Annotated in this window: 61 protein-coding genes (1 of these 61 cut by a window edge); 28 read left to right on the top strand and 33 right to left on the bottom strand. The window is 54.7% G+C overall.

Annotation, left to right across the window (positions count from 1 at the left end):
• On the bottom strand, positions 1-350 hold a 350-nt coding region (locus tag FHW17_RS24440), incomplete at its 3' end, for a helix-turn-helix domain-containing protein (protein WP_182511009.1).
• Between the two features lie 217 nt (positions 351-567).
• Between FHW17_RS24440 and FHW17_RS24445 the strand changes: the two genes are divergently transcribed.
• The 4 genes from FHW17_RS24445 (at position 568) to FHW17_RS24460 (ending at position 3293) form a co-directional block, all read left to right on the top strand.
• A complete protein-coding gene (locus FHW17_RS24445; RefSeq protein ID WP_182511010.1) occupies positions 568-1461 on the top strand; it encodes an NAD(P)/FAD-dependent oxidoreductase in 894 nt (297 codons plus the stop codon).
• Between the two features lie 55 nt (positions 1462-1516).
• Positions 1517-1897, top strand: a complete 381-nt coding sequence (locus tag FHW17_RS24450) for an antibiotic biosynthesis monooxygenase family protein (RefSeq protein ID WP_182511011.1) — start codon at positions 1517-1519, stop codon at positions 1895-1897.
• A gap of 36 nt (positions 1898-1933) precedes the next feature.
• Positions 1934-2407, top strand: coding sequence for an isoprenylcysteine carboxylmethyltransferase family protein (locus FHW17_RS24455; protein WP_182511012.1), 474 nt, complete (start codon positions 1934-1936; stop codon positions 2405-2407).
• 70 nt (positions 2408-2477) lie between these two features.
• Positions 2478-3293, top strand: coding sequence for an oxidoreductase (locus FHW17_RS24460; protein ID WP_182511013.1), 816 nt, complete (start codon positions 2478-2480; stop codon positions 3291-3293).
• A 198-nt stretch (positions 3294-3491) separates the two neighbouring features.
• Here FHW17_RS24460 and FHW17_RS24465 read toward each other — a convergent pair whose 3' ends face one another.
• Complete coding sequence (locus FHW17_RS24465) at positions 3492-6401, bottom strand: Tn3 family transposase (protein ID WP_182511014.1); 2910 nt, start codon at positions 6399-6401, stop codon at positions 3492-3494.
• Positions 6337-6612: a hypothetical protein gene (locus FHW17_RS24470; RefSeq protein ID WP_182511015.1), complete on the bottom strand. Its 276-nt coding sequence runs from the start codon at positions 6610-6612 to the stop codon at positions 6337-6339. The genes FHW17_RS24465 and FHW17_RS24470 overlap by 65 nt, the downstream gene beginning before the upstream one ends.
• Before the next feature lie 466 nt (positions 6613-7078).
• Between FHW17_RS24470 and FHW17_RS24475 the strand changes: the two genes are divergently transcribed.
• The 8 genes from FHW17_RS24475 (at position 7079) to FHW17_RS24515 (ending at position 15247) form a co-directional block, all read left to right on the top strand.
• The gene (locus FHW17_RS24475) at positions 7079-7948 is read left to right on the top strand and encodes a DUF932 domain-containing protein (RefSeq protein WP_182511016.1); all 870 of its coding nucleotides are present in this window, start codon (positions 7079-7081) and stop codon (positions 7946-7948) included.
• Positions 7949-8011: 63 nt separating this feature from the next.
• Complete coding sequence (locus FHW17_RS24480; protein WP_182511017.1) at positions 8012-8533, top strand: hypothetical protein; 522 nt, start codon at positions 8012-8014, stop codon at positions 8531-8533.
• The gene (locus FHW17_RS24485) at positions 8527-8799 is read left to right on the top strand and encodes a hypothetical protein (RefSeq protein WP_182511018.1); all 273 of its coding nucleotides are present in this window, start codon (positions 8527-8529) and stop codon (positions 8797-8799) included. The genes FHW17_RS24480 and FHW17_RS24485 overlap by 7 nt, the downstream gene beginning before the upstream one ends.
• Positions 8796-10331: a DUF4942 domain-containing protein gene (locus tag FHW17_RS24490; RefSeq protein WP_182511019.1), complete on the top strand. Its 1536-nt coding sequence runs from the start codon at positions 8796-8798 to the stop codon at positions 10329-10331. The genes FHW17_RS24485 and FHW17_RS24490 overlap by 4 nt, the downstream gene beginning before the upstream one ends.
• A gap of 53 nt (positions 10332-10384) precedes the next feature.
• Positions 10385-10906 (top strand): hypothetical protein, encoded by a 522-nt coding sequence (locus FHW17_RS24495; protein ID WP_182511020.1) that lies wholly within the window; start codon positions 10385-10387, stop codon positions 10904-10906.
• A gap of 994 nt (positions 10907-11900) precedes the next feature.
• Positions 11901-12227 (top strand): DUF736 family protein, encoded by a 327-nt coding sequence (locus tag FHW17_RS24500; RefSeq protein ID WP_182511021.1) that lies wholly within the window; start codon positions 11901-11903, stop codon positions 12225-12227.
• A 79-nt stretch (positions 12228-12306) separates the two neighbouring features.
• The gene (locus FHW17_RS24505) at positions 12307-12486 is read left to right on the top strand and encodes a hypothetical protein (protein WP_182511022.1); all 180 of its coding nucleotides are present in this window, start codon (positions 12307-12309) and stop codon (positions 12484-12486) included.
• 775 nt (positions 12487-13261) lie between these two features.
• Positions 13262-15247, top strand: a complete 1986-nt coding sequence (locus FHW17_RS24515) for a ParB/RepB/Spo0J family partition protein (protein ID WP_182511024.1) — start codon at positions 13262-13264, stop codon at positions 15245-15247.
• 265 nt (positions 15248-15512) lie between these two features.
• Here FHW17_RS24515 and FHW17_RS24520 read toward each other — a convergent pair whose 3' ends face one another.
• The 5 genes from FHW17_RS24520 to FHW17_RS24540 form a co-directional block, all read right to left on the bottom strand.
• A complete protein-coding gene (locus tag FHW17_RS24520; RefSeq protein ID WP_182511025.1) occupies positions 15513-15914 on the bottom strand; it encodes a hypothetical protein in 402 nt (133 codons plus the stop codon).
• A 1-nt stretch (position 15915) separates the two neighbouring features.
• On the bottom strand, positions 15916-16128 hold the full coding sequence (locus FHW17_RS24525; protein ID WP_182511026.1) for a hypothetical protein: 213 nt from the start codon (positions 16126-16128) through the stop codon (positions 15916-15918).
• Positions 16128-16349, bottom strand: a complete 222-nt coding sequence (locus FHW17_RS24530; RefSeq protein ID WP_182511027.1) for a DUF2312 domain-containing protein — start codon at positions 16347-16349, stop codon at positions 16128-16130. The genes FHW17_RS24525 and FHW17_RS24530 overlap by 1 nt, the downstream gene beginning before the upstream one ends.
• Before the next feature lie 66 nt (positions 16350-16415).
• On the bottom strand, positions 16416-16736 hold the full coding sequence (locus FHW17_RS24535) for a hypothetical protein (RefSeq protein WP_182511028.1): 321 nt from the start codon (positions 16734-16736) through the stop codon (positions 16416-16418).
• Positions 16737-16738: 2 nt separating this feature from the next.
• Entirely contained in the window at positions 16739-17425 is a 687-nt protein-coding gene (locus FHW17_RS24540; RefSeq protein WP_182511029.1) for a ParA family protein, read from the bottom strand.
• A gap of 447 nt (positions 17426-17872) precedes the next feature.
• On the opposite strand from FHW17_RS24540, the gene mobC reads away from it, so the two are divergent.
• The 5 genes from mobC to FHW17_RS24565 all read left to right on the top strand — a co-directional run bounded on the left by mobC (position 17873) and on the right by FHW17_RS24565 (position 23875).
• A complete protein-coding gene (gene mobC / locus FHW17_RS24545; RefSeq protein WP_182511030.1) occupies positions 17873-18265 on the top strand; it encodes a plasmid mobilization relaxosome protein MobC in 393 nt (130 codons plus the stop codon).
• Positions 18258-21749 carry an LPD7 domain-containing protein gene (locus FHW17_RS24550; protein WP_182511031.1) on the top strand — a complete coding sequence of 1164 codons (3492 nt, stop codon included), beginning with the start codon at positions 18258-18260 and terminating at the stop codon, positions 21747-21749. The genes mobC and FHW17_RS24550 overlap by 8 nt, the downstream gene beginning before the upstream one ends.
• Positions 21750-21878: 129 nt before the next feature.
• A complete protein-coding gene (locus FHW17_RS24555) occupies positions 21879-22223 on the top strand; it encodes a hypothetical protein (protein ID WP_182511032.1) in 345 nt (114 codons plus the stop codon).
• Positions 22224-22373: 150 nt separating this feature from the next.
• Positions 22374-23621, top strand: coding sequence for a type VI secretion protein ImpB (locus FHW17_RS25485; protein WP_182511033.1), 1248 nt, complete (start codon positions 22374-22376; stop codon positions 23619-23621).
• Complete coding sequence (locus FHW17_RS24565) at positions 23621-23875, top strand: hypothetical protein (RefSeq protein WP_182511034.1); 255 nt, start codon at positions 23621-23623, stop codon at positions 23873-23875. The genes FHW17_RS25485 and FHW17_RS24565 overlap by 1 nt, the downstream gene beginning before the upstream one ends.
• Before the next feature lie 17 nt (positions 23876-23892).
• Here the strand turns inward: FHW17_RS24565 and FHW17_RS24570 are convergent, their stop codons facing one another.
• The 22 genes from FHW17_RS24570 to FHW17_RS25305 form a co-directional block, all read right to left on the bottom strand.
• A complete protein-coding gene (locus tag FHW17_RS24570) occupies positions 23893-24177 on the bottom strand; it encodes a hypothetical protein (RefSeq protein WP_182511035.1) in 285 nt (94 codons plus the stop codon).
• 99 nt (positions 24178-24276) lie between these two features.
• The gene (locus FHW17_RS24575) at positions 24277-27720 is read right to left on the bottom strand and encodes an autotransporter outer membrane beta-barrel domain-containing protein (protein ID WP_182511036.1); all 3444 of its coding nucleotides are present in this window, start codon (positions 27718-27720) and stop codon (positions 24277-24279) included.
• 105 nt (positions 27721-27825) lie between these two features.
• Entirely contained in the window at positions 27826-27966 is a 141-nt protein-coding gene (locus FHW17_RS24580; protein WP_182511037.1) for a hypothetical protein, read from the bottom strand.
• Between the two features lie 62 nt (positions 27967-28028).
• Positions 28029-28496 (bottom strand): DUF4189 domain-containing protein, encoded by a 468-nt coding sequence (locus FHW17_RS24585; protein WP_182511038.1) that lies wholly within the window; start codon positions 28494-28496, stop codon positions 28029-28031.
• A 48-nt stretch (positions 28497-28544) separates the two neighbouring features.
• Positions 28545-29372, bottom strand: coding sequence for an invasion associated locus B family protein (locus FHW17_RS24590; RefSeq protein ID WP_182511039.1), 828 nt, complete (start codon positions 29370-29372; stop codon positions 28545-28547).
• 61 nt (positions 29373-29433) lie between these two features.
• The gene (locus FHW17_RS24595; protein ID WP_182511040.1) at positions 29434-31092 is read right to left on the bottom strand and encodes a YadA-like family protein; all 1659 of its coding nucleotides are present in this window, start codon (positions 31090-31092) and stop codon (positions 29434-29436) included.
• Positions 31093-31236: 144 nt separating this feature from the next.
• Positions 31237-33939 (bottom strand): type IV secretory system conjugative DNA transfer family protein, encoded by a 2703-nt coding sequence (locus FHW17_RS24600; protein WP_182511041.1) that lies wholly within the window; start codon positions 33937-33939, stop codon positions 31237-31239.
• Positions 33936-34430: a thermonuclease family protein gene (locus FHW17_RS25135; RefSeq protein WP_210276021.1), complete on the bottom strand. Its 495-nt coding sequence runs from the start codon at positions 34428-34430 to the stop codon at positions 33936-33938. The genes FHW17_RS24600 and FHW17_RS25135 overlap by 4 nt, the downstream gene beginning before the upstream one ends.
• On the bottom strand, positions 34427-35503 hold the full coding sequence (gene virB11 / locus FHW17_RS24610; protein ID WP_246707024.1) for a P-type DNA transfer ATPase VirB11: 1077 nt from the start codon (positions 35501-35503) through the stop codon (positions 34427-34429). Before virB11 ends, FHW17_RS25135 begins: the two co-directional genes overlap by 4 nt.
• Positions 35504-35505: 2 nt before the next feature.
• On the bottom strand, positions 35506-36753 hold the full coding sequence (virB10, locus tag FHW17_RS24615) for a type IV secretion system protein VirB10 (protein ID WP_182511042.1): 1248 nt from the start codon (positions 36751-36753) through the stop codon (positions 35506-35508).
• Positions 36743-36964, bottom strand: coding sequence for a hypothetical protein (locus tag FHW17_RS24620; protein WP_182511043.1), 222 nt, complete (start codon positions 36962-36964; stop codon positions 36743-36745). The genes virB10 and FHW17_RS24620 overlap by 11 nt, the downstream gene beginning before the upstream one ends.
• Positions 36954-37757 carry a P-type conjugative transfer protein VirB9 gene (gene virB9, locus FHW17_RS24625; protein ID WP_182511044.1) on the bottom strand — a complete coding sequence of 268 codons (804 nt, stop codon included), beginning with the start codon at positions 37755-37757 and terminating at the stop codon, positions 36954-36956. The genes FHW17_RS24620 and virB9 overlap by 11 nt, the downstream gene beginning before the upstream one ends.
• On the bottom strand, positions 37754-38476 hold the full coding sequence (locus FHW17_RS24630) for a type IV secretion system protein (RefSeq protein WP_246707025.1): 723 nt from the start codon (positions 38474-38476) through the stop codon (positions 37754-37756). Before FHW17_RS24630 ends, virB9 begins: the two co-directional genes overlap by 4 nt.
• A 23-nt stretch (positions 38477-38499) precedes the next feature.
• The gene (locus FHW17_RS24635; protein ID WP_182511045.1) at positions 38500-39510 is read right to left on the bottom strand and encodes a type IV secretion system protein; all 1011 of its coding nucleotides are present in this window, start codon (positions 39508-39510) and stop codon (positions 38500-38502) included.
• 3 nt (positions 39511-39513) lie between these two features.
• Positions 39514-39735, bottom strand: a complete 222-nt coding sequence (locus FHW17_RS24640; protein ID WP_182511046.1) for a hypothetical protein — start codon at positions 39733-39735, stop codon at positions 39514-39516.
• Positions 39732-39914, bottom strand: coding sequence for a hypothetical protein (locus FHW17_RS24645; RefSeq protein ID WP_182511047.1), 183 nt, complete (start codon positions 39912-39914; stop codon positions 39732-39734). The genes FHW17_RS24640 and FHW17_RS24645 overlap by 4 nt, the downstream gene beginning before the upstream one ends.
• Before the next feature lie 32 nt (positions 39915-39946).
• On the bottom strand, positions 39947-40687 hold the full coding sequence (locus tag FHW17_RS24650) for a type IV secretion system protein (RefSeq protein ID WP_182511048.1): 741 nt from the start codon (positions 40685-40687) through the stop codon (positions 39947-39949).
• Between the two features lie 2 nt (positions 40688-40689).
• Complete coding sequence (locus tag FHW17_RS24655) at positions 40690-41490, bottom strand: hypothetical protein (RefSeq protein WP_182511049.1); 801 nt, start codon at positions 41488-41490, stop codon at positions 40690-40692.
• Positions 41487-43904 (bottom strand): VirB4 family type IV secretion/conjugal transfer ATPase, encoded by a 2418-nt coding sequence (locus FHW17_RS24660; RefSeq protein WP_182511050.1) that lies wholly within the window; start codon positions 43902-43904, stop codon positions 41487-41489. Before FHW17_RS24660 ends, FHW17_RS24655 begins: the two co-directional genes overlap by 4 nt.
• A gap of 26 nt (positions 43905-43930) precedes the next feature.
• On the bottom strand, positions 43931-44236 hold the full coding sequence (locus FHW17_RS24665) for a VirB3 family type IV secretion system protein (protein ID WP_182511051.1): 306 nt from the start codon (positions 44234-44236) through the stop codon (positions 43931-43933).
• A 3-nt stretch (positions 44237-44239) separates the two neighbouring features.
• Positions 44240-44566 carry a TrbC/VirB2 family protein gene (locus FHW17_RS24670; protein WP_348643779.1) on the bottom strand — a complete coding sequence of 109 codons (327 nt, stop codon included), beginning with the start codon at positions 44564-44566 and terminating at the stop codon, positions 44240-44242.
• 10 nt (positions 44567-44576) lie between these two features.
• The gene (locus FHW17_RS25305; RefSeq protein WP_246707026.1) at positions 44577-45461 is read right to left on the bottom strand and encodes a lytic transglycosylase domain-containing protein; all 885 of its coding nucleotides are present in this window, start codon (positions 45459-45461) and stop codon (positions 44577-44579) included.
• Between the two features lie 222 nt (positions 45462-45683).
• On the opposite strand from FHW17_RS25305, the gene FHW17_RS24680 reads away from it, so the two are divergent.
• From FHW17_RS24680 to FHW17_RS24705, 6 genes are all read left to right on the top strand, one after another.
• Positions 45684-46250, top strand: a complete 567-nt coding sequence (locus tag FHW17_RS24680; protein ID WP_246707027.1) for a hypothetical protein — start codon at positions 45684-45686, stop codon at positions 46248-46250.
• A gap of 119 nt (positions 46251-46369) precedes the next feature.
• On the top strand, positions 46370-46696 hold the full coding sequence (locus FHW17_RS24685; RefSeq protein ID WP_182511053.1) for a hypothetical protein: 327 nt from the start codon (positions 46370-46372) through the stop codon (positions 46694-46696).
• On the top strand, positions 46693-47145 hold the full coding sequence (locus FHW17_RS24690; RefSeq protein WP_182511054.1) for a hypothetical protein: 453 nt from the start codon (positions 46693-46695) through the stop codon (positions 47143-47145). Before FHW17_RS24685 ends, FHW17_RS24690 begins: the two co-directional genes overlap by 4 nt.
• A complete protein-coding gene (locus FHW17_RS24695) occupies positions 47142-47795 on the top strand; it encodes an acyltransferase (protein WP_246707028.1) in 654 nt (217 codons plus the stop codon). Before FHW17_RS24690 ends, FHW17_RS24695 begins: the two co-directional genes overlap by 4 nt.
• 77 nt (positions 47796-47872) lie before the next feature.
• Positions 47873-48463: a thermonuclease family protein gene (locus FHW17_RS24700; RefSeq protein WP_182511055.1), complete on the top strand. Its 591-nt coding sequence runs from the start codon at positions 47873-47875 to the stop codon at positions 48461-48463.
• On the top strand, positions 48460-49074 hold the full coding sequence (locus FHW17_RS24705; protein ID WP_182511056.1) for a hypothetical protein: 615 nt from the start codon (positions 48460-48462) through the stop codon (positions 49072-49074). Before FHW17_RS24700 ends, FHW17_RS24705 begins: the two co-directional genes overlap by 4 nt.
• A gap of 26 nt (positions 49075-49100) precedes the next feature.
• Here FHW17_RS24705 and topA read toward each other — a convergent pair whose 3' ends face one another.
• Together topA and FHW17_RS24715 are read right to left on the bottom strand one after the other, a co-directional pair.
• The gene (gene topA / locus FHW17_RS24710) at positions 49101-51065 is read right to left on the bottom strand and encodes a type I DNA topoisomerase (protein WP_182511057.1); all 1965 of its coding nucleotides are present in this window, start codon (positions 51063-51065) and stop codon (positions 49101-49103) included.
• The gene (locus FHW17_RS24715; RefSeq protein ID WP_182511058.1) at positions 51062-51313 is read right to left on the bottom strand and encodes a hypothetical protein; all 252 of its coding nucleotides are present in this window, start codon (positions 51311-51313) and stop codon (positions 51062-51064) included. Before FHW17_RS24715 ends, topA begins: the two co-directional genes overlap by 4 nt.
• Positions 51314-51534: 221 nt before the next feature.
• On the opposite strand from FHW17_RS24715, the gene FHW17_RS24720 reads away from it, so the two are divergent.
• Entirely contained in the window at positions 51535-51894 is a 360-nt protein-coding gene (locus FHW17_RS24720) for a MarR family transcriptional regulator (RefSeq protein ID WP_182511059.1), read from the top strand.
• A 356-nt stretch (positions 51895-52250) separates the two neighbouring features.
• A complete protein-coding gene (gene repC / locus FHW17_RS24725) occupies positions 52251-53543 on the top strand; it encodes a plasmid replication protein RepC (RefSeq protein WP_182511060.1) in 1293 nt (430 codons plus the stop codon).
• Here repC and FHW17_RS24730 read toward each other — a convergent pair.
• A complete protein-coding gene (locus FHW17_RS24730) occupies positions 53512-53772 on the bottom strand; it encodes a hypothetical protein (RefSeq protein ID WP_182511061.1) in 261 nt (86 codons plus the stop codon). The two genes, repC and FHW17_RS24730, sit on opposite strands and share 32 nt — an antisense overlap.
• A gap of 300 nt (positions 53773-54072) precedes the next feature.
• On the opposite strand from FHW17_RS24730, the gene FHW17_RS24735 reads away from it, so the two are divergent.
• The 3 genes from FHW17_RS24735 to FHW17_RS25490 form a co-directional block, all read left to right on the top strand.
• Positions 54073-54753: a response regulator gene (locus FHW17_RS24735; RefSeq protein WP_182511062.1), complete on the top strand. Its 681-nt coding sequence runs from the start codon at positions 54073-54075 to the stop codon at positions 54751-54753.
• A 60-nt stretch (positions 54754-54813) separates the two neighbouring features.
• A complete protein-coding gene (locus FHW17_RS24740; RefSeq protein WP_182511063.1) occupies positions 54814-55311 on the top strand; it encodes a hypothetical protein in 498 nt (165 codons plus the stop codon).
• Between the two features lie 68 nt (positions 55312-55379).
• Positions 55380-55804: the 5' portion of a HAMP domain-containing sensor histidine kinase gene (locus FHW17_RS25490; protein WP_182511064.1), read on the top strand. It continues 874 nt past the right edge of the window; 425 of the gene's 1299 nt are visible here — the first part of the coding sequence; it begins with the start codon at positions 55380-55382; the stop codon falls past the right edge of the window.

Genomic DNA, 55804 nt, shown 5'->3' on the forward strand with positions numbered 1-55804 from the left:
GCCATGACCATGGCTTCGACATTGCGGACGTCGGGGCGCAGAAGCGAGCGAAGCAGTGACGATCCCGCCGCCATCAACTGATCTTCGGCTGAACCATCGACGCCTTCAAAAAGTTTCTGCGGCATTAACTGCTGGCATCGGGCCGCAAAGGCCGCGCCAAACAGCGCCTCCTTGTTCTCGAAGTGCTTGTAGATGCTGAGCTTGGATATCTTCGCGCGCTGGGCGACCTTGTCCAATGTCGCCGCATGAAATCCCAGTTCCTCAAACAGTTCGCACGCGGCATCGACGATCGTTTGACCAAGCGCCTCGTTGGCGGGCCGGCCGCGTCGGCTCTGGATATTTTCACTCATGGCTATTTCGATCCTTGACAGTATCGTTATTTGAACTTACGATACCATCAAGTATCTGAAATATGCAAGCCGAATAGTGAACTCAAACCACGAGGGTGCCATGCAACGACGAACTCTGCTGAAGCTGGCCGCAATTTCCACTATTGGAATCCCTCCTGCTGAGGCCACCGGAAAGTCTAATCCAGCCCCCTCTATCCCCAATTCGGAGCCTAACACCATGAATGATGTCGTTATCATCGGCGGCAGCTTTGCTGGCCTCGCCGCCGCTCTGCAACTCGGCCGTGCCCGCCGGAAAGTCACCGTCCTCGATACCGGCCTGCCGCGCAATCGCTTCGCCGGCCGTTCGCACGGTATGCTCGGCCACGATGACAAGCCACCGTCCTCAATCCTGGCCGAGGCGCGGCAGCAACTCGCGCGCTACCCTGCTATCAAAATGGTCAATGCCCGCGCCGACGGCATCTCTGGTGCCATCGACAATTTCTCCGTCCTCACTGGCGATGGTGAAACCCTGAGCGCGCGCCGCGTGATCCTGAGCTACGGCGTTGTTGATCAGATGCCTGATGTTCCGGGCTATGCCGACAACTGGGGCACATCTGTCATCCCATGCCCCTATTGCGACGGCTTTGAAGTTGCCGACCAGCATTGGGGCCTTGTCTGGTCGGGTCCGCAGTCGATGAACCAGGTCAGGCTGTTTCGCGACTGGACCGACAATTTGACGGTCTTCGCTGATGTCCACGACATCGCACCCGACATCCGGGCCGATCTGGCAGGCCGAAAGGTACCTGTCATTGATGGGCGGATCACCGGGATCGCCCGTCACGGGAGCCATGGCGCCACCATCAAGATCGATACCGGCCCCGATGTCGCGGTCGATATTCTATTCGCGCATCCGCGCAACAAGCCATCGGCAAGCCTGCACGAAACCCTGGGCCTCGCCACGGTCAATACGCCAACGGGTATCGCCCTCAAGACCGACGAGCGCCGCGAAACCAGCACGCCCGGCATCTACGCCGCCGGTGACCTTGCCAACCCCGGCATCCCCTCGGTCACTACGGCAACATGGCAAGGCGCGATGGCCGGTATCTTCGCTCAGCAGTCGATGCTCACTTGAGTGGAAGCAGCATCGATCACCCTAGCTCAATTTCACGATAAACAGGAGCGCCACCATGGCCGCTGCAAAACCATTCATACCTCTCGACGAGAAATTTCCGTTTGGCCGCCAACTCAATATCGAGGCCGCGCCCCTCGTGCTCATCAACCTCTTCACAGTCGTCGATCCCGCCGACGAAGCGGGCTTCCTAGATGCTTTCAAGGCGGCTGCCGAGGTCATAACAAAGGCACCGGGCTTCATTTCCATGCAACTGCATCGAGCGATCGGCGATAGCCCGACTTACCTGAACTATGTGGTGTGGGAATCCACCGAGGCGGTCCGCCCCGCCTTCACTGATCCCGCGTTCCTCGCGAAACTTCCAGCATATCCGTCATCGGTCGAAGCCAGACCGCACCTGTTCCAGAAGGTCGCCGTCCCCGGCTTTTGCACAGCCTGAACGAGGCTGATTACAGCGAAGATCGGAAGGAAGAGTATGGCCGTCGAAACTGACAGCGCGGGTGTGCGCTTCCCTCCGCCCCTGATCTATCTGGGAGGGCTGCTGCTGGGACTAGCAGCGGAGCGTTTCGTCGTTCTGCGCACTTTCGGAATCGACTGGCGGTTGCTGGCCGTGACAGGCGCGCTGCTGTTCGTCGCTGGCGCTGCGGTGATGCTTGCGGCAGCAGGGCTGTTCAGGCGGCTCGGCACCAACGCTCCACCGACGCGACCGACGACACTCATCGTAACGACAGGTCCCTTTCGGTGGACCCGCAATCCTATGTATCTAGCAATGGCGCTCATCTATGCCGGCCTTGCGATCGGCTTCGACAGGCCGATCGCATTAGGCTTTCTCCCGTTAGTGCTGATCATAATTCAGACACAGGTGATCGCCCGCGAGGAGCGCTATCTAGAAAGGAAGTTCGGCGACGACTACCGCCGCTATAAAACGGAAGTTCGACGCTGGCTCTGACCGTTCCGCCGCGGCCGTCTGCGGGCCTTCTGATAAACCAAAACCAATTGAGTAAAAGGCAGTGATCCTCATGAATACGACTAATCCTGGCGTCGCCCTGGTGACCGGCGCATCCTCCGGCATCGGTCTCGCCACCGCCAAAGCCTTGCAGAATGCCGGCTTTCGAGTGTTCGGAACCAGCCGCCGCGCCGCGCCGGGGCGATCCGACGGTTTTACTATGCTGACCTGTGACGTTACCGACGATGAGTCCGTGGCGAACGTCGTCGAACGGGTACTTGCCGAGGCTGGACGCATTGACCTGCTCGTCAACAATGCCGGGATGGGCCTGCTCGGCGCCGCGGAGGAGTCCTCGACGGCCCAGGCGCAGGCGCTGTTCGACGTGAATGTCTTTGGCGTCCTGCGCATGACCAGGGCGGTGCTGCCGACCATGCGTGGTCAGGGGAGAGGTAGAATCGTTAATGTGAGTTCGGTGCAAGGGCTCATCCCGGGTCCTTATTTCGCGCTTTATTCGTCGACCAAACATGCCGTTGAAGGCTATTCCGAGTCGCTCGACCATGAACTCCGCCCGTTCGGAATTCGTGTCTCGTTGATCGAACCCGCCTATACCCGAACGTCCTTCGAAGAGAATCTCGCGAAGCCGGATACTGTGTTGGATATCTATAACACGGAGCGCGCAGTCATGAATAAAGCGGTACGGAAAGAGATGGAGAATGGCGATGCGCCCGAGGTGGTAGCGCAGACCGTATTGACGGCTGCGACCGATCCGGTTCCGAAGAGGCGCTATGCGGCTGGGAAAACAGCGCGTCAGATTAGTCTCCTGCGCCGTTTCGTCCCCGCGTCCCTATTCGACAAGAGTCTACGGCAGCGGTTCGGACTGCCGGTCTGACCGCAGTTAACATCCGCCACATCGGCCCCCGAGGCGATCGTGGAACAGATCGCCTCGGTGGCCGAGTAGCGCACCGCTCCCACAGGCCGACGTCAGTACCGTGACCAAAGTCAGCCTACTCCGTAGCTTTCGCAAAAATCCCAACAGAAGTTGGAATTTTACGCTTGAGTTTTGCATCGCGCATTTCTGCGCCGCTACTCACGCGGCGGTTTTGCCGAAATCTATCCGGCTGTCGAGATCAAGATCGAACCGTCCGTATGGATTGACGTGGGCATAGATCAGCGGCGTGAGCCCTCGATAGTCGTCAGGCGTCATTCGGGCTTCCCAAGCCGGTTCTGCGAGCACCGTTTGCAGCATGCGCGTGTTCACATAAACGAGCGACGCTTGCAGAAGATGCAATGCCAGCGCCGAAACTTCTTGCTCGTCAATGCGGTTGGTCGCCATTTCGCCGCCCTTGCCGAAGAACACAAAGCCGTTGGCGCTGTTCCAGTTTTCTACGACGTTGAGCCCTTCGTTGATCTCCCGGCGGAAGGCTTCCTGGCGCAGATAGCGGCATAGAAAGATCGTCTTGACCGCGCGACCGAGTTCGCTGAGCGCCTTGTAGGTCGGATGCATCACTTCCGCTCGCGCGAAGCGGCGCAGGATTGCCTCTGGATCGGCCGTGCGCGTCTGCATGGCGGCGGCATATTTGACCATCTCGTCATATTGCTGCTCTATCTCCTCCCAATTGATCGGATTGGAAAGGATTGGAAGCAGGTTCGGCAATCTTGCCTTGAAGGCAGCGTCCGGTAGCGCCAGCTTCTGCCGGGCAATGGCCTTCAGGCGTGGGGCCAGTTCAAATCCGAGCAACCGACAAAAGGCAAAGCCAACGGCGCTTTGACCGTGGCTGTCAACATATTGCCGCTGGATTTCCAGATCGGTGCAATGGCGCAGAACGCCCTCGATCATCGAGGCGACTTCCGACGATGAGCAGCGTTTGAGTTGTGAATAGACACATGTGGCCCGTTTTTCGACATGCCAGTAGATCATGACGCCGCGCCCACCATAGCGAGCATGCCATTCGGTCATCAGATTGCGGTCCCAGGCTCCGAATTTTGTGGAATCCGAGGCGCAGGCCGTTCCAGCGTCAGCCCAGACCGCCGCGTTGCGAATTGCAAGCGTAGCATTGGCGACCCGAGCGCATGCTTCCCGCAAAGTGCCCGCGTCAATAAAGCGGCGATGTACATGCAAAAGCTCCTCATAGCTGACATCGGCGGTGGCACCGGCTACCCGCTTCAGACCAGCATTGGTGCCGAGACCATAGAGGCAAAGAAGCAATCGTTGATCCAGGGCTGCCTTTGACAGCGCAACACGGGACGCCGAAGTTTTGAAAGCGTCAAGAAGCCCCGTGTCGAGCGCGGCTTCCTTCAAAACATCAAGGAGACCGGTCATCGGCCAGCGCTGGCCAATCTCCGTTTTGATGGCTGCCAGTCCTTTCGGCTCGGGGGATGGCTTGAACGGCGTGATCGAAATCCGGTTTTCCCCGCGCCAGAGGATTCTCACCTTCTCGCTTCGCGGGATCGTTTCGTTCAGGAGCAACAACTCCTGCTCCAGCTCCTTGCGAACCAACGCCACAAATTCACGGGCATTCTGCGTCAGGTTCAGCCGGGCATAATAGGACGAGCGCCGAACTGCAAAATCCTTCGGCAGATCGTCGTCGGGATTTCTGTAGCGGTCAGCACCGACAACCCAGATTTCCTTGGAGCGGATGCACTCCCGCAATTGGGTCAGCACGCAGAGTTCATAGCTGATGCGGTTGACGCGGCCGTTTCCGTCGATGACCGAACTACGCCATTTCGCCGGGATCACGCCGTCTATCGGCACATCCTGTTCCAGTACGAACCGGCACCCGTCGTCCAGCCTCGCTCTGATCCAGTCGAGGGCAGACAAAACCGGTCGCCAAACCACATTATTCGACCGGAATTCCAGTACGGAAAGCAGGCTCGGCAGCATCCGACGATAATGATTGGCCCATGAATTGCGCATCACCGTGTAAATGCGGCGGTCGAGCGCGCCCTTGGCATTGCTTTCCTTGATGATCGCTGCCAGCTTTTCCTTGCCGGCGACTGGAAAGATGACATCGCATATGCGACCGTCGGGATCGTCAATTGATGCCGTGGCAATATCGACAAGCAGGCGTTCCTTGCCATAGACCCGTTCGACGTCCTTGGCGATATCGCCGATTACCTTCCGCTTCGACCGGGTCCCGATCTTGTGTACCGTCTCAACCAGAAGATCGACCATGGCATCGGTGATCGCCGTTTCCCGTGCCATCAGATACACCGCATAAAGCGCAAGCTGGCGAGCCTCCGTGTGGCGGCGCATCTCCGAGGCCTTTTCGCCGGAAACGCGGCGAACGATCTGCTCAATCCAGGTTGGGTTGATGTTCGAGAGAAGCTTTCGGGGAAGATCGAGCTCTCGGATGAATGCCAGCCGCTCGGTTACTTCCAGAATGTTGTCCAGCGTTGCTCGGCCTGCGTCGGCCTTCATCGCGTTGAAGCCGGTCGGTCCATCCGCGTCAGCAATGGAGCTTTCCATCGATGCCACAGTTTCGGCGGGAAGCGCGGCGCTCACCTCTTGAAGCCAACCATCCAGATATTGCTGGCGTTGTGAGCGGACCAGCCGCTCCAGTTCCTTGGCCGACGGGCCATAGATATTGCGATCTCGGCACCAGAGGAACACGGCTTCAAGCATGGCGCTGACGGATCGCCCGGACGGGCAGAGTTCATCGACGATCCAGAAAGATAGTGCTTCCCTGTCCACACGCCTCAAGCGGCGAAAACCGAGATACTGCAAAATCTCGGCGCAGTGCCGCCGGGCCGTTCGTCCGCCGAAATCATAACCGGACAGTTCATCGGCACTGACGCCGAGCTGTTCGGACAGATATTCGGCTGCGTCATTTGGGACCGCCGTGCCATCGTCGGAGAAAAAGCCGCGTGTGCTGAAGAACTTCAATTGCGCGGCCAGACCGAGCCTTGTCGCTGCCGGTTTGGAATTGATGAAATCAATGTCGGCAAAGCTCAGGCTCCATTGACCGACGAAATCCGAACTCGAAATACCCGTACTCATTGCAACACCCCTCAAATTGGAGCGCAATGTCACGAACAGGCGCTTTCCTGGTCAATCCCGCAAGCCATGTTCCCACAACGTTCTTCGAGTTGGCCAAAATCGCAGCTTCGGGCCGACTGGGCCCTGATGTCGTAATCGCAAGCGGCAGCGACTGGTGCACGAGATATTTGGCCAGTTTCGTCTGTTCGGCCATTTCCTGCGGATCGTTCATTCAATCTCCTGCCCAGTTTAGCCGGGACAGGATATGTCCTTATCGGCAGCCGTACAATATGCGGCGTTGTCGCCCTAAAGACAGGTCCTCGGCTAACCTACAGCGTTCATCGGGTTACGCGGTTTCGCCTCGGACCTGATCGATGCAGAGCGGCCGTCATGGCGGCCGCGCATTGTTTGCATCAGGGGCAGGGGACAAAAGAGGCTCTGCCTCTTTCCCCTCGCAATCGAAAAATCAGGCTTCCCCAATCTTCCTGCATTCCGCTGCGCTTCACTGCGTGCAGACCTGCAGCCGTTCCGGCCTTGTCCTCATCCCCTCGGGCTTCGGATGGGGAGACCCCTCCTGATTTTTGCGTTTGCCACCCCGTATCTCCGGGCTTCGCCAGCCGGTCAGGAGAGCAGGCGAGGCCCGCTCTCGCTTCCTTGAAAAAGGAAAGAGATCACCCGGAAAAGGAGAGAGTTCCGTCATGACCGTTTACACCAATACCGCCCGTTTCGATCATCAGGCCCGCGCCATGACCGAGGATGAACTGCGCAAAGCTGCACCGTCCATCTTTGCAACCGTTGCCCATGAAAGCCGGTCCGAACGGTTTCAGCCCATCCCGACAATCGACGTTCTGCGGGCCCTGGCTTCAGAAGGATTTGTGCCTGTCGGAGCAAGGCAGTCCGGAACTAGGGATATGGGCAAGGTCAACCATACAAAACACCTTATCCGCCTTCGCCGTATCGATGACGGCAAGGTCTACAATGTGGGCGATACGGTCTGCGAAATCCTGCTGAAGAATGCCAATGACGGAACAAGCGCCTATGAATTGCTTGCTGGCCTGTTCCGCGTTCGCTGTCTCAACTCACTGGTTGCCCAGACCGGCACCATCGACAGCGTCAAAGTCCGCCATTCCGGCGATGTCGGCGCCAAGGTCATTGAAGGTACCTACCGCGTTCTTGAGGAAGCCGAAAAGACACTTGCCGCGCCGCAGGACTGGAGCACGATCAAACTTTTGCCGGATGAACAACTGGCCTTTGCCGAAAGCGCCCACATTATCCGTTTTGGCAATGAAGAAGGCGAGGCGGCAACGCCGATTCAGCCGAAACAACTGCTTATCCCGCGCCGCCACGACGACAAGGGCAACGATCTCTGGTGCGTATTCAACGTGACGCAGGAGAATGCGATCCGTGGCGGTTTGCGTGGTCCTTATCGTGATGTGGAAGGCAATCGCATCCGCCGGGTGAGAACCCGCGCCGTGACGGGTATCGATCAGGATATCAGGCTCAACAAGGCGCTCTGGCTGCTTGCCGAAACCATGGCCGAGCTGAAGGGCCACAAGGCTGCCGCCTGAATAAACCCGGGCGGCGCAAGCCGCCCATTTCCCCGATTTTTTTCAGATTATGGAGAGACGACAATGGGAGACCGTTGCGATTTGAGACTTGCCGTTCATGGCCATATAGAAACCGTCGAACAGCTTACCCGCATCATCGCCGCGCTGGACGAAGCGGGCATGACCAATGAAACCGCAGAAGGTGATTACAGGCTGGAATTTGCCGATGCCATCCAGAAAGGCACTTCGCCCGTGTTCATGTTTGACGAATGTTACACGGATGAGGCCGAACCGGTTGAGGCCGTTTTGCAGGAACTGGAATTACCTTACCACGTCGAGCACGGTGCTGGCGATTACTATCCCGGCGGCCAGTGGATATGGTCGAAAGAGAAAGGCTATATCGGCTCTATTGCCGCGCCGGGGAGGGGTTCCGTTGTGGAATTCTTGGAACTCGAAAAGGCCCTTGCGCAAGGAAACCCGCTTGCGGCCGTCAGAGCGCTCTTTGAACACAATGTCATCGCATCCGGCTTTTACCTGCCAGACTTTTCGGTGTCGGCCGACGTCAGAAAGCATCTGGGATTGAGCGTGGAGGTGCTGCCATGCTGACCCTCGACGAGTTTCGCGCAACGCGCCAATATATCAAAGACCTTGCGCCTTATTTCGGCATCGCATCGGAAGATGGGACCGAGCGTCCCGGCTACACCTATGCAGAGGATTGCTATCTGATCATCTGCGGGCAGGGGAGACGGCCTTATTACTATCTGGGCATTGGTCCCAATGAGTGGACCAGTCCCGACCTCGCACGACAGGAAGAGCGGCTTTATCAGAACTGGTACATGCTGGAACATCAGGGCGAGGGGGATCAGTCATGAATGCGCTCATGCCCCGCGCCACGATTGAAGACATTGTGCGCTACCGCGATCAGGCAATAGCGCTCTATGAGGTGGCCTATACGAAGATCGAGGAAGCAAGCGAGGCCATCAAGGCGGCGCATGCCATGGCCAGCAACTGTCATCCGGGAACCAATTCCTACAATTACGCGGAAGGCAAGGAGATAGAAGCATTCCGCAAAGCCGTCCGGTTGCCGGAACGCACGCAATATCTGCGCACCGCCCGCCGCCTCACCGATCTTGATGCATGGTCCTACATCGTTGAACGCACCGATCTGCAGCGCTTGATGGACAGCGAGGCAAAAGACCAGCTGCAGAACCAGATGCGCTACATTCCTGATCGGGTGGACCGGTCAGGCCAGCTGATCAACGAGGAGGAAATCGCCAAAGGCATGCCGCCGCTTACCGTCGATAACATCATGGCAACCCTTGAACAGTTTGCCCTTGATGCCGACACGATATTCCGGCGCGGCATTGCCAATGCCTTTTCCAAGCTTGATCGGCGGTTCCGCTCCCATGATGGTTTCAAGATCGGTTCGCGCCTGATCCTCACACGCGTGTTTAATGAATGGGGAAGTCTGAACTATGGCCGTATCCGCGACACCTTGATCGACATCGAGCGCGTCTTTTCCGTCCTCGATGGACACGACGAAGCCGCATTCACCTCAGCGCTCTACGCTATCGAAATGGACCGCCGGAATTGTCATGGCAAACGTCAAAGCGAAGTCGAAACGGAATATTTCAAAATCCGCGGCTTTATGAACGGCAATGCGCATTTGTGGTTTCAGCGGGCCGACCTGGTTGTCAAGGTCAATAAGCTACTTGCCGAGTATTATGGCGAAGTCATCGCCGACGGCCAACAGGCCGACGAAGATCCGTTTGCCAATATCAAGAATGTTCCGGCAAAACGCTTCGGGTTCTATCCGACGCCTGACGGTGCCTGTGACAGAGTGTTTCGCAATATTTCCGTCCTGCAGCGGGCGGACCATCCGCAATTGCGTATCCTTGAACCGTCGGCCGGCACAGGCAATCTTGCTCGCCGCTGTGTTCGTTCCATCGATGATCTGGGCAACTACGAACGTGAACGTTATCTTGACCAGTTCCGTTTTGATAATCTCGTCGATTGCGTCGAAATCCAGCCCGGTCTTGCACAGGCTCTGCAGGAAGAGGGCATTTACAACCGCGTCTTTACAAAAGACTTCCTGCAACTGACGCCTGATGTAACAGGGCTCTATGACCTCGTTGTAATGAACCCGCCGTTCGACCGTGAACGCGACATTGATCACGTCATGCATGCGCTCAAATTCCTGAAGGAAGACGGCCGTCTCGTCGCCATCATGTCCGCTGGAACGGAATTCCGCGAGACGAAGAAATCAACGGCATTCCGCGCGCTCATGCAAAAGATGAATGCGCAGTGGGAGGATCTTCCACCCGGTTCATTCTCGGAAGTCGGAACCAACGTGAATACGTTTTTCCTCAAGGTTTGGAAGAACGGCACCCGATACGGCCGTTGAACCAGTCGCGTCCCTTTCCAGCACTTCTCCCCATTCATTCAAAGGCAATCATCATGAAACTCGAGTTGAAATCCATCCAGTATAACGCCGCCCTCAGCGACGAAACCAATGCCTACAGCGCCAAGCTCTACAAGGACGGCAAACATGTTGCCGACGTTGCCAATCGCGGGCATGGTGGCTGCGATGAACAGCATTGGCGCGATCACACTGCGCGCCGGGACATCGAGGCCTATTTTGCCACGTTCCCAAGACAAGAAACCGGATACAGTCTCAAAGGCGAGCCGGTGACCTATCAGCCTGATTTGGAAAGCTGGTCAAATGAACAGGTGGACCGCTTCGCACTTCTCAAAACCCTCAAGGCTGCATGCCGCAAAAAGGTCGTCGGGATCATCGGCCCGGATCAGGTTACTTTCAAATTCGATCCTGACAAGCTTGATGTACAATATGCGCACGGTGAGACCGCACGGCAGCTGTTCATCAAGCGCAATCCCGGCCTCGTCATTCTCAATGGCCTCAGCGATGACCAGCTGGTGGAGGTCTACCGGGGACAAAGCAACATCGTTTTATCGGATTGACGTCTCTCCCGTCATATCCGGGCGAGGGGAAACGGTTCCTTTCCCCTCGCGCTCCCCTTTCCCTTTCTTTGCAATCTTGGCGACTTTTGGCGTGTTTTGGTTGACCAACACGCCCTTTTTGTTGACTGGCACCCGCTTGTTGGTGACTTCCAACTGGCGCGGTGGATTTTCCCGGTTCCATTGCAGAGAAGCGGCCTTCTGTGCTCGGGTTTATCCGGGCGTTACAAATCACCTGAAACCATGTATACTCTCAGCTGGATTGGGGGTTCCCGGTCGGCACCTGGCTCTGGAGGGATCTCCGGGGCCTTTTGCTTTTCCGCGCTTCAGAAACCGGAAAAGAGTCGCTTGCACGCTTCCCGCCTGCAGGCTCGGGTCATCACGCAGATCATTGCCATTATGAGAGTGGTGTTCTGCCATGGCCTGATATTGAGAGGAATGGCAGTCAGCCTGTCATAGCCGGTGTGAGGCGAAGCTGCGGTGTAACCCGTCCCCATCCTGACGCTCATAATCCCGGATGCGGCTCCCTATCCGATTGCGATTCCCGCAATGTCATGGCGGGATTTGATGACGTCCTGTTTTTGCGTCTTGTATTTGTCCGATGCTGCCCGTGACATCGATGTCAAAACGGCTCTATGGCATGATCATGGCCGATAGTGCCGTGTTGTCCTCATTGTTCAGGATGAAGTGAGGGAAGCCGAATTCACGCCGTCCAGCTCCTTGTTCGGCGCGTTGTCTTTGAATGGATGACTAGGCCCGGCTGTCCGGCAGGCAACGGCGGGTCCGAATGATTTTCCCCTTGGGCATTGCCCAATTCCTCGCGGCCGGCTGCGCCTCCAAAATCATCCGCTCGAGCTATCGCCTCGCTTCGTCCTCCGCCGTCCTCCACATGCGTTCCGGCCCCTGCAGGGTCCATGCGGACCCCTTGGGGTGCATCCCGGCCTTTTGCCGGTCCTTTAACGTATCCATCGACAACGCGAACAAAGGAGCAAACGCGATGACCGACACCCTCGTAAACTTCATCCAGATCAACGACAACGGCACAATTTCGGGAAACATTGCCACAGTTGCCTTCGACATCGACATCACTGGCGAGAAGCTTAACAGCGACAACCCGAAGGCCCCGGTCTTCAAGCTCTTCGCCAAGACACCCCGCGGGCGCAAGATCGAAATCGGCGGCATCTGGGAAAAGACAAGTGTCACCAAGGGCACGACCTACTACACCCTCTCCGTCAACACCGGCTATGACAGGCTGAATGCCAACCTCGGCCGCTACCCCGGACAGGACGACAGCACTCTCATGGCCGTAATCCCCTGGGACTGAGATCAAAGCAGGGGGAGAGCCGCGCGCCAGCGGCTCTTTTCCGTTGAAAGTGTGAGCGGAAAACGAAAGGATACGAGCCATGACCTATACGATCGAACCTTCAAAACACGGCGGATGGCAGATCATGGATCTGCGCACGCGTGAAGCCTACGGCTCCAACTGCCCCACGATCGAAGAAGCGCAAAAACGTCTCAGCCAGGCCGAAGCCGATGCCGCCATGAAGAAAATGTTCTGCCGCGCCGGATCCTGCTCCATCTGAAGCATGATTGGCTATCGTTGAATCCGTTCGAGTTCCGCCCAACTGTCGGGTAAGCCCAACCTCTCCATATAGAGATTGAAATAATTGAATGTCGCATAGTCAATCGTGTCGGGTGAGAACCAGACTGCTTCGCATTCTTCGCACAGATATATAACTTCACCGGTGCGCTTCACCTTGACAGGGATCACTAGTCCTTGCCGGCAACGCGGACAGGTTATGGTGTCATCAGCATTCATCGACAGTTCGCCTGGACATTTTGCTTCGTGACCCGATTTCACTATTAATCCAGTTTTCTGGCAAGGCCATATTGGCGAACCGCATAGCGGCCGCGCTCTATGCCTTCGGCACCGAACCTGCAGGCAGTTTCGGCCCACAAAGGGGTTACGATCGCTCTCGCAAGACAGGCACTCGGCATCCCTACAGCGTCCGTTGATTTACGCGCTCCGCCTCGTGTCTGATTAAATGGGAAGAGCCGGAACACCGGCTGCGTATTTTCCTTACGCGAGTAAGAGGGGGCCCGAGAAGGCGACTGCCTTCTACGCCCCTCCAAACAGAAAATAGACATCCCCGATCTTCCGCACTCCAGCTTCGCTTTCGTTTGTGCAGACCTGCGGCCTTTCAGGCCTTGTCCTCCCTTCGGTCAGACGGGGACCCCAGTCAATTTTCGGTTTGCCCCCCGTACTTCCGTGTCTTGCTTGCGACGCGGCAGGGACAGAGGCGAAGGGCCTCTGCCCGCCGTCGATCAGGCGGACAACCGGATAGGAGAGATATCCAAATGACCGATACAATCACGATTGCACTCGATAAGCTCGACATTGACCCGAACAATGCACGCAAGACACGGCCAACAGAAACGATTGAAGAAATGGCCGCAAGCCTCAAAGCCAACGGGCAGATTCAAAACCTTGTCGTGAGAGAAGGCGACAAAAAAGGCCATTACCTCGTGACAGCCGGTGGAACGCGGTGGGCAGGGTTCAAGCTCTTGGCAGCCAATGGCGATATCAAAAAGTCGCATGCCGTCCGCTGCATTGTGCGCACAGAAGAGGAAGCCACGGAAATCAGTCTGGCAGAGAACATCGTTCGTTCAGACATGCACCCGATAGATGCATATTTGGCGTTTTCAAAATTAGCGGAGGAAGGCAAAACAACGGCTGATATTGCCGCTCGCTTCGGCAAGACAGAACATCACGTCAAACAGCGTCTGGCACTGGCAAAGGTGTCCCCCGTCATTCTGCAACTCTATCGCGATGAAGATATCAGCTTTGAACAGTTGCAAGCCTTCACTGTCAGTGATGATCACGCATTGCAGGAAGACATCTGGTCCAAACTGTCATCGTCCTATTATCGGGATGGCAATGCGATCCGCAGAGCATTAACTGGAGAAGCAATTCCTGCGACCGATAAGCGTGTCAAGTTTATCGGTGGTCTGACGGCTTTTGAAGCAGCGGGCGGCGAGGTGCGCCGTGACCTGTTTGATGAGGCTGACAGCGGTCTTGTTCTTGATGCCAGCAAGCTTGAAAACATGGTAGCGGCCAAACTGCAGGATGTTGTGGAGGAAGTGAAAGCCGAAGGCTGGCTGAACGTGGAAATCATTGCGGAATACGACCACGAAAGCACCTGCCATATGCAGCGTTATTGGCCGCAACAGATGCCGCTCACGGAAGAAGAACAGGCCGAATATGACCAGTTCCAGGCAGAGTATGATGATCTGGAAACGCAGATCGAGGCCGGTGCCTTCGATGACAATGCAATTGATGACGCGGAATTGCGGCTAGGGGCCATTGATCAAAGAATGGTTGCCATCGACAGACGGGCAAAAGTTTTCACACCGGAGATAATAGCGACTGGCACCACATTCATTTCGCTGGATTATCAGGGAAAGCCGAATATCCAGCGCGGATATCTGCCACGCGAGGAACAGACGGAAAAGGGCAGGGGTGCCAGTGCGAACAATGGATCAGGTGCGAATGGCAACGGCAGCGGCAAGGCCGAAATCCTGTACTCCGCCACGCTGATCGAAAGCCTGTCCGCACAGAAAACCGCGATCCTGCGGGCAGAACTGATGAACAACAGCCATGTGGCGCTTGCTGCAACGGTTCATGCCTTGTTGCAGAAGCTTGGCGGCGCATCGCGGTACGATGCACAGACATGTCTCAAAATTTCATTGAGCTATGAAGCTGTGGGCAAGCGTGTTGATTTGACAGGCGGAGCCATTGCTCAGATCGAAGTTGAACAGCGGGAAAGCCAGATCAGCGAGCGCATCCCCGGCGATCCGGTTGCCCTGTGGGAGTGGTGCCTCGAGCAATCGACAGAGGAACTTCTGGACCTGCTTGCATTCGCCGCAGCACAGTCCATCAATGTCGTCGAACTCAAACATGATGCCAACCGCAATGCCGTTACCCATGGTCATCGTCTGGCCGAAGCCCTCAAGATCGACATGGCCAGCTGGTATCAACCGACAGGGGAAAGCCTGTTCAAGCATCTTAACCGCAACAGCATCCAGATAGCCGTTAAGGAAGCAGTTGGAGAACAGGCAGCGCTTGCCGTTGCCAATGCCAAGAAGAAGGATGAAGCCGTCATCATTGCCGAACGTCTGGTGAAAGATACCAGCTGGTTGCCTGATCACCTTCGCATCAACCAGCCAAATGCCGTCATTGCAGCCGATCCGGAGGACATGGACGACATCGAGCAGGACGATGATATTGATCCGTGCGAAGTGGGCGAGTTCGAAGACGGTGACTTTGAACAGGCGGCAGAGTAACAGGCGAGGGGCGGCGTAAGCCGCCCCGATCCGTCGAACTGAACATTGTCGTCCGCCCTCGTGCAGGTCGCGGGCATCGAGCCCGCGACCTGCACGTTTTCTCTGAAAGCCGCGTCTCTCCCGCGCCTTCAGCCATCAGATCCCGGCTCGCTATCGCTCGCCGGGATTTTTGGTTTTTGTGAATCTGGCATAACCTTAATTATGGAACTAAGTTATTGATATTATACAATATTATGAAATAATGGCTAATTGAAAAACCCACATTTCAGTTCGTGGATGATTGAGCCGGTACTGATGCAGCGGCCAATTGCGCAGCCTCTTTGTCAAGATCTGTATTGGAAGCGGTGTTGATGCCCATGAGCCAGTCCCAGGCCGCCGCATCATTCGCAAGTTCATCGCCCCACTGCTCGACTTCTTTGGGTGCGGGTACAAACAGGACTGGACCAAACTCCATTTCATGGCTTTTCGTCATGATATGCGCCACGCTCAATGCATGAATGATGCCTATGCCCGAATGCGGCGATTGCAGGAACGGGCGTACTTCGGAAGGAGACTTGAGCAGGATCGGCTCTCCCAGTACCGGATTGTCCCGCTTCAACTGCAGGGCAAGAACATACTTGCCGCTGCCGGTCCCACCATAGATGACGATTTTCGTCATCACCGCCATTTCAATGCTTCTTCCGTTTTGTTGGCGGAGCTTCAGGCGGCAGGAACAGCGGCGGAGCGGACAGCCGGTACATGGCCATGCTGGCCATGGCCAGCAGGTTTGCCATCGTGGTTGCAGCCGTCAGAAAGGCATAATCATTGCCATGCTCTGCAGCCAGTTCCTTCAGTCCATCAAGATAGAGCTGACGTGGTGTCGGCAATGGTTTGTCTGCCATCAGCCCAGCTCCGCCAGATAGGTCTCGACAATCGCTTCCTCTTCTTCATGCTTCTGGTAGCCCTTGCGCCGGATGGCGATGACCTTGCGCAAGGCCTTCACGTCATAGCCATCGCCCTTGGCTTCCTTGTACACATCCGACTTTTCGGCATTGTGGTCCTTAATCGTCTCATCCAACCGCTCGATCTTCTCGACAATTTTCTGCAGTTTGCTATTGCTCATTCGCAGGCTCTCCAAAGGGTGATTATTCGCCATTCCCTCGTGCGTGCACGCACACGCACGCGAGGGCTACAATTTCAGGTATTGCCGAAGTGCTTCACTTACGATTGCACGAGCAGTTGTTTTTTGCTCTGCGGCGCGCACTTTCGTTGCCAGGATCAGATCGTCGTCAAGAATAAGCTTGAGCATTGATCTTGACTCATTTTGATCTGAGCGGGACGAATGTTTGTTCTTGTCACCACGTTCGATTGCCGTTGTTTCGCTCGGGGATTCTCGTCGCGCTGATTGCCCGTTTGATGGGGATATGCTTCCAACCAAAAGTTCATCCAGATTTGACAAGTCACGCCTTGTTTTTGGCAATGTGAATTTGGGTACGGAATCGTCTGTCATGACTATTGTGCGGCCACTGCGTTGAGATCATTGATCGCCTGCAGCATGTCGCCAATCAGGTCGGCGATGTTTTTGCGCGCCTTGGTCACCTGCTCCGTCTTTGCTGGATCCTTGCCGATCTGTGAGAGTGTCCCGGCGTCCTTGGAAAACTGCTCGTAGACTTTTCGAGACAGGATCAGCGTCGATAAGCCGGAAAGACGGTGCTGCCTGATCAAGGCGATTGCATCGGTAAATGCGACAGTATTTCGGTCGATACCTTCCACGCGATTTAAGACCAATCTCAAAGGCGCGCGTTTCAAATTGCTCGCCCACTCAAAAAGCTTGACCGTCTCGACCACTTCCATGACCGTCGCCTTCGTCGGCACAATCGTGAGATCACTGGCAACGATTGCAGTGGTCAGCAGGTCATTCATCGAGCCTTGCACGTCGATCAGAATGATATCTGCATCGTCACGAGTGTGCAGGCGCTTTGTCAACTCCTGCACTTTGGTGACAGGCTCGACCAGCAAGCCGTTTGGCAGTGTCCCGGCCACTCTGCATCGTTCCGCCCATTGCAAGCATGATTGCTGCGCATCGGCATCAATGATCAACACCCTACTACCATGCGCAGCCAGTTCGGATCCAATTAATGTGCAAAGGGTCGATTTACCGACCCCACCCTTGCTGTTGGCGAAAGCGATGATCGTCATATGGTCCGTTCCTCTTGTGTCATTGCGATAAAAGCAGGCAAACAAAAACATATATAGATAAGAGTGTCAACGGATGGCCCCTATGGCCCTTCGAGGCCCTGTGGACCGCTAGTTCCATTGTGGCCATATGGACTCTATGGCCACAATGGCCCCTGTAGTCCATATGTGCCCTTTGGACCATAAGGCCTGCAGTGGCCCATGGGCCATCGTGGACCATTGGTACTCACCGTCCCGTATCGTCCATAGGAGGCCACTCAAAACAAATGAGCATCTACAATTCGTATCAATGATAGTAGAAAAAAAGAGAAATAAATAGATATATAGATGGCAGGATAGGGAAAAACGGTGTACGTTTTTCCGTGTGCCCTCGCCGGGCTGGCTCAAACCATGTTCCGGCAGTCACCCTAAAGGGCGCCCGGAACATGAAAAAGGTTACGAGACGTAGAGATGGCGCGAAGTGTTACCCGTACGAAATCTGTTCGTATTCGCTTGTCAGAGGATGAGCTGGCCAATCTTGCGGCGTTCAGCCGTGAGCATGGCCTGACCATCAGTGAGGTTTTGCGGCGACTGGCACGTGAAGCAGCCGGCTTCGGTCCAACTTATGACGCCGAAACCCGCGATGCTATCCGCGAATACGCCCGTCAGCTGAAGGCAATTGGCGTGAACATCAACCAGATTGCATATATTCTGAACTCCGGCCGGACGCCTGATTATCCAACCCTGCATGCTGGTATCGGACGCTTGACGAAGGAGCTGGTTACTCAATCCGAAGACTACCGGTCACTGTGTGCGAAGGCCCGCAAGCGCGCTCAGCGACGTATCGGAATCCATCATGATTGATCAAATGGACGATCTTTTTGCAGGGCTTGAAGGACTGACCTTCCGCCGTCGGTCATTGCGGCAGGCGACAATTGATGCACATCTTGACCAGCAGGGTGTGTTCGATGCTCCAGTGAAGCGAAAAAAGAAGCGGCCTGCCAAGACCGGTTCGACGAGTGGCAAGCCGCGGTCCGGCGTCGCCGTGAAAACCGGTGCCCGCCTGATCGATACCTCGCTTGAAGACGAATGGAAGAAGCGCAAACCATCGCAGGCTGGCGGCGGAGGCGGTGCAACCGCCTCCCCGAGATCTGCGCTTGGTAGCGCGAAGTCGTCAGCATCAGCATCGCCTGCAGGAGGCGCAAAACCCGCCGATCCGATTGCTGCAAAAGTGAAAGTGGCGTCGGGATCGCAGGCAGCCGTTGTCAAGATCGCAAGCTATGCAGCAGGCGGCAGCCGCGTGAATTCACTGGTTCAGTATCAGAGCCGCAATGGCGAACTGACCCTGGAACGCGAGGACGGCAGCAAGGTTGAAGGATCGGAGCGCATTGCTTCATTGGCCAGAGAATGGACAGCTGAAGAACCGACGCGCGAACCCAGTAATGACGTGCTGCGGATTGTTCTCGATGTTGAGGGCAGTGAGTTTCGCGGAAGAGGCGGTCAGGTACAGATACAATCAGCCCTCCGCCAGGCCCTGCCCGGTCATCGCTTTGCTTGGGCGTCGGAAGAACTCCCGGATGGTACAACGCGGGTTGAAATCGTCATGAGTGCCGCGGCTCGACGCCAGGGCGATGAGGCAAAATCCATCCGCATTTTCGATAACCGCAAATCACTGTCAGGACTGGAAGATCGGCTTGATCGTGCCTTTGGCATGGAGACGGATATGGAAGTGCGCGGCTTTGCCCATGGTGTTGAAGGCACTGCGCGATACCTCACACAAATGACCCGCGGCGGCACCCGCCCTGTCCAGTCTATGCGGCTTTCCAGAGATGGCGGGTTTGCCGACGCAACCACTTTGATAGGGCATGAGGCCAATCTGAAAGAAGCCAAAGACTGGAAGCGGGATCTGCGTTCAAGAGAGCAGCGGGATGTTGCTCACATCATTCTCAGCGCCAAGCCCGGCACGGATAAGGATGCATTTCTTGATGCAGCCCGGGCCATGCTTGCACGGGAATTTGCCGGGCACCAATATGCCTTCGCCCTGCACGAGGACAAACAGCACATTCACGTTCATGCCGTCGTCAAGATGAAGGCGCAAACCGGCGAGCGGCTTGATCCGAAGATTCAGGACTTGCAGCGCTACCGAGAAACCCTCGCCGAAGAAGCACGCGAGCGTCATATTCCCATGGATGCACTCAGCCGTTTCGAGCGTTCCAATCCGCCCGCATACAAACTGAAAGACATCAGGCGGGTCGAGCGCGGTGTTGCTCCGGAGAGTGTCCGGCGCCGTGTCGATGCCGTTCGATCTGGAACGCCTCACATCCCTACCCGCGAGGAAGGAAAGAAGCGGGCGAATGAAGTTCTGCAGGGATGGCGCGCCGTGGAAGCGATCGCTGCATCCAAGAGCTTTGAACCCGCCCTCGCCGCCGGCGCAACACGGCTTTATCGCGCCGACCGGCCAGGTGCTGCGCTTACCAGTTCGCCGCTGTTCACCCGAGATCAGAATGCAGCCATGGCCCTCGCCGCCCGTTCCGGCGGCAGTGTTTCCTATATCGATGTGTCTGCGGCCGAGTTGGCAGCGCTGAAGCCCTCGCGCACCGATGTGCTCAACCAATTCGTGGTCAGCCCGGAACTGGCAGCTTTGCGCAAACCACTTGAGCAGCCATTGGCGGCTACAATCCTTCAATTCAGAAACCGCGCTGAACAGGCCGCAACGGGAGCGGCGCAGCGCGATACTTCCCGTCCCACAGCAATGACAGGAGTTATGACCGACATGCCGAACTATGAAACCATGCAAACAGCCTTTGATGATATCAACGCCCAGATGAAGATCGTCGAGGAAACCCTGCCCGTCGAACTTCTGCCGCAGGTGGAAAACGTCAAAAAGAAAATGGTTGAGACGCAGCGCGGGCTGCTCAACACACAGATGAATATCGAGCGCAAACGCGGAGCCGTTGAAGGCGGCCGGTATGTCGAGCCGGAGCCGAAGGACATTGCCGGTTTTGTTCCAGAGAAACGCGGCGAGACAATCCGTTATTCCCATGTCTCCAGTGACGGTGAAATCGGCAAGGTTGCGTTCGTCGATAATGGCAAAAAGGTCGAGATCCACGACTGGAAGGATCGGTCCGCGGTTCTTGCCGCCATGCAGGTCAGTCATGAAAAGTGGGGTGCGCTGACGGTTACAGGTACGTCAAGCTACAAAGCGCTCGTCGTTGAGCTGGCGGCCGAACATGGGTTCCAGGTTTCCAATCCGGAACTGCAGGACCAGATCAAACGCGAGACAGCTCGCCTCGAGCGCGTGCGAGCTGAGCGGCCGGGATTTGCAGCCGGCACACCAGAGCAGCAAAATGCAGATAAACCTAAGGATGAGCCCACGGCTACTCAGACAAGAACGACCCCAACAGCAGACCAGTCCCAAATTCCGACCGATCCGGCAAAGAGCCAGTCACCGGCGTTCACGGATACGGGAGCCATGGTCAAGATCAATGATCGCAGGGATCGTGAAGCCGTCCGTCTCGCTATGGAAGAGGCTACGAAGAAGTGGAGTGAAATAACCGTCACTGGTACAGCCCGCGACAAGGATCTCGCAGTCAGCGTTGCGGCCGAACATGGCTTTAAAATCGCCAATCCAGAGCTGCAGGACAAGCTCAAGACCGAGACCGCACGCTTCGAGCGTGAACGCGAGAAGGAAGCAGCCCGCGCAGCGCGCGAAGTTGCAAAGGCTCCAGGTTTCGTGGATGCCGGTGTTGCCCGGCAGCAAGGAGCGGAGGCATGGGATAGGGTGAAAGAAACATGGAATGCCCGTTTCCTCATCACTGATCCGGAACAGCGGCAAGTTGCGGATCGAACCCATGGCGAAGCTTTGTCCCAGGCCGCACAGCTTGCCCGATCCGGAAATGCCTACCTTGTCGAAAAAGCAGGACAGGAAAAGGTTCTGAAGGATGAGATGGACAAGCAGGATAAACAGGCAGCTCAGGAAAGAGCAGAACGGGCAAAACCCATCCGCACTGAAGGTGAAATCAAACTCGGCCTTGAGACGGTGCGCACCCGCGTGGAGAATGAGGCGTCTCGGGAAACCGCCCAAGCCAATACATCATCTGCTTCCAACGAGCGGCCCTTTGATGGTGGCGGCGAAGATCACGCCTACCGGACCCAATCAGAAGCTGGCGCAGCGCGCCGTGCAGAGAATGCGGTCGAAACAGATCCAAAGCGCCCCATGCCCACGGATATCAACCAGTCGCCGCAGGTTGAGCGCATGGCGCAGGATCAGTCTGAACTTTTGAAACAGCGCGAAGAGCTGCAGAAGGCTGAAAGCCAGAAGAGCGGCAGGCAGCGTCAGAAGCAGTAAAATATTATTTGCTCGAGGGCTGGCAAACCACGGCCAGCCCTCTCCTTCACAACCCGTAACGTTCATGTCACAGATATGTCTTCGCCCAGTCCAAACATCAGTCAGCGCAAAACCGCCCGCAACCGTCTCATGCTTGATCAGCTGAGGCTGGGTCTTACCTTCACCGACATTGGAACGCTGCACGAGATTCATCCGACGCGGGTCAAACAGATCATTCTTGCGGAAATCGCACATGAACAGCAACTGCTCAACAAGGACCTGGTGCTTTCAGGACAGGCGTCACCGTCCACCCTGCTTTCAGAGCCAATCCAGCGGGGCATAGCCGCGTGTCTGGACAAGGATCACTTCACTCAAAGAGATGTGGAAGGCTTTTTTCAAGGTTCTTTCGCGATCCTGTTGCGACAGCCAGGAATATCGAGCAAGCATTTGAAAGAACTCGATACCTGGCTTACGATGCGCCTCAACAAAAGATGATGTGCGACATTGTTGTGATTAAATTCCCAATTGAGCCACTTGACTCCGCGATGCGTTGAGAACATTTGTAGAACACGGAAGCGCTGCGGCCACTTCTCACACATTCAGATTGACCCTCACTTGCTGTGAAAATCACAGGAGAGAGCATACGTGCGCAAACCCGAAACAATAGAACGCTTATATGCGGATTTTGATGGATTTTTCGCCTCAGTCGAGCAGCAATGCGACCGCCGATTGCGTGGTCGGCCGGTGGGCGTCGTACCGTTTGAAGGTACGGACAGAACCGCCGTCATAGCCTGTTCGCGCGAAGCAAAGCTCTTCGGCGTGAAAAACGTCATGTCGATTCCGGAGGCGAAAAAGCTTTGCCCTGACATCATACTTGTCCCGCAAAAACCGGACCTTTACCGGCGCGCGCACAATGCTCTCCTATCCGAGATAGAGACAATCATTCCGATTGATACGGCGAAGAGCATTGATGAGCTGACCTGCCGTCTGGATGAAAGCGGCCGCACGGATCCCCACTTGCTTTCAGCGCGGATCAAGGCGGCGATCGCAGACAATATCGGGCCATACATTACCTGTAGCATTGGCTTTGCAGCTAACCGGCAACTTGCCAAGATCGCCTGTAAGATCGATAAACCCAATGGGGTTACGATCTGGCATCCGGACGCGATGCCGGCGCCACTGTATGCCGTTGCCATGGAAGATATTCCAGGGGTTGGCGGCAACATGGCAAAGCGCCTCTATAAATCATTCATCTATTCAACACAGGATCTCTACAACCTGCAGCCGAAACATATGCGCAAATTGTGGGGCAATGTTACAGGCGAACGGTTATGGTACGCCCTCCACGGTTACGACATTCAGGCACCGGCCTCCAAACGCGGCATGTTTGGACACGGCCGCGTCCTGCCGCCCGACAGCCGGACTATCCAGGGAGCGCGCGAGATCTCGCGTCTGCTGTTGACGAAAGCTGCACGACGCATGCGCCGCGAAAACTACTATGCGAGTGGACTATGGCTTTGGCTGTCCATTCGTGACGGATCATGGTTCGGCAAACGACACCTTCCCGTTGTCAACGATGATCAGGCAATCCTCTATGCTCTTGCCGATTTGTGGCACCTGGTTGAGCGTGAATATCCGAAAGGGCTGACAGTGTTTCGGGTAGGCGTCACGCTTTATGACATCTCTCCATCCGATGAGCGCCAGCTCGACCTGCTGCTCAATGACGATGCCCTGCGCCAGAAATGGGAAAGCGCGAATGCCGCCATCGACGTGTTGAACAGCAAATATTCAGGCACTGTCGTCAGTCTTGGAAAATGGGACCCACCCAAGGGCGGTCACGTCGGCGGCAAGATCAGTTATACCCGTATCCCATCGGCCGAGGATTTCTGGTGATGAAGGGCTGGAAGCAAAACGTCCGTGTGTCGGATCTTGCCGACAATCAAAGGCTCGAACTCACCTGCAGGAAGTGCGGTCACGTGCGCTACCTCACGAAGTCGATGATATGTGTCGTTCCGGAGCGTGAATTTCTATTTATCGATGAAGTAGAGCGACAAGCAAAATGCCGGGCGAGAGGCTGCAAGGGCAGCGTCCGGATCGCCATGGTGCGGCTCGACGAGATGAGCGGATTTGTGGGCGGCCTCGCCTGAAGATGCCGGTCGTCTGTTCAGGCGGCATCGCGGTAAAGGTTGCGCATGGATTTCGCAGATTGCGTCATCAGGACATGATCGCCGGCATCGGTACGCGCGCACCAATGGGATCTTTCACTCATCTCCTGCGTATCCGTGCGGATCAGCTGCTTTTCGCTGAGGCGAAGCAGGACGTGCCGGGTTGCACTTGGCGAGGCACGCAAGAGATCGATCAGCTCGGCAATCTCAATACCATGCGTTTCATTGGCTGAAGGAATACGGCGCAGAACCATCAATTCCTGTTTGGTCGCCCTTTTAATCATCTTTGCAACGTAGCCTTTCAATTACTCGCTGATTGAAAAACGTGGCAGATACTGCAGAGAACCGCCACGTTTGATACTGTATCATCGACCAGAGGCCGATCAGAATTGGACCAAAAGCCCAATCCTGCCCGACAGGTCACGTGATCGTTCGCCCGTATATTCGATTGAGCCGAAGGCGGAAACTCCTGAATTGAACTCAAGCTTTGCGCCTGCAGAGACCCGGTAGGATAGGCCGCGCATGTCGGAAATGCCTTGCAGGGTGTTCACGCCATCCGTAGCGGAAACGGCATTTTCAGCGAGTGCTTCATAGGCGAGGTCCGCTCTGAGCCATGGTCTGAAGACCAGTCCGCTATCGAACTTTGTTTCCGATTCCAGCTTCAGTCCGGCCAGAAGCATCAATGAATCGCCAGACAACTTACGGACGGTCGCGCCGAAATTGTCAGTGAAACGATCAAAGGCAACATCCTGATAGAGGAGTTGTGCAACCGGAGCGATCCAAAGACGGGTCGCGTCACTGGAGGCAAGACGGTAGCGGTAGCTTGTTTCGAGACTGCCGATCCAGCCATTTACATCGATGTCAGCGCCATGCCGTCCGCCTGCGGAAAGGCTTGCCTCATTGAACTGATAGGCAGCAAGGGCATCAATCCAGAGTCCCTCATCGATGGATTGCCAATAGCTGGCATAGATGCCGGCATGGCCACCCTTCAGGCTGATATCAATATGCGGCCGGGTGGCCATCGAGGCATCGAGCCATCCGTAACCGCCGAAGACGCCGCCCACCAATGTGCCAGACGAAACCAGGGTCGAGAAATCAAAATCTATCCCGGCCTGCAGCGTCTTGCGGTCAAAGTCTGCCTTGACGCCGGGCTCCGGTGAAATCGCTCCGGTTCCGCCAATAAGACGGCTCCAGGCTGCAAAACCTTTTGCCTGAAGATCCGCGGCGTCATTGGAGCGAAGACCGCCCATTCTGGTATAGAGACCATCCGCAAGGCTCCGCCCCTGTAGCTGTGCCAATGAGAGAATGTTGGCGTATCCGTCAATGGTTGGTGAAATCCAGGGTTCCGGCGTAACGATCGGCACTTCGGGTTTTGGCTCAGGCGTTACGACAGGAATTTCCGGCTTGGGTTCGGGCTTCGGCTCAGGTTTGGGTTCAGGCCATTGCGTAACCAGCTTATAGGTCTTGTCTGTCGCGTCGTATGCGAGCTTGTAGACGTAAAGACCGCCAATGACGTCATCACTGGTAAAATTGGTGCCGTCCGTGATGCCACCCACCGATATAACAGGGATTTTCCGGTTGCAGGCTGAAGCCCCGTAGGCTGACAGCCGCAGCGCTGTGCTTCCGCTCGCGTTACCGCCGATCCGGACAAAATCGGATGGACAGGCCTGTCCGTCAAAACCGACATCGCCGGTAATGGTTGAGCCGGTCAAACCTTTATAATCCCCAGTGATGGTCAGCAAATCGCGTGCCGCCTGGTCATCAAGAGCAATGCGACCGGCATTGATGACGTCGCCGTCAATGAGCGTCGATCCATGCCCGCTTACCGTGCTGGCGGCATCGATATCAATGGTTCCTGCTGTCAGCGCGCGCAATGGATCGAGTTTCAAAACCGACTGCTGCAGCTCGATCAGCTCGAAATTCTCCAGCCTTGTCCTCGCAATATCCGTCGATTGCCCAATGAGCTGGAGACGATCAAAACCTTGAGCCCCCTTGGCATCTGTCCCGCCGTCAATTTCCCTGAAATTGTCTGTGTTTGCGGAAGCTGTGACGATCACGGTGTCGCTTCCGCCGCCAAGAGAAATGCGGTCACCCCGGGTTGAACCATGGATGGTGACGTTCTCTTCGCCATCATAGCCCATGATTGAGCCCGTAACGCTGACATTGCGTAAGCCAACAGTGGAATTTTCGAGGTTGAGAATATCCGTTTGAGTGCGACCGAGATCCAGCTGGCTTGATGCAATGTTGATCGTTTCAAAATTGCGAATGGCGTCATCGCCAAGTGTGCCGGACTGTTTCTCCATGGTGAGCGAATCGTCGTCAGCTCCGCCATCGAGCGTTCCAAGTTTGGTAATGTCGGCCGATGACGTGACGACAAGACTGTCATTGCCCCGGCCAAGCGCCACGCCGCCAAGCGTGGTGCCGTTTTCAATCGTGATGTTTTCGATACCATCGGATCCGGCGACACCGACCGAGGCCGACACGTCTCTCAGGGTGACATTGGAATTGGCGACATTGACCGTGCCTGTCACTGTCCGTCCAAGGGTCAAAGCGCTGTCGGTGACGTTGATGAATTCAAAGTTCTTCAGCTGATCGTCTGCAGTTGATCCGGAGAAGAGCTGGAAGTTGATGGCATCCGCGCTGCCGGCGCCACCGTCCAAGGAAGCGGCCGCAAAGTTAACGCCGCCGATGAGAGTAACACTGTCATCGCCGGCACCTCCCTTGAAGAAGTTTAGGATCGTACCATCGCGGATAATCAGGGTGTCATTGCCATTGCCGCCGTCAAAGGAGCGAATGGATGTGTTTTTGCCGTCGAGGATGACTTTGTCGTCGCCGTTCTGACCCCAGATATTGGTAAAGTGTGCTCCGGAACCGGCTTTATCAGTTGCCGTGGCTGTGAACGTGTCATTACCTTCGCCGCCCATCAGCACGCCATTGGGATCGTTGACAATATCGTAAGCGACACCGCCATCACCAATGAGGTGGACAGTGTCGTCACCATCCGCCAGGTTAAATCCGACATTGACGCCGTTGACGATGCTGGCAACGCTGCCCGTTTGCGCCCGGACATTGATCACGTCGGTACTGGGGCCTGTCCCGGCCGACGTTCTTCCGTCGCGGCCATAGGCCAGTGTGGCAAAGGAATTGTTGGTTGCCGTGATGTCGATGAACATTTTTGCGCCCGTTACTATCGAGCCATCAGAAAAATAGGACGCACCGCCTCCGTTTTCCGAGCGCACCAGAGAAGCACTGCTGTTATTGTCGGCCGAGATGGTTATCCTGCCTGTCTCTCCCGAGCCGAGGCTGGAAGTAAAATTGCCAAAGCGAAATCCCTTGTTGCCGTCAAAGCCTCCTGTGACGAGGTCAGCCGTGCCGCCATTCAGTGCCGTCACACTGATGTCGAACGATCCTTTTCCCAGGTTAAGCGCAGAGTTTGTACCGCCATTACGGTTTTCGTGCATAAAGCTGGAGAGCCCGAACCCATCCTGCTTTACTGATATGGCATCATTACCGGAGCCGAAGTTCACAGCCGCTGAATTAGTCGCATGTGTGTAGGCGATAACTCCATCAACATTCTCCAGATTGAACTTCAATCCGTTATCGCCAAGATTCAACTCCGCCCCACCAGGTCCGAGATTGATCTTGGAACCGGTCGTGCTGGAGCAATCAATGGTGCTGCCTTTTTGGAAGGGCGGCAGGGAGGAACAGCCGGCATAGGCAGGATGCGCAAGCGACAAGCTGCCTGCAGCTGCCAGAAGCGCGGGAATGGACGTCGCCAGCCCCGAGCGAAGATAAGTTTTTAATGAATATGAGTCTATGATAGACATAAGTCCGGTTCCCCGATCTGTCTCGAATTTGCTGTTCAGGTGGATTTTTTGGAGCCATGGACCGAAGCGTTGGCGCGCTTCGGTCCAGCTCATAAAAGTCCGCGATCAGAGATCGTCGCGCAACTTCTCCTGATCGTCACGATCCGGATCAGGCCAATAGCCCTTGTCTTCCTCGACCGTCTTTTTACGTTCCGGCTGTTCAGGTGCTTGTTCTTCCTGGCTACGCTTCGGATCTTCGTAAGGCATGTGTATTCTCCGTGGTTGTCGCTCCGGCCGGGATAAAGGTGCCGGTCTATGTGTTCGATTGGTCAGGTGCAGATAGTCTCGATAATCCTGCAGCTCGCAGATCCGCATTGCGCGATCGCGGCTTTTTGCGCTTGCCTGATAGTAGGGGCAGATGTCGCTCCCCATTTGCGAGCTGCTCCATTGCCCGCGGCAAGCGCGGCACATGGCTCGTAGGGAAAGCCCGAACCATCATTGTCAGATCCGTGGCGATGATTGCGGAATGTCACGGCAACGTTGCAGGCTTTTCCGCCTGCATGCTCGCAATGTTTGACGGCTGCAGCTTCGGCCTCGTCTTTGGTGTTTGCACCCCAGAAAATCCCGCGCTTGTGGTCAACGCCGGAATAAGCGATGGAACCCCAAATGCCTTTCCCGGCCAGATCAATCGCCGATGGCTCAGGTATCCCGTCGTTGACGATCGGATCGGCGGCAAATGCGCTGCTGCTCGCAAGCGTCGCGGCCAGTAAGATGCTGGTAAGTTTCTTCATGTTCATGTCGGCTCATGCCTCTCGATCAATCTGTCGTCCGCGGGTTGAAAAGCTTCAATAGAGGCCGTCACGCGGCGTTATGTTGTGCGTTGGAGCGGGTTTGGATGACTTAACGCGCGGTTTTTCCGCTGCCACTTTGACGCCGGACTTGTTTTTGGCGGGCGTAACGGCATCAACCTTTGCAACGGCGGCGGTTTCAGTTGCATCCACTTTCTTTGCGGGATCATCCGAAGGTTTCAGTTCCGCCTGCTTTTCCGGTTTGATGGGAACAAACTTCCCGAACGGATCTTTGGCGGCCGCATTCAAAGCTTCCTGGAAACCAGCCATTGAAGACTTGGCGTCAACCAGCTTGTTCGTCTCCCCTTCCCGATAAGTGTAGGAGAAGGACAATTCTTTTGCGCCTGAAATTGCCGCCTGGACAAAGCCCTCGAAAGGAAACGAAGCGATGCAGCTGTTGGAACCGCACGACCACTCACTGCCCCGAATGGTTTTTTCGAGCCCGGAAAAGCCGATACGCAGACCGGTCTCGATGTTCAGAACCGGTGGAAGGGCAAAAACCACGATCGGCTTGTAATCCGCCGACATGGCGATCCGCCACGCAACCAGCTGCGTCTGCCCGTCCCCCACAACCTGCTCGGTGGAGCAAAGACGCTTGTTGAGCGATGGGCGCATATCGCATTTAAGCGACCATGAACCGAAGGGACGATCAACCTTGATCAGATCGCCCCATTCCGGCGTCTCACCCGGTTCGAGCAGAGAGGCAAGCTGAATAACGGGTGTTGCAGCGTCAATTCTCTCGCCCACATTGGCACTATCGGCTTGCTCTGCGGCTGCGGCGCTCGTCATTACAAATACCGTCGAAAGTAGGATCAAAGTCCGCATGAAATTCTCCTTTCAGAAATCCAAGGCTGACGACGCTCAGCCTTGGCCCCTTTGCTCACACTCAGTTGAACGTCCAAGATGCCCCGGTATTCCAGGACAGGCTTGAATCCTCAAAGCCGTATCCAAGTGAGCCGTTCAGGCGGAACTTCCCGTCTTCCGTGGTGTAGCCGACACCAGCTGCAATGCTTGTCGAGGATTTGAAACCGCCCATTCCGGCGGCAATGCTGCCCTTGCCCGGCCGGTCATCGTAGCGAAGCCCTGCCATTGCCGTTGCCGAGGCGATGCCGCTGCGGGCTTCTTTGCGCACGGAACGGATATTGCCGGAAAGATCGCCTATGCGGCTATCGGCATAGTCCTTGATGGCGCTGACCTTTTCGTCGGTGTAGCGGAAGGATTCATCCCGCGCTTTTTTCACCTGCCCGACATTGGCTGCATCCGTACTGGAAACACCGTCAGCAACGTTGCTGATGAGGACAGGGCCTTTCGATCCGCCAACCAATGTGATGCTGTTGCCACGCGAACCGTCCGCATTGGTGTTATAGCCAATATTGTTCTTCACCTGTCCGTAATTGACGGCGTCGGTATCGGCCGATCCGGCTGCGACATTGGTCATTTTGACCGGCTGTCCTGTGCCGTCGCCCGTCAGCGCAACCGTGTTGGTGGGATTGCCTTTTGCGTCAGGCACATATTGGACTGAAAGCTTGTTGGTCGCCTTCAACGCATCCCCGACATTGGTGTAGGTGGCACCGCCGACGTTGTAAGTTGGTCCTGTGACTTTGCCATCGGGTCCAATTTTTGCGCCGCCGCCAAGACCATCCAACGCTCCGGAGAGCTGGCTCACATTGACAGCATCCGTTGCCGTGGTACCGGCAGCAACATTGCCCAGCTTGACCGGATTGCCGGTGCCGTCATTGAACGTGACGCCACTGGTCTTTTTGCCGGTTGCATCACGATTGTAGAACACGGCGCCATCCTGAATGCCGGCAATGTCGCCCTCGTTCTTGACAATCCGCTTTTCATGATCGGCAAGGGTCACATCCTGGCGCGTATTGACCGTTTTAATGTCGGTAATATCTGTTTCGTTCTTGGTTATACGCTTTTCGTGATCATCAAGGGTTTGGTCCTGCCGTGCGTTGACAGCTTTGATGTCGGTAATATCTGTCTTGATATTGGTGATATCGCCCTCATTTTTGGTAATACGGTCGCCCTGATCGGCAAGCTTCTGATCCTGCGCCTTGTTCACGTTGTTGATATTGGTGATATCACCCTCATTTTTGCCGATGCGGGTCTCGTGATTGCTGAGGGTCGTGTCCTGGCGGTTATTGACTGCGTTGATGTTGTTGATCTGGTTTGTGTGACCATCGATCGTGTTTTTGACACCGTCTGATAGCCTGATCGGATTGCCTGCAGAACCGTCACCGACAATGGTTGATCCATCCGTAGCTGCGGTTGTTGCCCTGTTATTCAGGTTGTTGATCTGGTTCTGCAAATTGTCGAGCGCGGGATTGATCTGGTCATCTGTAACGAACTTTGCCAGTTCCCACGAGTTCTTGCTGCCTGCGGTTCGGCCTTCGCAAACATCGTTGACATTGCCTTGCTCGCCAATTTTGAGAACACAACCTTGTGTTCCTGTAACCTGTCCGGCAGAGGCAGGTGTATCGATTGACCATGCCAGCGCAGTCAGCGCTGTTGCAGAGAGTAGAAATTTTACGCTTCTCATTTAAAATGCTTTCCGGTTCTGACCGTTGTGGCCCATCCCTATGGGGCGGGCCGGTGTGATTGCTTGATAGGTTTTTGCATCAATGTCGGAGCCAAGGGCCGGTGCGGTTGCAACGCATCGGTCCACTTCGCCCGGACAGCATTCTCATGTGTTCATCCGTCGATCCTTCCTGCCCGGTTTAGCGGCCTTCAGATTTGGTCTGTCAGCCATTGGAGGTGAAAGCGCCATGACGGACGCCATGGACAGCGGTTCGTCAGAGGCGGCGGCGGTCAGACTTTCGCTCATCCGCGAGAGGGCGCCGGACAAGGCGCCAGTTTCCGATACATGCCCGCTTCCGACAGCCGAGGCGGCAAGAGACTTCACTTCGTCAATCTGTGCGGCGGCATCCGCCAAGCCGAAATCGATGCGCGTGTCATCGTCGTCGCCAGCTTCATCTCCTGAATCATCCTCGATCGCCTGATCGGCCGTCGCCGTTGCTGGCGGAGCGGTGAACGGATCTGCGATGACGGGAAAAGGCACGACCGGATCCGCGAATGGATCATCGCTATCTGCAAAAGCCGGAGCAGGACTTGCGAATGGATCATCCATGTCAACCGGGACTGTTTGCGCAATCTCTGCTGCGTGTGTTGCCACTGCAGTTTCGTCCAGGACAGAAACCGGATGAACAAGCGTCAATGCAGGCTTGCGACCGTTCTGCCCGCCAACAACATAGAGCCGGGCACGTTCTTCGGTCACTGTGCGGCGGGCACTGACAATTGCGGAACGCAATGCCGGTATTGCCGCCAAAGCACGTTGACGTGCCTGCCTGGCTCTCACATCAAGAAACAATGTGTCGCCGTGCAGCGGTCCATAAAATTCCGGCCGTACGCGCAGGTTCCGCAAAAGGTGCGCCGCTGCATCATTGTCCTGCGAGGCAATGGCGTCGCGATAGACCAGAGTGAAGCGATCGACATTACGATAGACCGAACGAGCCAGGTCAATCGTATCTGTCGCTTGGTCGTCCATGGATGATTTTCCAGCGACCGATGCGTCAACTGCAGGCGCACCTTGCGACGAAGCTGCAAACGAAACGGGAGCCGGTGTGGCTGATGCTTCCAGCATTGCGGCAGGCCGGTCCTGAAACAGAGGCCATTCGGGCGTGAGCTTGATCTCAGGCTTTGGCATCCTGCCGGCAAAGCCTGAAACTTCTTTGCGCCGGGTGACGAACTGGTCATCGGTGTAGAAATTGAGCTTGTTCAACACCGCGCCGTAGGTGCCGCGGATCTGCAGGATGGTTGAACTGTCATCAAGCCGCAGGACCGCATCGTTATCCATCAGCGGGATCAGCTCAAAGCGGCCCTGCGAGGCCTGTTTGCTCAGGAGCAGGCCGCCTGCCTTGCCCCATCCTTCCCGCTCGACATATTGGCGGCCGAGATTGCTGGAAACAATCTTTGCCGTCGTATCATCGCCAACGGCGATATTGAGCTTGATGTCCATATTGCCGAGCAGGGCATCACGGGTCTTGACGCCGTAACGCTCGTCAATCTGGGGAATATTCTGGGCAATCAGCGCGATCGTCATGCCGTAGCCTGCAACGAGTGGCGCTCGCTTGATGATCTCGGGAAGGCGCTCGAACTGATAGAACTCATCCAGCATCATCAGGATCTTGTACGGTTCATCCTTATCCGGAAGCGCGCGCAGCATCACATCGTGGATCTGCTGGATCAAAAGGCGCAGGATCGGCTCGACCGTGCCGAAATCGGAAACCGGGCTTGCAATAAACAGCGAGAATGGATTGCGGCGCAGCTCGCGAATATCAAAATCGCTGGCACTGGTTGCCTCTGCAATCAGGAGATTGTGAAACGCCGAAAGTGCCGTCGTGACATTCCCCTCGAACGATGGCCGCTGCTCTTCATCACGGCCGAGATGTTCGGAAAAGATGTCACGGATGAACGGGTTCAGCTCCGGCTCTTCCCGAAGGATATTGAAGATGACGTGCGAGAACGTCGTGCCTGAAGAAAACATCCGCAGGACCGATCGGATGGTGCGCCTGCCCTCCATGGTTTTCGATTCCAGCACATAGCCCATGCAGCCGGCGAGAATGGTGCGGGCGGTCTGTTTCCAGATTGCGGTCTCTTTTTCATCGAGCGGGATCAGGCTTGCGGCAAGGTTGATCAGATCAGTTGAACGCTCCGGCCAGTTGCGCACGACATCGAGCGGGTTCCAGCGATGCGAGAATTTTGAACCGGGGGCAAAGACAAAACACTTCTGGCCTATGGCAAGACGCGCCGGTCCGGTCTTTTCAAAGTTTTCCAGTTTCACATCGAGGACAATGACACTGCCCTCATATTCAAGCAGATTGGTCATGACGAAGCCGCGGCCCTTGCCGGACCGCGATGGACCATTGACGAAAAAATGGCTGTCACCGCTGTAGCGAACTTCCGGTGCTCCCCTGCCCTTGCCGAATGTTCCGAGAAGGATGGAAGTGCCGGGCTTGCCATCGAGCAATCCCGCTTTCTTCAGGTCTTTGAGTTCGGCAAGGCGCGATCCGTCTGCAGGCGGCTTGACCGCCCAGGGCCGCTTCACCAGAAGATATCCGCCGATGCTGAGGGCAGTTGCTTCCACAGCCGTTGCTCCCGCCGCAATCATGCCGATCCGACTGATCCGCGCGTCGGATGCAAAAGCGGCAAGCTGTTTGGCTGGCATCATGAGATCGCCGCCAAAGAAAGCCTTCCACATCGCGGTGGATTTAAGGACGAAGAAGCTTGCACCGGCATAATTGGCAGACCAGCCCAGAAAGAGGCCAGCGGCAGCAACACAGGGACCGGCCGTCATGAGAGCGATTTTTTCGTAAGGCTTGAGGGTCATTGGGAAACACCTCCGCACCAGTGGGCAATGCGTGCTGCCTTGGCTTTGGAACCCGGGGTCCAGTTTAGCGCCAGACCTTCCTGCAGGAGGATCGAACCGACATCGGAGCTATCTGCCAGTACCAGCCAACCCAAAGTGCGGCCATAGCGATCAATCTCTCCAGAGCGTTTGATGCTGACCACCTCTCCCGACATCAGCTCACGCAGGCGGGCTTTGGCTTCAAGGCCCTTTTGCAGCTCGAACTCACATGTCGGGTGCGAAACCTCCGGCGTGTCGATATCCTTCAGGCGCACCTTTTCGGCACAACCGCGCACGAACCCGGTCTCCGGTTTGCAAGGCAGGGCGACGGTATCGCCGTCGATGACGATGATCCGGTCGCCAGCAATTTCCATCTGGCTCCTTTCAAGCGCGAAGGCTGGATACAGGAGTATCGCAGCACCTATCAAAGCAGTCGCGATCAGGATCAATGTCGTCAGTTTCACGGCATTCATCTGGTGGCACTCCACTTGTTGAAATGGATCTCGGTAACGCCGCGCCGCCCGGTCTTCGGATCCCGTGCGATCTGGATAATGACGGGAACGACGAAGCGGACGAATTCCAGAAGTTCAGCCTTGGTGAGGCCCAACCCGCCCTGCATCGTTGCCATGGCAAGCCGCTCATAGGCACCGATCGGATTGTCGGCGTGCAAGGTGGACATGGAGCCTGGATGACCCGTGTTGATCGCCTGCAGAAACGAAAACGCTTCAGCGCCGCGCACCTCGCCCATGAAAATGCGATCCGGGCGCAGACGCAGCGCCGCCTCGAGGCAATCCTGGATAGTGGATTTTGCCCTGCCCTGCCCGCCCTTGGAGGCCACAAGGGCAAGATAGTTCGGCTGGTGAGGTTTTAACTCGCGCGTGTCTTCAATCGAAACGAGACGCTCCCATTGCGGAACATCCTTCAGAAGCCCGTTGAAAAAGGTTGTCTTGCCGGAGGACGTTCCGCCAGAGATCAGCATGGTCACACGGTTTTCAACGGCAAAGCGCAGAAATTCGCGGCGGGCTTGCGGTGCCGGATCGCGCAAGAGATCAATGAGCTGGTTGTCCAGCTCAGAAATTGTGTCCGGTTCGACCAGCCGGGGACCGCTGACCTTCACATTGTCGAGCCCGCCCATGGCCAGATACTGGTCGATGGTCATTTCCGTGATAACCTGCTTGCGGATGGAGAATGCCCCGCCGAGACTGGCAACCGGCGACAAGACAGCCTGAAACCGCTCACCGTTCGGCATGGCTGCTGAGAGGAGCGGCGTTACTTCGTTGACATTCTGGCTGGAACTGCCGGCAATGTGACGCGCAAGATTGATGATTGCCGTTGAGGTGAGCTTTGGAACATCGTGGCGGACCATATGGGCAACGCCGCGCTCCTCAACCCAGATTTCTCCCGGCCGGTTGCACATGATCTCGATAACATCAGGGCTCTGCAGCCATTGCCGGATCGGTTCGGCCGCATGGCGCATATAGGTGCCCATGCCCGCCCAGATGGCATCCTTCTCCATATCAGGCACCGGCATCACTCCGCTATCCATCGCTATCTCATCCCTTTTGGGTTGCGCGAGGATCCGGGATGACGCAGTTCGTAAAGCGCTTCCTTGACCGGATCGGGATAAAGCGAGGAGAAATTCAGATCCCGGCGCACAAACACCATGATCTGTGTACCCTGATCGATATGGATAGTCGGCGGAATGTTGATGGAATCCTTCAGCGCCTGATTGGCCATGTCGGACATTGTCTGCGATATGGTCTGCTGAGCCTGTGTTGCGCCATTATTGTTGTTGTTTGAACCGGAACCAGCATTTGAAGAGCCGTTCGAATTCAACCCGGCAACAAATGACGACACGCCGCCGACAATAGAGAGAACCGCGGAAGCGCCAAAGCGTTCGAGATAATGTTTATCGACAACACCGGCGACACCGGAGCGGCCAAGATCATCGGTTCCATAAGAGCCAAGCGAAATGGATGTTCCGTCAGCCCTGAGTGCCCGCGTCCAGACAATCATCACCCGGGTTTGACCGCGTGACAGGCCGCTCTTGTATTCGCCTACAAGCATCGTGCCTTTCGGAAGAAGCACGCGTCGGCCGTCGAAGGAATAGATGTCTGACGAAATGACCGCTCGGACCATGCCGGGAAGATCAGACTGGATTGCCGTTTCCAGTATGCCGCGGATGAGTGTGCCTTGTGGGATCAAAGCATCGATGCGATGATTTTGCGTCGCATCGACCATCTCTACATTCTGCGCAGCTGTCCGCCCGAGGAAACGGCGATTGGCATCTTCATCGCCTTCCATACCGGCTGCCGAGGCATCCGCAGCTGATCCGGCAAGCGATCCGCTACCCGGTCCAACAGATCCGTCAACCACAAGCATGTTGGAGCGAAGCCGCTCCAGACGGCGTGCTTCTTCTTCCCGGCGCAGGCGTTCAGCTTCCTCCGCTGCACGGCGCGCAGCGCCATCATCAATCTGAACAACCGGGGCAGCGATAACAGGAGCAACAACCGGTTCCGGTACAGGTGGGGGTGGTTCAATCACCAGCTTGTTATCAACTGGAAGCGAAGGCACGCTGAAGGAGAGGTTCGGCGCCGAGCTTGCCGTGCGAAACTCTTCATTGGTGGTAAGGTCCGATTTTGCAGCGGGCTTCAGGTACGACGTATAGGCGGCATAACCGAGCGCACCGATGGCAACCGTGACAAGCAGGCCTGCTACAAGCGGGTTCGACCGGCCGGTATGTTTGACCGCAACTGTTTCACCAATGCTGGCTTCGCGTTCAAAATCAATCGTCATGGCCCGCGCCCCTGCTTGTTAGATTCGTGTTCTCGATAGTGATTACTGGCGTATTGGTTGCCGGCACTGGCCCGGAAGTGACGAGGCAGAGTGCTTCGGGCCAGTGCCGGTCTCCCCGGCGTCGCTTCATCTCGACGGCGAGGAAATAGCTGTCATGCGCATCGCGGGACGCGTCATAGGGTTCTTCATGGTGCTTGATATCAGCGGTCATAGGCGCGGCCTCCCACGCTGCTTGCCGCAATCGCACGTCCGCCTGATAGTTTCATATTGAAGACGCAGGTCGCAATCTTGCCGCTGCGCAGCGTCCATTGCCGGTTGACCTTGTCGACAACGATGTAATTGCCCTCGCGGCGATAATTGACGAGAGTTTCGCTGCCATCCGATTTGACGGCAAAGATGCCGGGCACTTCACCGGTGAATTCAAAGAACGTTTTGGTTCCGTCATCAGCAACCGATGTGGGCTTGTTTTCCCTATCGCCCTTGTAACCGTAATCGTAATTGACCTTCATGGGATCGGAGAGAGCTGCGCGCACATTCGGCATGGCGGCATTGATCTTCGCCTGTGCCATCAGCCGCGCATCTGCCTCGTCATCGGGATAGGAGAAACGCAGCTTGATGACAGCGGTTCTTGAATTACCAACAGGCGAACCCTTCATCATGAAATTGTAGACACGTTTTGAGGTGACGACATTCATGTTGGTGACCGCATTGGGCTCGAGTGGCTTGATGAACAGGAATTTTTTCGACTGATCGGGAACTGCCTGCCAGCTCTGGCTGTCACCCATGGCAACGGTTGCAATCTGCTCATCATCATTGAAGACCACCATGGTCGAAACGCCCATCATGCCGGACAGGAAGATGATGTTGTCCTTCTGGTAGGTGACAGTGCGGATACGCTCGTCGGCCTTGACCGATTTCGGTGTGCTTTCGGCGAAGGCAAGACCGCTTGTCTGCACAAGGACCGTCAGCGCCACACCGAGAAGAAGGCCTGTGCGAACCCTCATGGCTTGACCTCGCGTACTTCAGGCGTGATCGTTTCCTGATCGCGCCGGTATTCCGTCACCTGGAAACCGAGCGGATTGTCGAAGCGCCAGTCATTGCGCATGGGTTCGGACGTGTAGCGGAAGCGGACATTGGCAACCCAATGTTCAATAACGGTGCCCTGCACACTTGTGCGGGTAGTAGAGAACCGTGCTGCGGCTGTCTTTTCGTTCAGGAAAATGATGCTCTTGATCTGAACCGAGACAATTGCGCCCGGTCCATAAAGCTTCATCGGATTGTTGGGATTGGAACCGGCATAGGCTGCTGCAAGGTCGGCCGCAGCCTTACCGGTTGAATAAAGCGATGCCAGTTCAAAATTATCGCGAAGGCCTTTTGGATCATAGGTCTCACGTGCCCGGATGAAGCGGACGATATTGGCCCGTGTAACGGCCTCGTTCTGGGTAAGATCGCCGCCTGCTTTGAGTGGCCGGCTCGCCTCGACAAAGCCGGTTGTCTTGTCGACTTCAAGCACAACCACGTCGAAGGATTTGAGCGGCAGCATCACCCAGAGAAGACCGATGGCGGCAACCGAGGTTGCACCCATGCAGATCGCCACGGTACGCCAGATGCCGCGGGAAATGGCAACCGAACGATAGATCGATTTCTCCCACCGCTCACCGTCACTGTAATATTTTGGATCAATCACGGCTGGTTCGCTTGTCGTCATACTATCCCCGCTCATTTGAGAAATTCCTTCAATCATATTCATCGCCGTGCATTCCTTGCGGCCGCTTCAACCTGCGCGAGCGACGCATCCGAGCCATACATGTTTGCGGATGACCCACCCCTGCCGGGTATCTGTCCCCACAAAGCGCTTGCGCCGTTAATCCCGGTGCGTCCCATAAAACCGGCGGCTCTACGAAAATATCCATTGGGGCGGTCAAGACGCGCGCCGCCAGCTATGCCAAGTGCGATGTTCAGGGACATTCTAAGGACCAGCATTGTAACGACGCACATCAACAGGAACGGTGCGATGACAGTCATTGCCGTATCAGCGGTCATGCCCTGCACATCATTGAGTGTGCCCTGCAGAAGCAGCAGCATGACGCCGAGCAAGCCGTAAACAATGATGGGCAGGAGCGCATACTGCGCGAGTGATCGCATCCAGCCGTCGGTGATGTGGGACGTAAAATTGAACATGGCAAAGCACAGGATGATCGGCCCAATCGCCAACAGCATGAACATGGTCATCTTGCCGATCATCAGGAGAACCACTGCAACAGCGACGAGTGCGCCGACAATCGCCATGACGAAGATCGCAAGCATCATCAGTCCAACCCCGGTCCAGCCGCCTGCCGACGAAATCGTCTTCGAGGCTTCCATTCCCGCCGTCCAGATGTCGGTCAGACCCTGACTCATAGATGCACCGCTCGACCCGCAGGACTTGCCGCCAGCCGCCTCACAGACCATTGCCGCCATGGCATTGGGTGCTTCCACCAGAGGCGCAACGATCAAGGGTTGATAGGTGCCCCAGGAGGATAGGAAGGAATAGATGAGAAGCAGCTTGCCAAGCCGCCAGACAAAAGCGCCTGCCGTCATCTGTGCGCGGCCGAACAGCATCTCGTAGCCCCACCAGGCTACGAAACAGGTCATGCCGGCAAGAAAGACCGGCTGTAGCGCAGTGCTCAGAGTACCGTAAAGCGTTTGAACCATGGTGGTACCCATGCTATCTACTTTGCCAAAAAGCGCTGAAAAGATGTCGTTGGAACCGGCCATAACTTAGTTCTCCACGATCGCGGCTGCTGGAGGTGTTGCCACATTGATGTCGAGCAGCGGGCCGCATCCCTCCGATGCATAGGCCGAACCGGACCAAAAGGAGCCTGAATTGAGAGCTGCCGAACAAGGAGCTTTCAATTCCTTATGTCCGGCACAGGCGGGAAGAATGAGCGCGATCGCACCAAGAGCGGCAATGCCGATCAGATGTCTGGTAAGATATTTCATGGTGCCACCAGCCTCGCTTTAGCCGGATCGTAATCCATGATCTTCTTCGTCTTTTCGGCAGTGGCTTTTTCACTGTCGATCGACTGCTTGCGCAGTGTCACATCTTCGCTGATGACGCCGGACAGATCCGAGAGCGCATAGGCGAGAAACAGCAAAGCGCCGATGAATATGAGGGTCATTTTCCACTGACCCAATCGCCTGAGGAAATGCATCATGGCGCAACGAACCTCGCCTTCGAAGGATCGTAGCTCATGACCTTGGCGGCCTGTGCCTGTGCCGCCAGTTCCTGCATCTGCTGCGCATTCATGGCGGCATTGCCGGCATTCATGACACCGATCAGCTCGTTGACGGTTTGCGCCGTCTGCGTCTGCAGCTGCGAGTTCTGGTCGATGGAGCCCTTGATGTCAGGCGCGGTGCCGATCAGCTGGCCCGCCTGCTGAAAAGCCTGGCTGCGCTGTCGTGCACTTGATTGTGTGCCCGATATCATGCCTTGCAGGGCCGTCGCGGTATTGACGGCACTCTGATAGGCCTTGTCCGATCCGGAGAAGCTGGCAGCATCGGTCTTTCCCGTCAGGGATTTGACGAGATTAAGGGCATTGAGGATGGTGGATGCGGTCTTGCCGAATTCACCAAGATTGCCCCACGACATCTGCCCGCCCATCAGGGAGCCGAAGTCCGGAGCCCCGCCCATGGAAAAGCCGGAACCAAGGGCTGCGTTGGCAATGCTCGAGGTGGATCTGTTGCCCGTCACAGCCTCGAGCGTCTTGTTGACCGTATCAAGAATGTTGCTGTTCGACTTCATGATCTCGGAAGTGTGAGCCGCCGTCTTTGTCGCCTGCTCCAAGGTCGCATCGTCCCGCACCGGAACCTGTGCCGATGCGCTCCCAGATAGGGCGATGAAGCCGGCGACAATGCCTGCGCCAAAGGAGAAATACTTTGCTTTATCCTGCATGATCAGTTTCCTTCGTTCGGGGTTGAATTCGGGTTGGTAAGAGCGTTCTTCCGCGCTTCTTCCTGCAGCCGCGCCAGTTCCTTTTGAATGGCATCAAGACTGGTATTGTCTGTGGAGGGCGTTTGGCTGTTGTCGGATTTGACCTTGTCATCATCGACAAGGCGAACCTTGGATTTGTCATAGGCCATGATATTGGAGGTGGCGCTTGCCGCCGCTGTCTGATCGAGGAGCTGCTGGTTCTGCATCTGCAGGCGCGTGGTGCCCGACTGGACCGCCTGCCCCCAGATACCCGCCTCCGACAGGCGACCGGAAGAATTCTGGTCAAATGCTCCCTGGATCGAATTGACGGATCCGATTGCCTGACCTTGACCTTCAAGGTCGGTCTTGTTTTGCTGGATTGCACCGCTGACCGCTGACAGCGCATTGATGACGTTCCCGGCATTTTTGGATTTGAGCGCCGCAATGCTGCTGGCCACACCCATGATGCTGCCAAGATCCACACCGCCAACAGTCGTTCCACCGAAAGCGCCGCCCATAATATCGCCGCCACCTGATTGGGATAGCGAACCGCCACCGCCCTGATCGGCAAAGCTTCCCTTCACGCCAGTTGTCGGGGCTTCTGTCCGCTTTTTGTAGGTGCGGGCCCGCTCCATGCAGACTTGTGTGTTGGTTTCCTTGCGGGTCCTATCAGCATCATTGGTCGGAACCTGTGCCATAGACGGCTGAGCACATAGCATCGAGAGGACCGCTAAACTGGTCGTTGCGATCATGCATTTCAGCCGCAAAAGAGCGAAAGATTTCATGCTTCAGTCCTCCAGTTGCAGAAATATGGCAGCCAATTTTGCGGGTCATCGCCGTAGCGCTCGCGCAGCTCCGCGCATTCAGCAACACTGGCTTCATTGCCGGAAAGCACCTTGACGAAATCGAGCATGCTGGAGAGGTCGAGCGTTGCGATGACGCTGTCATGATCGTGCTTGATGAGAAACTGCCGCGCTTCCTGCGGTGTATTCAGCACCCAGTCATATTCAGCGCGCGAAAGCTTGAAGCCACGGATATAGCTTTCTTCATCCGCCTTCTGATTGGGAAAGAAGATGTTGGTCGGTGTCTGCTCAAGCAGCGTATGTGCCATTTTTGATGACACAATGTCCTTGGCCGACTGTGTGCCGAAGCCGACAATGCCGTTGAGCTTGCGGATGGTCTTCAGCTTGTCGGTGACGAACCCGGAGAACCTGTCGTCATTGAGGATCTTCCAGCCTTCGTCGATGAACAGCATCATCGGCGTCTTGCCGTCGAGCATGCCTTCGATTCGATGGAAGATGTAACCAAGAGCGGCCGTCCTGATATCCGGATCGTCCAGCACTTTGGTCAGGTCAAAGCCAAAAATGCCTTTCTCATCATCCCAAAGATCAGCAGGATTGTTGAACAGCCAGCCGCGCGTATCGCACCAGACATCAAAGCGGGAAGCAAGATCGTCATGACTTGCCTGCTCCCCTCCCCGCAGCAGGTGCGAAACTTCGGCAAAGTTGCGTTCATGGACCGGGATCTGGAAAATCTGCTGAACGGCGGATTCCAAGATTTTTTCCTGCTCGGCCGAAAGGTCGGTACGCCCATCTCTTGGACGGACAAGAAAGCGCAGGAGATTGAGCACGAAATCCCGGTCGCTTGGACTGCCTGCAAGCTGCAGCGGATTGAAGCCGGTTGGTACGCCCGGCTCCAGCACCTCGTATTGACCACCCATGGCTCGGATGAAGACATCGGCACCGCGGTCCTTGTCGAAGAAGGCGCAGCGTGGCTGCGGATGAATGCGCATGGCCTGTGCCATCAGGAATGACAGCCCAACTGTCTTGCCCGATCCGGTAGGACCGGTCACGGTAAAATTGCCAACCTGGCGGCGATGGAAATTGAAATAGTACGGCGTCATCGACGTCGTCTGCAGCAAGGAGATCGCCGGTCCCCAATGATTGCCCGTTGGTTTGCCGACGGCAAAATTATGAAACGAGGCAAAGCCGCAGAAATTACGCGACGAGATCATGGCGCGGCGTGCGATATAGGCAAAGTTGCCGGGTAATTGTGCCCAAAAGGCAGGCTCGGCATTCAGATCCTCGCGCACCGTCACCATGCCCGTATTCTGGATTTCCTTGGTTACGGCCTGAACGCAGGTTTCCAGTTCCTTCAGCGTGTCGCCGATCGCCATGACGGTCAGGTGGTGATAGCCCATCACGGCGCGGCCATTGACGATCTCGTCACGTGAGATGTTGATGGCCGACTCAAGCGATGTGCCGGCTTCGTCGGAGGCTGCAATCTGGCGTTCAACCTTGGCAATTTCAGCAAGAACCGGAGCACGGTCCTGCAGGGCAAAGGACTGCGTTGCGATGAATTCGCCGGGTATTTTCAAAAGGCCATCAAGGACACCCGAGACTGTCCATGATGTATATTCGCGCACGGACACCATGGAGCCGAAGCGGGTTTCAGCGTCCACTGCACCGCGCAGCTCAAACTGCCGCTTGCCGAATGTTATGCGGCGGGTCGGCAGATATTCATCAAGTCCCATGCGGGGAAGAAGCATCGGAATTTCCTGCGCGCCGTTCAGAAGCTGTGCCAGAAATTCCAGCGGTTCTGAAAACACGCTGCCATTGCGCTTGACCGCCGTCAGGACGCGAGCGCCATATTCCGACATATCTTTCTGGATATTGGCAACCTGCTGTTCGAGTTCCTTTCTCGCCTCGCCATCGAGTGCCTGTGCAGAAACACCGGCAGCCTTGCGAAACCTCGAAACAAACCCATCCGCTATGCCGACCTTTCCCTGAAACCCGCGGCGAATGATGGTGAGGTACAGGTCATTCACATACATGCGTTTTTCGGTAAGACCCTGCATGTACCGGTCATTCAAATCCCGGCAGAACGGGTTGGAAAAGGATCCAGTCGTTTGCGGCAGTATGCGGCGGCGGATGATATGGCTGTAGACAGCATAACGGCTGTCGCTGAGCGAGCGCATCAACGTGTTGCGCACATTGGCTTTCATATCGATTTCCGATTGATCGGCCGTCTGGTGACAGAAGCCATCGATCTTGATAATCGACAGGATCATGCCGTCTTTGGTGCGCAACGTGTTCTCATCGACATGGCGCAGATACGGCACATGCGAAGAAATCTTCTTCTCACGTGCTGCGATTGATCCAAAATCAAGTGATCCGCGAACTGCCCGCTGAATAGCCATTGTTTTCCTCAATGCGTGCCAAGACTTCAATGTGTGTATGAATTGCCGCCCCAGAACCTGCCATTGCGGGTTCCGGCGCATTTGGACAAACGAACGCGGATGATATCGACGAGGCGCACATCCTTGATGGTGAGGACATAGGACGCCGCATGCATGGGCAGGATCAGCAGAAACATCAGGAGGTTCTTGGTGTTGAGAAAGATCATCAACACCAGAACGATTTCCGCCACGAACAATCCCCACGGGATACCCCAGAGCATGCGCGGTCGCGTGAGACCGAGCACAAGGGGAACAGCTTGCGGCTTTTCTTGATCACCTTCACCCGCGCCCATGACTTACTGTCCAACGCCGCTGGAGATTGACGAGACAAGCTGTGCGCCGCCAAAGATGAAGGCAACACCGACAACGATGGAAAAGAGCCATGACCATGGCACGCGGCTGGTCAGAGCCAGGTATCCGACAGCGCCAACCGCAATGGTTGCGGCTGTCGTTGCAAACGTGCCGGTCATGAAGGTCAAAACTTGCGAGAACACGTTGTTGATTGGCTGGAATACGTCGCCGCCTGCGGCTGCAGAGATTTCAGGATTGCCAAGTATAGCGAATGCAACCATGGCGACAGCACAGGCACTCTTGATGAGCTTTTCCTTATGAGATTTCTTCACTTCTTCTCTCCTATTGAACATAAAGAACCGAGCCGCCGATCCATTCCCCGGATTTGGCGGTTTCAGTTTTGGGTTGATTGATGGGAATTGGAGATCCGTCACTGACGTTCTGGACCGGCAGTTCGGTTACATCGGCGGGCAATTGCCCTTGATTGTTGGCAAAACGATTTGTCTTCGCCCGCTTTCCGCCCTTCAGAGCATTGTCGAAACCGTAGTAAGCGTTCGTTACCCGCGCCGTGTAATTGACGGTTTCTGAAATGGAGGGAATGCCGCCGGAACGAAGCACCCGGTCTTCTCCGGCATTATAGGCGGCAACCATCAGCATGACGTTGCCGCCAAACCGCACATCAAGATCCTTCAGGAATGCTATGCCGCCACGAATGTTCTGTGCGGCATCGCATATGTCGGTCACGCCATAATGCGTTGCTGTTGCCGGCATGAGCTGCATGATGCCACGAGCACCGGCAGCAGAGTTCACGTTCGTGCCAAAGCCGGATTCTTGGTCAGCAATGGCAAGGGCCAGCTTCGCATCGGCGTCCTGCCGCGCCGCTTCAGCAACGATCATCGCTTTAATCGTAGCAGGCTCAAATTCGCCGTTCCTGCAACGAAAAGCGGATGCATCGCTTCTATTTGTTGTGACTGGCTTAATTGCTTGGGTGCTTTGCCCAAACCCGGTATCGCCAGCCTGATCAATGATCGCCACGGAGACAGGTGTCACCGGCACGAACGCATTCGCCTGTAGGCGTGGAGCATCTGCAGAGCCAAGGGTAGAGGCTTCAACGACTCTTTTTGTGATGAGATCGGAACGTACATCTTCAACGATTGAAACCTGCACCGGATCATTGCGCGAGGTTATCTCCTCTGCTGCAGCGTATGAGGTGGTGTGCAAAGCCATGATCACACCCAATGCGTTGCGGTAACGGACGATGTTGCCCGCGTTCGCAAATCCATCTATAAAGACGAATATGAGCCTTTTTGAAGTGGCAATCATTGCTATAAACTATCCTGCTTATCCGAAGTCGTGCGGCATAGTCATTGTTGACGAAACATAATATCATCTATAATGATAATTATGAACCTAGCAACAAATATTTTCTGGCACTGGATGAGGGATCACATGAAAATACTCGGTAGTGGCTTTTTGGCATCGATAGGGGCGGCAGGGATTTTATTGACTGTGAATACGTCCGCTCGTGCAGCTGATGCATCGTGGGGCTGTCAGGTCTTGCTTTGCGCTGCTTCAGAAACGCCCTCTTGGCATGGCGTGCCGTATTGTGTGCCGCCAATGACCAAACTCATCGCAGCTATGAAATTGCCCGGATTCTCTTGGCCTATCTGTAAAGAGGGAAACGCCGGAAAACCCGGTCTTGAGCCCTACGAGCCCTGCCCTGCAGGTTGGACGGCTACTGGTTCCAGCTCAACATCGGAACATGGATCGAGCAGTCAACAGAATGTGTGCACGCGATCTTTAGGACGCTGCAACAGCAAAGCCACGCGCGATCTCGTCCGGAATTCAGGGGTTGGTATCGAGACTCAAGAAGTCTATGCCGAGTCCGGCCACAACGGATCCTCCTGCGAAGTGATCCAGACGCAACCGCGCAAATTGCGAGCCAAGCCATACTTCTTCGACATTCCAAACATCAAGGGCGTGAAGCAACGCTTCTGGTTCGACTTGAACAAGTAGTTTTCCGAGTTCACGAAAGTTCTAAAAACTGAAGAAAAACAGGCACATGGAAAGAGTGGTGGATTCCATCCCGATCGCAGCAATGTTATACTGGCCTTGCGAAAAAGGAGCTATCAACCATGGATAACAATGAGCCAACTTATATCTACGTGCCCGAACAGCAGGGTGTGACATTCGGCATAGTCGAATGGTTTGTCACCATTCTACTTGTACTGGGATTTGGAGCTGTTTTGTTAGGCAAGGCGATGGATGAGGCTATTGCATTGGCCGCCGATCCAATTGCGCATCCCTATGCCGCCATTGCGGTTGCAGCCGTCTATTGCACCGCTGCTTATGTGGCCTGGCGTATCATTCGCCGGGTCTATTTCATCATACGAGCCCTTTGTTATTTCTTTTACGACAAATGGCTCGGCATCCGGTTCTATCTTAGAAGGAAATTCCGATGAAGCAAAAAATTCGACTGATGATGACGACCGTCCTTGTCGCGATGAGCGTGTCATCCCTGCCCGTTGCCGCTGCCGACGGCTATAAATTTAATCTGGTCCTGTCTCATAAAAATGTGCAGCACGACCCTGATGGTATTTGGCCGGATACAGATCTCACCGAATTTGGCAATCCTCCGAGACTTCCAAGCATCTATACCGCGCGATTGGAAACTCCGGCTGGCAAATGGCTTCTGTCCCAACTCGACAGTTCCTGCAATATTCAGGGCAACTGCTCATTCGTCCTGCAATTGACACGTCCGGATGGCAAGGTTCAAACCATGGCCGAAGGCCAGACGCTGCTGGGCCGCTCCGCCACATTATCGCTAAACTACAAGAAGATCACGACCGAAGAAATTTCTGATGAGATAAAACCATTTGTGGGTTCTTACGATGTGGAGCCCATGAAATGAACAAAACCGGCTCCTTTTTCGCAAGTACTGGTTGTGTAATAAAACTTATTTCCAGAAATTCGGCGCTTGTTATCGGTTTAAGTGCCAGTGCCGCGCTGGCTGGTGAAAGTGCCGTCAGTCTTATGAATGCCGGAATGCCAAGTGCATGTGCCGAATATGCTGAGAACGTCTCAAAAAGTGAGGGCAACTTTTCCAGTATCTCGCCACTCGTCAACGGCGTGCGCTGTTATGGTGCCTTTCAGTTCTGTGACAGCGGCACGATCCAGCAATATTATTCCGGAACGCCTCAGCAATTTTTGAACGACCCCTCTGCACAAACCGCGGCGTGGGTGAAGTATCAGCAGAACCAGTGGCAGTTTGCGCAAAAGGGCGGTCTGACGTCAGCGGTTGGCAAAGAAGTTTGCTATAATGGAACCTGTGCCGTTCTCACACAATCATCGATCCTCAAAGCTTGCCAATTTGGCTGCGCAGGGCCAACTAGCAAACTCGCCAAACTGGTAGCCGCTGGCATGGATTGCAATGCCCCTGGAACATCTGATGGCGCCGGCACAAGTGTTTGCAAGTACCTGGTATCCGGCGCCGGATATGATGTCAGCTGCATCACAAAATCCAGCGACGGCGTGAACTGTATTGCCCCGTCAAAGCCATAGCTCGGCCGTCGCAATTGCAGGCGGCCGACCCGACTTCCCCTCAAGCCTCTCACTATATTGATAATGGAGTTTCAGAATTGAAGCGGTCTCTTGCCTTCGCCGCCGTTTTTTCGGTGCTTGCCCCTTTCTCCGCTAGTGCGCAGGATAAGGACGGTCCTGCGACTGGCGCTTCTGCGCAGGTATTCAGCATTCCTGAGAACAATGTCGCCTTCTTAACCGGTGATACCTGGCAACAGGATGGCCAAAAGCTTCGCCTTTATGGCATCCAGTCCTGCATCCGCGGTACGACCTACACCGACAAGTCCGGCCTGAAGCAGGATTGCGGGACCGTGTCGCTCGCTATGCTGGCCGCTATGGTGCGCGATACCAAACCCACCTGCTCACCCATTGCGCAGTTGCCGGCTCAAAAGCCCGACGTAGAACCAACCATTCTTGTCGTCTGCTCCTCTCATGTCGGAGATCAGTCACTCGATTTAGGAACCGCCCTCATTACCCAAGGCTTCGCATTCGCAGCCTTTTCAAATGATGCCAAACCTGTCTACATGCCTTACCTTGTGGCTGAAGCCACGGCAAAGCAGGGTAAGGCCGGACTGTGGGCATATTCCGATATGCCTCATCCGAACCTCATTCTGTTTGGAGCAATGCAGAGTAAGACACAAAGGCCATGACAAAATCGAAATATTCGGAATATCGGGAAAAATGGCGGGCAGAATCCATCGAGCCAGGTCACGTTGAGACCAAACTGTTTCTCCCCCGCGAGGAACACGAAAAGGTTATCAATATGGCCCACACATTGGGCGCACGAATTCCTGTGGTTTTAGGACAGCTCGTGATAGCCGGTCTTGCCTCTATGGCAGGCAAATCGGCTAAACCAATGGAGGCAACACCAGCTCCTCCTCTGCCGGCATCTTCTGATGTTCTCATACTTTCCCAGATGATCGACAAATCGCGTTTTGAAAAGGACACGGGTTCAACGCGCTATCGACAAATCGCGTTTATCAATCGCCTGGCTGTCGAAATCATGAGCGGTCGCCGTCCGACAATACAGTCCTTGGCTAAAAGTGTTGATTCCCATTACACCCAACTGGAGATCCTATCCAAAGTCATGGAACATCGGGGCGTTGTCACCCGAACACATGTTCCCAACCTCACAAAAGGCAAGGCCGGAAAAGTTCTCTCTTTGCGGGACGATGCGATCGAAGCTTTCAACCAGATACATATAGCCGAAGTCGGCTTTCCGCTGCTGCCACTTGACGGTGCTGACACGAACGAAGATTGAGCTGCTCAACGCCGTAGCTACGGCATTTATTTTCTTTTGGCTTGTTTGATGACCGTCTCGATCGCATTTGACGCGTCTACCGCACTCAGATTTTCTGGAAAACCTTTCGGTGCTGCTACCTTGCCTGCATCAATGTATTTTTGCAGCAAGGCGATCTGCTTATCGCTTGCCGGCCTTGAACGCTGAGCATCATGGTTCTCCATGGGGCCGAGAAAATGGCGACAGGCTACCGCCGAGGCAAGGACGCCATCAGGTACACTCAGCCCCTCCCGCCTCGCTTTGGATTGAACAGCAAGCACCATATTCTTTGATGGTTTTGCTGGCATGGATTGTGTCAGTGCCAGCAATTCCGCCTGCAGTTTCTGATAGAATGCCGCGACGGTCGGCTTGTACAATTGTCGGCCGCTCGCAATCAGATCCAGCTCGGCCTCGACCTTTCTTGTAAAATCAAGATCCATGAAACCAAATCGGCCCGCGAGTATGTCTACGACTGTGCAGCCTTTTTCGGTCGGTATGAGCATTTTCTGCCTGACCTTGGCATAGTCACGCTTGATGATTGTACTCATGATTGCCGCATAGGTGGATGGGCGGCCGATCCCTTCACTTTCCAGCTTCTTGATCAGGGATGCCTCTGTGTAGCGCTTCGCAGGCTTTGTCTCTGATGTGGTGAGTTTACCTTGGGAAACGGCGATCTCGGAACCGACGGATAAATCCGGCACGGGATTATCCTCGTCATTATCCTCTTCCCCATCGGTTTCCTCGTCATCGGCAGATGCTGATTTCAACTTCAGCCAACCAGGATCAGTAAGGACGCGGCCGCGTGCCTCAAACTTCAGTGACCTACCGTCTGCAGCTCTGCTGGATAATGTTGCAACCCGAACTGCGTAACGTGCATCGACCAGTTGGGATGCGATAGAGCGCAGCCGGATCATCTGGTAAAGCAATCGCTGAGGCTCTGTCTCCCCGGCCGCAAGCATATCCCAATGTGTAGGCGTTACTCCCGGATGACCAGTTTGGGCTCCCTCCTTGGCGGGCCAGCGCCTCTGCTGAACAGTCGTCTCCAAGCCTATTTTTTCCGCTTCCAACCGGATCAGCGGCATATCCTCATCGGCAATATTTGGATTGTCGGTCCGGTGATATGTGATGAATCCCTGTTCATAGAGAGCTTGAGCAGCTGCCATGGTGTTTTCGGGATTAAGCCCCAACAGGACACTCGCAGCCTGTTGCAGCGTTGATGTTATGAAAGGCGGATATGGCGCACGCCGTGTTTCACCCGACTGACATGAGAGCACGCGAACGTGCGTGCAGCGGGCGACACTTTCGGCATAGCTCTGGTCCATGAAGTAAGTGGCGTCGTCTTTGACAAAATCGGGCTTTAGCATCCATTTGGCCGACCAAGGCTTTGTTGCCTTGTCGAATATCAACTCAGCGCCATAATGGATCGTTTTTCTGAAGTGTTTTATTTCCCGCTCTCTTTCGACCAGGATGCGCACTGCGACGCTCTGCACACGTCCAGCCGAAAGCTTCTCGCCATGTCTGTTACTGATCTCTGGGCTGACCAGATATCCTACCAGGCGATCCAGCACCCGCCGCGCTTCTTGCGCGGCAACGAGACGGACATCGATACTATGCGGGGCGAGCACTGCAGACAGCACCGCTTCCCTGGTAATTGAATTGAATGTCACGCGTTTGGGACTAACAAGCCCCAACACCTCCTTTAAATGCCAACCGATGCTTTCACCTTCCCGATCAGGATCAGTGGCAAGCAAAACTTCATCAGCAAAGGTGATCCGTCGTTTAATGCGTTCAATAACGGCCGCGCCCCTTTCCGATAGGACGTACTTTGGTCGAAAATCAGGCGCTGATACCGCAATCTCATTTGTGGGCAAATCGCGAACGTGTCCGATACTGGCAACAATCTCGTACTCATCGCCGAGAATTGCCGACAGCTTTTTCACTTTGCCCGGGGACTCGATAATCAACAGTTTCACGGACTGGTTCTCGGGTTCCATGCCTCAAGTTTTTCGTCGACCAGTTGCCGAAACCGCAGTTTGATTTCTATGGCGTTAGAATCCACCAGCTTTTCCCATTTTTGATACCGCTCTAGGAGTGCTGACCGATGCGCTTCGTTGTATTCACCTAACGAGAACATGATCTCGCTGAAGGCGAGCCATGCTTCCTTTGAGCCAATTGACAATGCATGTGCAGCAACCCACGCGGGTTCATGATCATCGGCCATTTCGGGGTGCTCCGATACTCGTAGACACTGCTAGTGCATTCTCTGAGCATTCCACGCACATGAGCGAGTAGATATATCTGGCCATTCTGAAGTATAAGGTGACTGAAATTTTTAACCCAAGCACAGGAATTTCCACGATGTTTTTCCAACAAACCTAGAATGATGCGACAGTTGCTTCTGACGCGAGAAAAGCTCTTGTATCCTGATAACAGAATAATAGAATGATGAAAAGCCATAACGTATCGATGTGGTCACAACTGAACTTTCCAGCGGCCGTTATGAAGCACATCATGGAAAACCCTGTTGAGGGAGAGACACCAGCAGCCCGACTTAAACAAGTCGGTATGATGAGTGTGATCTATTATCTTCAAATCGATGGGCAAGAGACTACTGTAAATAATATTATTGAATATTCAGGCGTTAGCCGTTCCGCCTTTTTCGAAATCATTGGGCCCCTTTTGGAGCGAAAGCTGCTCAGAGAAGAAAGTATTTTAAATACCGGAGGACGCGGGCGCGCCTTCAAATTCGTTATTCCCGATGAATTGTTCGAATCCTTGGCACTGATCCAGACAAAGCGATAATCATTTCACTATAATTAACTTTTAATATTGTGATATCAGGATGTCTTGCCGAACGGTTTTGCGTCGCACATAATGGTTTTTGTGCGATTCGTGAACCGAAGAGCAACACAGTGATTCGGCATGTCCGAACGCTTGAGAAGTAGTGATTAGGAGAAACCAATAGGCAAAACGAGAACGACCCCGAAAGCGGCAAACTTTCGAGGTCGGTTCGTCAAAGCATAAATTGCTTGAAGATGATGGTCAGACCACCAAGGAATTAAGTAGGTCGATCATCACGGAAAACACTATTGTTGTCAAGTGATGACGTCTCTTTGACGAGCGATTTTCTATTGCCGTTTTGAACGACGGGATTGAAGATGTCAGCTTCTGGATTAAGAAAAACCACTCCAGTATCTATGAGAACGGACCGTAGTGCTCGCCAGTATGGTCAGACCACAACTCGAATTGTCTCGCGCGTTGCTGCACTACGGGTCAGCAAGCGAGCCGCTTCCGGTCTGGGTTTGAAGGCTGCAAAGATCGCACTCATCGATCAGCTTTTTGCATTCTCCAAACCTTGTGATTGGGAGAATCCAAATTCACGACCCATCGTATGGCCTTCGAATGAAACGCTCGCCAGAAGATTGGGGATTTGCATTTCGACCTTGAAGCATCATCTCCATGGATTAGTTCAAGCCGGTCTAATCAGCTATAGTGATCATCCCACATATCAGCGTAGTGGTCGCAGAGACGCCGACGGAAAAATCATTGAAGCTTACGGAATCGATCTTTCTCCCATAGCAATGCGCTTCGACTATTTATCTTCAATGGCTGAACACGCAGAGCTTGTTGCCACCAAAACCAAAAACTTTAACTACCGTAGAACTATCCTTCGCAAGGAAATTCGGTCGATATTTGCAAGCGTTTTCACTGAAAGCGGTGATTGCTTCCCGCATGCGTGGCAATACCTATGGGCCAGGCTAGAAGAAATTTCTGATAGAAAACCTTCAAAATTGGATGAAATGGATGGAATTATTGCTGAGCTGACAACCTTGAGAAATGACGCAGAAGACGCATTCGACGTGCTACACAATGTGCCAGAAATAGACACCGCGCTATCTAAATTTCGGCCCCTACAAACTACGACTGATAAATCCAACGTACATTCCTGTAATGCTCATGAGAACCCCAACTGGATCTATCATGATGCGCAGAAGTCCTCTTCAGCGATAAAACACGATATGACGTCAAAAGACTGCCTCGATAATAATTGTAGGCAACAGGGTAGGCAAAACGATGATGCATTTAATATCTCACTCTCACTCATCCAGAATGCTTGTCCAAATGTACGTGAGATGTTGCCAGACATATTCATAAACTGGCAAACACTACGCGGGTCGGCCGCGGCGTTGTGCAAAGCCGCCACCATTAATCCGCAAGTGTGGTTGGGAGCTCAACAATCACTCGGGGAAGATCTGGCGATCTCGGCGCTTGCATTGACTGTTGAAAAAGCAAGTTTCGGTTTGGTAACAAATCCCAGTGGTTATCTAAAAGCTTTGGTCCAACGTGCTTCAATCGGTGAATTATACATCAGCCGATCTCTGTTCGCACTGACTAAGCAAACACCGCATTCGCGTGTCATCAACGAACTGAACCAGATGCAGCATCATTAATGTACGAGAAATACTCGTCGTTGCAGATCCGGTAAACCGCAATATCGGCGATCCTTCCATCAATGCCGAATTGATCATGTAATTTTTGGTATAGTCCTTTGATGTCAGGAATGCCGGCTTCATTATCAATCGTCTGGGCAGTAAGCAAAATAGCGCCTAAAACCTCTAATGGAGAAGGCTCGCCGTCGTCTGCTGCAGAAGACTCGCTGCTTTTGATGGTATGGCGCATGAAATAATTCCAAAGAGCGTTGGAGATTCTATGTTGACTTTGATCTGAAACTAGAACATTTATCCGCACAGCTGTATTCATGTTCACTCCGCTTGGTTTTATATAAACACCACCGGATGAATTTTTTGCATGTTTCAATTGTCATAAATAGGTATCAGCCTGATACCTATGCGGTATTTTTGTTCCAAATTCATCAGTGATATCAATAACTATGAGTGAAATCGGTTTCACTCTGGCCTAATGATTAGGTGCCGTGGTGATACCTATTCATCGCTTCGCAGCCCTGATAGGAACACGCCCATGGCTGACGTTTCTGAGAACATAGACAAAGTTTTGATCATAGAAGATGACTATTTCTATGCTGATAACCTACGCCGTCATTTTAAAACGTCCGGAAAACATGCTGTTACAGCAGAAACCTTTAGTGCAGCACAATCTGCAATCGAAAAAGAAGAATTTGATTTAATTATCATAGATCCGGGTCTTCCTGACGATGAGCGAGATATGGAGTCTCGCGAAGTCCGATACTCCATTCTAGAAAGCATTATTAGTACCACACCAGCTGCTGTGCATTTGGTCATCACTGGTCGGTATTCTAGTGATGAAGCAGAAACCTGCAGGGAGCTTGGCGCAAAAGGTTACTTGGGAAAAATTCGCCTTAACGCTCCTACCCTCGCCAGCGTTCTTGAGCTGATGACGCGGTCAGAATTTGTTATGCATCGAGGCAATGAAACCATCAGTGATGCCTTACCTGGATATAATTATCCATTCCTCTCCCTGTCGGAGGAAGAATGCCTCCAATGGGTTGAGAACCGGCCAAAGGGCATGAAAAGAAATGAACTCTTCGGTCTGATGGCGAGGCATTTCAAAATGAAAAGCCCTGAGATGGCTGAGCAAAAATACAAGCGTGCCCGGAGCAAGATATTGGCTCACGGACGTGAAATGGTGAACGCGAAAAACAATACCAATCCTGAGAAATAGCGAAAGTTTTAGACAATGAAGATGTTTCACCTTGCTTTGAGCCTTGGGTTATGTGCGTCAATGGCTACGACAATCGCTCGAGCTGGCGATGAAGATCCGACGAAAATTGTTGTTGAAAGAGAGGCGGGAAAGCCGATCACCGTTTATTCATTACAAGATCTGGAGAACGACTTCACCTACCGTGACCTGACGACAGTCACACCGTGGACAAGCGGAGTAGCTCGTACTTATCGCGGATTTTCACTGACCGAGATATTAGCCAAAAACGGCATGGCTAATGCGAAAATTATCAAGGGCATTGCACCTAATGATTTCTCGGCCAGGATCGATATGGATGAAATCAAACGCTACAATCCAATTGTTGCCTCAGAAGTGCAATGTACCAAATCCGAAGCAAAAACTGGAAAATGTGAGGAGGGTAGTTTCAGGGCATTGGAATCTGAGGATTATGGACCATTCTATATCGTTTGGCCATTTGATAAAATGCCTAGGGCGTATGATCCGCAAGACCATTCGAAGTGGATATGGTTCCTTGCTGTTCTGCAACAAGAACAATAGCATCAACAAACATTCCTGATAGCCCTCTTCTCAGCATTAGGTGGGCATAATTCGCGCTTGGTGTGAACGTGACGCAGCTATTCCGCACTTATGGGCCTTTCATACTTATTGTGATGATCGGAATTTCACTCTTGGCCGGCACTTCGGCATTTCTTCAAACCGATAAGTATCGCAGTGAAGCATATGACATCATCGCCGAAGTCAACGAAGTTCAATGGCGGTCCACCCAAGCCCGTGAAAAAATGGTGAGCATGTTGGGATGGTCTCGCCTGGCGGCAATAACCAATAGTCAAGATTACCGAGGCCGGGTCAAAGCAGATAGCACGTATCTAGCGATAAATCTCAGAACGCTCATCGCCCTCCCCTACGTTGGCAAAATCATGCCAAAAGCAGACATTGAAACATTGAGCGGCTTATTGGTGTACGTGAATACAGAAGTAAAGTCAGAACTGGATCGTCCGTTACCCGACTACGGCAGGATAGTGAATCGCTT

The sequence above is a fragment of the Phyllobacterium sp. P30BS-XVII genome (assembly GCF_014138335.1).
GTDB lineage: Bacteria > Pseudomonadota > Alphaproteobacteria > Rhizobiales > Rhizobiaceae > Phyllobacterium > Phyllobacterium meliloti.

Coding starts and splice junctions, on each gene's coding strand:
- FHW17_RS24445 (WP_182511010.1), top strand. CDS start 568: ATGAATGATGTCGTTATCATCGGCGGCAGCTTTGCTGGCCTCGCCGCC.
- FHW17_RS24450 (WP_182511011.1), top strand. CDS start 1,517: ATGGCCGCTGCAAAACCATTCATACCTCTCGACGAGAAATTTCCGTTT.
- FHW17_RS24455 (WP_182511012.1), top strand. CDS start 1,934: ATGGCCGTCGAAACTGACAGCGCGGGTGTGCGCTTCCCTCCGCCCCTG.
- FHW17_RS24460 (WP_182511013.1), top strand. CDS start 2,478: ATGAATACGACTAATCCTGGCGTCGCCCTGGTGACCGGCGCATCCTCC.
- FHW17_RS24465 (WP_182511014.1), bottom strand. CDS start 6,401: ATGAGTACGGGTATTTCGAGTTCGGATTTCGTCGGTCAATGGAGCCTG.
- FHW17_RS24470 (WP_182511015.1), bottom strand. CDS start 6,612: ATGAACGATCCGCAGGAAATGGCCGAACAGACGAAACTGGCCAAATAT.
- FHW17_RS24475 (WP_182511016.1), top strand. CDS start 7,079: ATGACCGTTTACACCAATACCGCCCGTTTCGATCATCAGGCCCGCGCC.
- FHW17_RS24480 (WP_182511017.1), top strand. CDS start 8,012: ATGGGAGACCGTTGCGATTTGAGACTTGCCGTTCATGGCCATATAGAA.
- FHW17_RS24485 (WP_182511018.1), top strand. CDS start 8,527: ATGCTGACCCTCGACGAGTTTCGCGCAACGCGCCAATATATCAAAGAC.
- FHW17_RS24490 (WP_182511019.1), top strand. CDS start 8,796: ATGAATGCGCTCATGCCCCGCGCCACGATTGAAGACATTGTGCGCTAC.
- FHW17_RS24495 (WP_182511020.1), top strand. CDS start 10,385: ATGAAACTCGAGTTGAAATCCATCCAGTATAACGCCGCCCTCAGCGAC.
- FHW17_RS24500 (WP_182511021.1), top strand. CDS start 11,901: ATGACCGACACCCTCGTAAACTTCATCCAGATCAACGACAACGGCACA.
- FHW17_RS24505 (WP_182511022.1), top strand. CDS start 12,307: ATGACCTATACGATCGAACCTTCAAAACACGGCGGATGGCAGATCATG.
- FHW17_RS24515 (WP_182511024.1), top strand. CDS start 13,262: ATGACCGATACAATCACGATTGCACTCGATAAGCTCGACATTGACCCG.
- FHW17_RS24520 (WP_182511025.1), bottom strand. CDS start 15,914: ATGGCGGTGATGACGAAAATCGTCATCTATGGTGGGACCGGCAGCGGC.
- FHW17_RS24525 (WP_182511026.1), bottom strand. CDS start 16,128: ATGGCAGACAAACCATTGCCGACACCACGTCAGCTCTATCTTGATGGA.
- FHW17_RS24530 (WP_182511027.1), bottom strand. CDS start 16,349: ATGAGCAATAGCAAACTGCAGAAAATTGTCGAGAAGATCGAGCGGTTG.
- FHW17_RS24535 (WP_182511028.1), bottom strand. CDS start 16,736: ATGACAGACGATTCCGTACCCAAATTCACATTGCCAAAAACAAGGCGT.
- FHW17_RS24540 (WP_182511029.1), bottom strand. CDS start 17,425: ATGACGATCATCGCTTTCGCCAACAGCAAGGGTGGGGTCGGTAAATCG.
- mobC (WP_182511030.1), top strand. CDS start 17,873: ATGGCGCGAAGTGTTACCCGTACGAAATCTGTTCGTATTCGCTTGTCA.
- FHW17_RS24550 (WP_182511031.1), top strand. CDS start 18,258: ATGATTGATCAAATGGACGATCTTTTTGCAGGGCTTGAAGGACTGACC.
- FHW17_RS24555 (WP_182511032.1), top strand. CDS start 21,879: ATGCTTGATCAGCTGAGGCTGGGTCTTACCTTCACCGACATTGGAACG.
- FHW17_RS24565 (WP_182511034.1), top strand. CDS start 23,621: ATGAAGGGCTGGAAGCAAAACGTCCGTGTGTCGGATCTTGCCGACAAT.
- FHW17_RS24570 (WP_182511035.1), bottom strand. CDS start 24,177: ATGATTAAAAGGGCGACCAAACAGGAATTGATGGTTCTGCGCCGTATT.
- FHW17_RS24575 (WP_182511036.1), bottom strand. CDS start 27,720: ATGTCTATCATAGACTCATATTCATTAAAAACTTATCTTCGCTCGGGG.
- FHW17_RS24580 (WP_182511037.1), bottom strand. CDS start 27,966: ATGCCTTACGAAGATCCGAAGCGTAGCCAGGAAGAACAAGCACCTGAA.
- FHW17_RS24585 (WP_182511038.1), bottom strand. CDS start 28,496: ATGAACATGAAGAAACTTACCAGCATCTTACTGGCCGCGACGCTTGCG.
- FHW17_RS24590 (WP_182511039.1), bottom strand. CDS start 29,372: ATGCGGACTTTGATCCTACTTTCGACGGTATTTGTAATGACGAGCGCC.
- FHW17_RS24595 (WP_182511040.1), bottom strand. CDS start 31,092: ATGAGAAGCGTAAAATTTCTACTCTCTGCAACAGCGCTGACTGCGCTG.
- FHW17_RS24600 (WP_182511041.1), bottom strand. CDS start 33,939: ATGACCCTCAAGCCTTACGAAAAAATCGCTCTCATGACGGCCGGTCCC.
- FHW17_RS25135 (WP_210276021.1), bottom strand. CDS start 34,430: ATGAATGCCGTGAAACTGACGACATTGATCCTGATCGCGACTGCTTTG.
- virB11 (WP_246707024.1), bottom strand. CDS start 35,503: ATGGATAGCGGAGTGATGCCGGTGCCTGATATGGAGAAGGATGCCATC.
- virB10 (WP_182511042.1), bottom strand. CDS start 36,753: ATGACGATTGATTTTGAACGCGAAGCCAGCATTGGTGAAACAGTTGCG.
- FHW17_RS24620 (WP_182511043.1), bottom strand. CDS start 36,964: ATGACCGCTGATATCAAGCACCATGAAGAACCCTATGACGCGTCCCGC.
- virB9 (WP_182511044.1), bottom strand. CDS start 37,757: ATGAGGGTTCGCACAGGCCTTCTTCTCGGTGTGGCGCTGACGGTCCTT.
- FHW17_RS24630 (WP_246707025.1), bottom strand. CDS start 38,476: ATGAGCGGGGATAGTATGACGACAAGCGAACCAGCCGTGATTGATCCA.
- FHW17_RS24635 (WP_182511045.1), bottom strand. CDS start 39,510: ATGGCCGGTTCCAACGACATCTTTTCAGCGCTTTTTGGCAAAGTAGAT.
- FHW17_RS24640 (WP_182511046.1), bottom strand. CDS start 39,735: ATGAAATATCTTACCAGACATCTGATCGGCATTGCCGCTCTTGGTGCG.
- FHW17_RS24645 (WP_182511047.1), bottom strand. CDS start 39,914: ATGACCCTCATATTCATCGGCGCTTTGCTGTTTCTCGCCTATGCGCTC.
- FHW17_RS24650 (WP_182511048.1), bottom strand. CDS start 40,687: ATGCAGGATAAAGCAAAGTATTTCTCCTTTGGCGCAGGCATTGTCGCC.
- FHW17_RS24655 (WP_182511049.1), bottom strand. CDS start 41,490: ATGAAATCTTTCGCTCTTTTGCGGCTGAAATGCATGATCGCAACGACC.
- FHW17_RS24660 (WP_182511050.1), bottom strand. CDS start 43,904: ATGGCTATTCAGCGGGCAGTTCGCGGATCACTTGATTTTGGATCAATC.
- FHW17_RS24665 (WP_182511051.1), bottom strand. CDS start 44,236: ATGGGCGCGGGTGAAGGTGATCAAGAAAAGCCGCAAGCTGTTCCCCTT.
- FHW17_RS25305 (WP_246707026.1), bottom strand. CDS start 45,461: ATGGCTTTGCACACCACCTCATACGCTGCAGCAGAGGAGATAACCTCG.
- FHW17_RS24680 (WP_246707027.1), top strand. CDS start 45,684: ATGAAAATACTCGGTAGTGGCTTTTTGGCATCGATAGGGGCGGCAGGG.
- FHW17_RS24685 (WP_182511053.1), top strand. CDS start 46,370: ATGGATAACAATGAGCCAACTTATATCTACGTGCCCGAACAGCAGGGT.
- FHW17_RS24690 (WP_182511054.1), top strand. CDS start 46,693: ATGAAGCAAAAAATTCGACTGATGATGACGACCGTCCTTGTCGCGATG.
- FHW17_RS24695 (WP_246707028.1), top strand. CDS start 47,142: ATGAACAAAACCGGCTCCTTTTTCGCAAGTACTGGTTGTGTAATAAAA.
- FHW17_RS24705 (WP_182511056.1), top strand. CDS start 48,460: ATGACAAAATCGAAATATTCGGAATATCGGGAAAAATGGCGGGCAGAA.
- FHW17_RS24715 (WP_182511058.1), bottom strand. CDS start 51,313: ATGGCCGATGATCATGAACCCGCGTGGGTTGCTGCACATGCATTGTCA.
- FHW17_RS24720 (WP_182511059.1), top strand. CDS start 51,535: ATGATGAAAAGCCATAACGTATCGATGTGGTCACAACTGAACTTTCCA.
- repC (WP_182511060.1), top strand. CDS start 52,251: ATGTCAGCTTCTGGATTAAGAAAAACCACTCCAGTATCTATGAGAACG.
- FHW17_RS24730 (WP_182511061.1), bottom strand. CDS start 53,772: ATGCGCCATACCATCAAAAGCAGCGAGTCTTCTGCAGCAGACGACGGC.
- FHW17_RS24735 (WP_182511062.1), top strand. CDS start 54,073: ATGGCTGACGTTTCTGAGAACATAGACAAAGTTTTGATCATAGAAGAT.
- FHW17_RS24740 (WP_182511063.1), top strand. CDS start 54,814: ATGGCTACGACAATCGCTCGAGCTGGCGATGAAGATCCGACGAAAATT.